The sequence below is a fragment of the Streptomyces enissocaesilis genome (genome assembly GCF_039533765.1).
GTDB lineage: Bacteria > Actinomycetota > Actinomycetes > Streptomycetales > Streptomycetaceae > Streptomyces > Streptomyces enissocaesilis.
In genome coordinates, this window is record NZ_BAAAUD010000114.1 from 1 (window position 1) to 46,820 (window position 46,820).

Genomic DNA, 46,820 nt, shown 5'->3' on the forward strand with positions numbered 1-46,820 from the left:
ACCAGGTACGACAAACGCGACTACATCTTCAACGGCACCCTGGCCACGGCAGCCATCGTGATCTGGCTCCGCGACCTCATCAAAGAACCATCAGACACGGCCTAGCCGCCGGGGAGGCCAGGGATGACCGGATCACGGTGCTGGTGACTGCGGATTGTCAGTGGCGTGGGCGAGGGTCCGTCCGCAGAGCACAGCCACACCACACCGAAGGAGACGGGTGCTGTCGACGCGTCATGCAAGCCGCTGCTCGGGCTACAGCCCCGCCGCCTTCCCCGTACGTGTGAATCGAACGACGCGAGAGGAGCCGCCCACGCAGACGGCGCTTGCCGTCCGCGTCCCGGCGTCGAACCTTCACTCGACTCGTCGCCCGCGGCTGCCCGTAGCGGCCCTTTGATCAGGTGCGTTGTCCGGGTGCTCTGCCCCCTGTTCCGAACCGAGGAGAAACCGTGAATCCCGTCCGCTTGGTCACCCTGCACCCTGTTCTCGAGAACCCTCCTGCTGCGGCCGCCGAGGCCCTCGCGCACCGGCGGCCCGTCGACGTCCGCCGCGTCCTGTTCGCCGCAGCATCACGACCGTCATCGGGGTGGGGGGCATGACCAACCCGACCACTCCGCCCTCCGCCCTGCTGGCGTGGGCCAGCCGGGCACTCGGCGCCCGTCCCGCCGTCAAGGACGTCAGCCATCCGCGCGAAAACTCCCGCGTCTGGCAGCTCGACCTGCCCGGGGCACTCCGCTTCTACCTGAAGGTCTCCCCCAAGGCCGTGATGTACGAACGCGAGACCCTCGCGCTGCGCAGCGCTGCACCGGCCCTCGGTGCCGGCGGTGCACCGCAACTGCGTGCCTCAAGCGCGGAGCACCTGGCGCTGTTGATGACCGCCGTTCCGGGGCGACCACTCAAGCAGCTAACGCTCGCGCCGGCGGAGGAAGCCAGAGCGCATCGGCACGCCGGCGCCCTGCTGGCCCGCCTTCACGCGGCCGGTGACCTGTCCGGGCCCCGACGGACGGAGGCGGAGCAGGCGCTGCAGGCCGCAGCCGATGGCGCCGACCGGCACCTGGGGGAGGCCGGGGGCCGGCTGAGCGCGCCGGAGCAGAAGCTGGTGCGGGACCTGGCCGAGCAGCTGCAGACCCTGCCGCCGCTGCCGCTCGCGTTCATCCACGGCGACGCGTGGGACCGCAACCTGATGTGGTCGACGGTCCACCAGCAGGCCGGGTGGATCGACTTCGAGCGCGTTATCTCTGCTTAGTGGTCATGTCTCATAGATGCTTCAAGTGATGCTCTGGCCCATGTTTGCGCTTTGCAGTCCGCAGCGTCCCGCACGTACCGTCCCCGCCATGCAGATGATCTTCTTTAGCTCGAAGGGCTGGCGGTCGTGGGGGCTCAGCGGCCGGCCCGTGATAGCCGAGCTCATGCCGGTCCTCGTCGATGACGACCTTCTCTTCGAGGATGAGCGTGGCGTGCGCGACACGGTGGCGATCAATACCTGGTTGCGGTGGCTGCCGCTGGATGGGGTCCCAGCGCCCAACTCGTGGGAGTTCTACGGTCGTACGCTGCGGGAGTGGTGCGAGTTCCTTGCGACCTTGAGGATCGGTGTCTTTGATGAGCGGGGCCGCCTGAAGGACGCACTGAGCCTGTACGCGGTCGACAGGTCGTGCGGACCGCTGAAGCGGCGCCTTGCGGCCACTACGTGGAACCAGCAGATGAGCATTTTGTCGCGCTTCTACACGTGGGCGGACAGGGAGAGCCACGCGCCTGCGGTGCCGTTCACTTACAAGGAAGCCGTGTCGATGTACGGGGACCAGGTGCGGACCCAGCGAGTCAACCAGGCCCACCGACGCACTCCGAAGCGCCATGTCACGATCCGCTACTTCGAGGCCGACTTCGGGGAGATGTTCGTTCGGGGCCTGGCAGGGCTCCGCCCGGACGGGTCCCCAGATACCTCATACCGCGGACGGACACTGACGCGCAACGCCACGGTAGGTGACTTCGTGCTCTCCTCGGGGCTGCGGTCGCAGGAGTTCACGTACTTGCTGGACGTAGAGGTTCCCGCGCTTCCGCCGAAGCCGACCGCGCTGCCGATCTCCTTCCCTGTCCCGGAGGGCGTAACGAAGGGCCGCAAGTTCCGTACGACGTGGACGTCCTACAGCAGTCTGGCGCGCGTACACCGGTACATGACGACGGTTCGTCCCTTGGCCACGGTCGGCTCGCGCTGGAAGCCGCCGGCCCGGTGGGGTGAGCCGTTGGTGGTGAGCGAGGCCGACGCCCGGGGTGGCCGGGTGAACGGGACCCGGGTGAAGTGGGCGGCGTTGACGCCGTCCGAGCGGCGACGCCTGGTAGCGCCCGATGGCGGATCGATGCTGCTGGGGGTGCAGGCGAACGGGGCTCCCTTCACTGCCTGGGCCACGGTGTTCGAGCGGACCTCAACCCGGATCCGGGAGCGTTTCGAGCCCCGCTTTCCTCATACCGCCCCGCACCGGCTCCGTCATACCTTCGCGATCAGGACGTTGGAATGGCTGGTCAGCGGGCACTTCATGGAGGCGGCCCGCATGGTCCACGCGACCGACACGGATGCGGCGCTGGCCCTGTACCTGGGCAAGGCGGACCCCATGATGGTGCTGCGCGACCTCCTCGGGCACACCAGTGTCGTCACAACGGAAGCGTACCTACGCCGCCTGGACATGACCCGGATCTACCGCGAGGCATATGAACGCGCGGGACATGAGTTTGACTTGTTCGCCGAGGCCGAGGCGGATGAGGAGTTCGAGGATGAGGCGGTGCTCGTCTGATGGCCGCTCAACTGATGGAGGGGCCCGCGCGGCTGGTCTGCTGGTTCACCAGGGGCACTACCACGACGGTGGAGCTGCCCGTGCAGGAAAACCCACAGCTGGTTCGCGACATGGCCAACGGGTTGATCGGGCTGATACATCCTCACGGCCAGGTCGACGCGGAGAGGACAGTCGAGGAGTTCGTTCGTGCGATTCGCCTGTTCGCGGCGGCGATGGCCAAGCGCGGGCACGTCGGTGGCGCTGCGGACCTCACCCGCCCCGTCCTTGTCGAGCAGTTGTGGGTGACGGGAGCCGCCCAGGAGTCGATGATCCGTCGGATGCTGGCCGCGTTCGACCAGGACGCCCGCGCGCTGCGCCCCGAGGTGCGTGAACTGGTGGGCGGGCGGGCGTACAACCAGAGACGCCGACGGGACTCCAAGCCGCTGCTGCCGTACGACGAGACGGTCTGGAGCAGACTGCAGGAGGTATGCCGGGCAGAGATCCAGGAAGCGTGGTCGCAGTTCCGGCAGGCCCATGCCGCGGCCGAGAAGGGAAAGGACCCCTATCAGGACGGCTGGTCGTACGAGAATCTGTGCTGGTGGATGGTCCGCCATGGGCCGGAGAACGCGGTCAGTCTGGGGCAGCGGGCCGGGTGGACGCCGACGATGGCCTACTACCGCATGGGCCGCGGCGCTGATGCACAGCGAGTCTGTACTGCGCTGTTCCCCTCCCCGTCGGTGGTGATCGCCTACCAGCTGCTGTTCGGCGCGTACACCGGCATCGTCCCCGACGGCATCGCCGATCTGGGCGTCGAAGACCTGGAGTGGGCCGGAGACGCGGCGATGCTGGTGAACTACCTCAAGGGCCGGACCGCCGAGGAGAGCGTGACGCTGTCCCCGCGCGCCGTCCGGCTGGTGGAACGATGGCTTGAGCATTCCGCCGTCTCGCGCCGCTTCGCTGCGGAGACCGACGTCTCGGAGCTGTGGCTGCGTCACGATTTCACCCACGTCGGGGTCTGGAGGACGGGGGCGTCGCTCCACGATTCCATCCAGGGATGGGTGAAACGGGCAGGTCTTAAGGGCAGCGACGGCAAGCCGCTGCGAATCCACCGGCACAGCATCCGGACCTCGTTCGAGTCCCACCGGGACCGCAAGAACTGGTTCGGCAGCGGGCGCGGGCGGATCGACCCGAACCACAGCCCACGGGTCGAGGGCGACCACTACCTCACTGCCGCGACCCCCGCGCAGAAGGACGCGCTGGAGACAATCGTGGAGGAGGCCCAGGGCGATGTTCTGCGCAAAGCTCTCCCACCGACGGTGCTGAGTGACGACGACCTGACCCAGCTGGCGGACAACCTGCCCGACCTCGTCTCCCGGCTCGGCCTGGACGACGCGGCCATTGCCGAACTGGTCGGCGGACAGCGTGACGTGTTCGTCGCCGCCTGCGCGGACCCGCTCGCGGGGCTGCATGGCCCGAAGGGCAAGCCGTGTCCGGCCCGTCCGTGGGTGTGCCTGCTGTGCCCACTCTCCCTGTTCGCGCCGCGACACGCCGCCAACTTGCTGCGGATGAAGGCGTTCTTCGCACGGCAGTGGCAGCAGACGCCGGCCGCCCAGTTCATGGCTGTGTTCGGTCCGTACACGCACCGGATCGAGCAGATCCTCACCTCCTACGATCCGGCCGAGCTCGTGCGCCTGGTCACGGTGATCACCGACACTGACGACGAAATCCCCCTGTACCCGGAGGAGCGCACCGCATGATGCCGCCACTGATCCCCCTGCCGCGGCATCTCGTCTCGCCCTTCGCCGGCGCCGAGCTGTGCCCGCTGTTCGGCTTCGCTCTGCCGCCGGGCGTGACGGGGCCCTTCTTCGACGAGGACCGGTGGCCCTTCGACGAGGTGATCGGGCTGCCGGCCTACCTGCGACCCAACCAGCGCGCCCTCGACTTCACGTCGATCGTCAACAGGGAGTGGAGGCTGACCGCGAAGGAGTACATCGCGGCGCTGATGGCGCCGCGCCACGACGCGGTCCGTGACCTCGCCCATGCCGAACGGACCGTGCAGACGCTGACGACCTGCCATGGCAAATTGTCCGAACTCATACGGTGGTTCAAGTGGCTCACGGAGCAGGGCATCACCGACCTGGAACAGGTCACCAACTACCACTGCACCGCGTACGTGGACTTCCGGGCCGAGAAGCTCGGCGATGACGGTGAAGTGGTCGCCGACTCCCCGTCGACCAGAGCCGTCGCGATGGGCGCGCCGATCGGACTCGCGCATTACCGCTCACTGTTCAGCGGGCAGAAGCTCCGAGACAATCTTCGCCCCTTCAACGGCGCGAGCGCCGCTGGGGGCTCCGGCCGGACGGCGGAATTGGGCGGCGCGAACAAGGTGCAGCCGCTGTCGTCTGAAGTGCAGCAGCCCCTGCTCGCCGCCGTGCTGTACGTGATCGGGACTCTGGCCCCGCACATCCTGAGCGAAGCCGAGGCCAAGCGGCAGCGTCAGGCTGCGGACCGCAGCCTCACCTCCAACAAGCACCCCGGGCGCAGGGCGTTCTTGCGCAATCTGGAGTGCCGGGTTGAATCCGGAGAGCCTCTGGAACTGATGACGCCGGCCGCGGTGAAGGATGCCCGTGCTCGCGGACTGCGCGAGGAGAACGATCCCCTGGCCGCCGTTTCCCTGAGCGCGCTCGCTCGGGAGTGCGGGACCCGGCAGTTTTACGGCGCCTGGCTCCCGGCACTGCGTCCCGACCTGGAGCGAGCCCTTGCCCTCGTCGGGGTCTGCGCTCCGTACGGCCGCAACGCTGCCGAGGTGGAGCGAGCCGACGGGCAGGGGCACGTCGCGTGGACAGAGCCGTTGTTCTCGACCGAGCTGAAGTTCTTGGTCGGGTACCTGGCCACGGCCTGCGGCCTGGCCGTGGCCGCGCTCGCCGGGATGCGGCACTGCGAGTTGGGCGAACTGGTCGTCGGGTGCCGTCAGCCGCCCCTGGAGATCGCTCCCGGCCTGTTCCGCTACCGCCTTGCGGGCAAGCTCATCAAGGGGCAGCCGCTCGGCGGCGTCCGGGACGAGTGGGTGGTGACCCGGGAGGTCTACGAAGCGATCGAGGTGGTCGAGCAACTCCTCGGCCCGGACGCGGCGCCCGGCTCCTCGCTTTTCCATCCGGTCTTCTGCGACACGACGTACCAGAACTTCAGGACCTGGGTGAACGGGCCGGCCGGACAGCGGCTGGGTCTGGCCCCCATCCCGGAGGGGGCGGTGACGCCACGGGCCCTCCGGCGCACGCTCGCCGTGGAGATCGCGTATCGTCCCGGCGGCCTTATCGCGGCAAAACTGCAGCTCAAGCACCTGTCTGTAGCCACTACGGAAGGGTACGCGGCGCGGCCGGGCGGCGCTCAGGCGAAGTTCCTCGCCGAGATCAACGAGCTCGAGGAGGAGTGCAACATCGGCATTCTGACCGACGTCTACCACGACTATCAGCGCGGGATCATGCCGTCCGGTCCCGGCGCCCATGACCTGATCAGCCTCTTCACCAGCGTGGACGGACGGCTCCACGAACTCAGCAACCTTGCGCCCCAGCTCGTCGACAGCGACCAGGAGGTCGTAGCCATGCTCACGGCCCGGGCCCACACCCTCCACCTGGGCACGGCGAACTACTGCTGGTTCATCGATCCGGCCAAGGCACTATGCCTGCGGCTGGCCGGTACTCCGGACGCAGACCGGCCGCTTGCCGGCATGTGCGACTCCGCCCGCTGCCCCCAGGCCACGCACCACCCGTGCCACCGCCCGGTGTGGGAGGAATCGCGGCAGACCGCAAAGGTGTTCATCGGCAGCCTCAGCCGCCGCCAGAAGACCGAGCGGACCCGGCTGGAAGCCAGCATGGCCCGTGCCGAGAGGGTTCTCGCCGAGATCGACCATGTCGCCGCCGGTGCGGCCGGGAAGGACGAGATCTGATGGGCCGGATCAGCGACAGCGACCGTGCGCGCAACGAGGACGCCATCCGAGCCGCTATGGACCGGCTGCTGCGAGGGGAACTCCCGCCGGAAGGCAAGTGTGATCTGAAAACCCTGGCCCTGGAGTCCGGCGTCACCCGGACCGGCTTCTACCCGAAGAAGAACCGTGACGGCACCACCCGGCCGGGTCCCTACCAGCACCTTGCCCAGGAATTCGAACGCCGCCTTACGGCGCTGCGGCAGGCCGGCGAGATCGTCGACCCACGAGCCGCACAGGTCGAGCGGCTCAAGGCCCAGGTCGCCGAGCTCAAGGATCGGGTCGCCAAGCGGGACGAAGCCCTGGCCGAGCTCACCGCGTTCAAGACCCTCGCCGTGTCCCGGATCGCCGCCCAGCACTCAGAGATCGAGCGGCTGCGGGAACAGACTGCCGCCCTCGGCAACGTCCGCCGCCTACCCTCCGCCCGCAGCGGCACGGCGCCGTACGGGTCCTGCAGCTGACCCCGCGGTGCCCCGCCCTCTTTACGGATCGCGTAGCTGGCTCGCCGCGGCAGACAACGCGTGCTCGCACGGCAGGACCAGCGAGATGAAGCCGGCCATCCGTCTTCCATCACGTCAGGGGTGTCGATGACGGCCGCATGTGCGATTCACCGCGGTGCCCCCAGGCCACCCACCCTTGCGGCGGGTGATCTGGGCGGTGGTCAGTTTCCCGCCGCTCCAGGGGGTGCCCCGGAGCGACGGGGAGGCACTTCAGCGTGCGTCAGTTGCCGACCCTGCGCCAAGCGGCGGGGAACCGTCCGTTGTCGCGGAAGGAGGCGATGAAGCGGAGCCGTGCGGTGTCCGGTTCGGTGATCGCTGCCGGGGTGGCGCTGAGGTTCATGAGGCTTCGGCCCGCGCCTTGATACGTGGGCCAGGTGGGCAGTCCCGTGCCGTTGGGGTCGCCGCGGATGGCGAAGTTGGCCCAGTAGCCCATGACGGTGTGGGAGAAGGCCCGGTCAGCGGTGGTTGCGGCCGGTGCTGTGGGGGGCGAAGAACTGGGGAAGGAGGTTGCCGAAGACGAACGGCACGTCCGAGACATGGGCGGCGACGGGAGAGTACGGGGAGGTGTAGGTGAACTTGTACGCGTAGACGTCGCGGGCGCTGGTGCGCTGGTGCAGTCCGAGCATTTCCCAGGTCTGTTCGGTGATGGCCATGTCTCCGATGAGCTGTCCGGCTGAGGCGTCTGTCTGGGCTTGGGTGGTGGAGGGGTAAAGGGCGTTGAACTCCGACATGCGGGCGGCACCGAAGAGCTTTTCTGCTGCTGCCCTGAATTCTGTGGGGGTGTCGTGGGGCAGGGCGAAGGGGTCGAAGACGGGGAAGTTCTCCGCGGCGGTGTAGCCGGCCAGGAGGGGTACGCGCTGTTGCTGTCCGCGGGCGAAGACCGCTGCGGGTGAGTCGGCGAGGACATGGCCGTCGATGCTGGGCCCGAAGGGGGCTCCCGTGGTGCTCGCGGTGTTGAGTTGGGTGGCGGGTATGGCCCGCAGCCCATCGGCGGTGGGGGTGTTGAGCCGTGCGGCCAGGGCGGTGCCCTGGGTGAGGGCTTCGGTGTGGGTGGGGATGGAGCCTTTCTGGTTGTCCCAGAAGGAGCCGCTCTGCGCGATGGCCTTGCTGAACAGACCGGTGGCCTGGGGGGAGGACATCAGCAGGCCGACGGCGTGGGCGCCGGCGGATTCGCCGAAGAGAGTGATGTTGCCGGGGTTGCCGCCGAAGGAGGCGATGTTCTGCTGGACCCAGCGCAGGGCTGCGATCTGGTCCTGCAGCCCATAGCCGCCGGATGCTCCTGCTTCCTTGTCGAGGTCGGGGTGGGCGAGGAATCCGAAGGCGCCGAGCCGGTAGTTGACGTTGACCACGAGCACGCCGCGGGCGGCGAGTGCGGCTCCGTTGTATTTGGGGTCGGAGCCGGAGCCGAACTGGAAGCCGCCGCCGTGCAGCCACACCACGACCGCCTTGGGCTGGCTGCCCCGGGGCGGGGCCCAGATGTTGAGGGTCAGGCAGTCCTCACTCATCGCCGTGGCCGGTGCGCCGGGCTGGCTGGTGCCGTAGCAGGCGGGGCCGGGGGTGGTGGCCTGACGTATGCCGCTCCACCGTGGTACGGGCTGGGGGGATTTCCAGCGCAGCGTCCCGGTGGGAGGGGCTGCGTAGGGGATGCCGCGGTAGGCGCTGACTCCGTTGGCGTCCGGCGCGGTGCCCTGCAGCTGTCCGGAGGCCGTAGTGATGACAACTCTGTCCTGGGCGGCAGCCGTCCCGGGGCCGGCAGCCAGGACAGTGGTGAGCAGAGCTGCGCCGAGCGCGGCACGCAGGGGGCGGAAGACACGTGGATACATGTGCGGCTCCATGGGGGTGGGCAGTGGCCGGACTGCGCGGGTGCGGTGATCCGGGCGGTTGTCTCAGCCGGCCAGTGGCTGTTCAGCCTTCGCCACGTCCTCCTCCGGGGTGTTTGCCCGGCGCGGAGACTTGAACAGGCCGGTCATCAGGGCGCCGAGGAGGGCGGGGATGACAAAGGCGTAGAACCCGGCCTTTGGGGAGGTGATCAGGACGGTGGCGGCCGCGAGGTAGCTGGGGCCGACGATCGCGCCGAGGCGCCCGACGCCCAGGCTGAACCCGAGCCCGGTGCCACGCAGGTGGGCGGGGTAGTAGCGGGCGACGAAGATGTTGATGAGGTTCTGGGTGCCCAGCGCCCCGAGCCCGGCGACGGCCGATGCCAGGAGAAGGACCGGGCGGGGCTGGGGGGTGCTGAGGACGATCATGGCTGCTGCGGCGAGGACGAAGCTGGTGACGGTGGCGGCCTTGATGAACCCTCGGTCGGCGATCATGCTCGCGATGAGGGTGCCGACGATGGCGCCGATGTTGAAGGTGATGGAGAACTCCAGCGACGAGCTGAGGTCGTACCCGGCGTTGACCATCAGCGTCGGCAGCCAGCTGCCTGCTCCGTAGACGAGGACCAGGCCGGTGAACGTCGCCGCCCAGAACAGCAGGGTCGCCCGCCGGTGCTGTGGCGTCATCAGTTGCACCAGCCGGTTGGCCGACACGGCGCTCTCGGCTGAGCGGTCGGCCTCGGCCGGGTGCTCCTGGACGCCTGCGGGCACCAGCTTCCACACGAGGGGGACGAGGACGAGCGGGAGGACGCCGAAGAGGAAGAGGGTGTGGAAGTCCCAGGCTGGGAGCAGGGCCCGACCCAGGATGCCGGTGATGAGTCCGCCGATGGCGACGCCGGTGAGCGCGGTTCCGACCTGCAGGGAGCGGCGGGCGGGGGGTACGGACTCGCTGACGTAGGCGGTGACCAGGGGAATGAGGGCGCCCAGTCCGATGCCGGTGGCGAAGCGGGTGGCGGCGAAGAACTCGAGGTTGCCGGCGACCGCGCTGAGCAGCATCCACAACGACAGCCACGCAAGCCCGGCGACCATGGGCAGACGTCGTCCGTAGAGGTCGCCCGCCCAGCCCGCGGCGATGGATCCGAGCGGCATGCCGAGGGCGGTAAGGCTGCCCAGAAGGCCGAGTGTGGACTTGGTGACGTCCCAGTCGGGGTGGGCGAGGAGGGAGGGTCCGACAGCACCGAGGATGAAGAGGTCGTATCCCTCGATGCAGAGGATGACGAGCCCGAGGATCACCGCGGCGCGTGGACGTGTTTTCGACGGAGACATGCCAAGGGTGCTGTTCATGGGTGGGCTCCTCGGAGACAGGAAAGGGCGCGGAGACAGAGAGCTGCGGTCCGCGGGTGAGCGGCGGGGTCGCGAAGAGCTTCGCGGGCATCCGGGGTCCGCCGTCGGCGGGTGTCCGGTCGGCGGCTTGTCTGCACGGCGCGCTACGGCACCGCGCGGCTGGGTGTGGATGCTGGTCGAGTCGCTTGAGCGGCACTGTCCGACACCTGATGGCCAGGGGGCGGGAGGGTGCCGATGTCGTCGAGGAAGCGTCGCTGAGCGTCGTCGAGGACATGCTCCGGTGCGGCAGTGAACGCGGAGGCTGTTCCGTTGCTTGAGGGGTAGGCCGTGTGCGTTCACCGGCTGCGGTGGATTGGCTGTGATGTTGAGGGGGCATGCGGCCGGCTGTCAATGCCCTCGACGGTGAAAAGAGAAAGCCCCGTCCTGGGACGGGACCGGGCTCAGGGTGGGGCGGTGGGTGAAGTTGCCTGCTCAGCGCTCTGCGGCGGGCTCCTCGGGCTGGAGACTCGTGTTGTGCTCACGGATCAGGTGGAGCGCCGCGTCACGGTCGCGTCGTTCGAGGGCGTCGACGAGATCGCGGTGGAGCTCATGCCGGTGGGCGATGTAGTGCTCCAGCGGCTCCTCGCTGGCCGGCAGCACTGTCAGAGTGTGGGCCTCGATGAGGTCCAGCAGGTTGGAGTACAGGGAGCTGAGCAGGGCGTTCGGGCTGATCGCCGCGATGGCTGCGTGCAGCCGCCAGTTCGCGTGGACGAACGCCACCGGGTCAGCGGTGCCTACGGCCGCTTCCATGGCCGCGATGTGGTCCTTGAGGCCGGAGATGTCGGCGGGCGAGGCGTGCCACAGGGCGTCCTCGATCAGCAGGGGGTCGAGGGCGTCGCGGATCCGCACGGCGTTCGCGACGTCGCTCTGCTGCGCGTCGAGGGCGAGGACGGAGTTCCCGAGCCGGACCATGGGGGACTGCTCGGCGCTGAACAGGCCGCCGCCGGGCCCTGGCTTGACGGTGACCAGCCCCCGGGACTGCAGCAGACGCAGCGCCTCGTTGAAGGTCCCTACCGACACCCCGCACTGGCTCCGTAGCTCTTCCTTGGTCCCCAGCCGGGCCCCCGGCTCGACCTCGCTGACCAGTGCCGCAACGTGCTCGGCAGCTCCCTCTGCCCGGCCGGCCGAAGGGGCCCGGGAGGCGTTACCGGACTTCCGGGTAGCCCGTGAGGACGCGGCCCCGGTCTGGGGCGAAGGGTAGGAGTGCAGGTCAGAGCCGCTCTGAGCGAGGGTTCGCTGGGGTGTTTCCCGTGCTTTGTCCGGTGTGGTGGTCAAGGCTTCTCCAGAGGTTCGTCATATTCATCATGAAGGTTATCGCTGCAACCCTTGACGTCACGGGTTACGCCGACGCAACATCAAGGTAATCATCATGCTGAATACCCGGCGGGTGAAACAAGGGGTTCGTTGTCGCTGGCGGCCTCCCTGCTCATCCGGCCAGCTGTTCCGTGGTCCCGCCGTTCGACGTCACAGCCGTCACTGTTCGGGGCCCGTCTTTTCCTTGTCAGGAGTGCTTCTATGCGTATCGCCAATCTCTCCGGTCGCCTGGCCCTGATCGCCGATGACCGTGCGGTCGATGTCCAACGGGCCAGCGGAGGTGTCTTCGCCGCCGACCCCCAGGCCGTCTACGAGCGGTGGGACGAGTTCCGGACCTGGGCTGCCGGCGCCGATCTGTCGGCCGGTGTCTCCTTCGAAGCCTCCGATCTGGGGTCCCCCGCTCCCGCGCCTCGCCAGACGCTGGCGATCGGCCTGAACTACCGCGATCACGCCGCGGAGTCCGGTTTCGTCGCCCCCGACGGCCTGCCCCCGGTGTTCACCAAGTACGTCACCAGCATCAGCGGCCCGGTCACCGAGGTGAAGCTGCCTGCGGGCGGCCACACCGACTGGGAAGTCGAACTTGTCGCCGTCATCAGCGCCCGTGCCGAGAAGGTCACCGAAGCCGATGCCTGGAGCTACGTCGCAGGACTCGCGGTGGGTCAGGACATCTCCGAACGCGTCGTGCAGCTCGCCGGGCCCGCCCCGCAGTTCAGCCTCGGCAAGTCCTACCCGGGCTTTGCCCCCATCGGACCGTGGCTGGTCACCCCGGACGAGTTCGACAACCCCGACGACCTCGAACTGCGGTGCGCGATCAACGGCGAGGAAGTTCAGAAGGGCCGCACCCGCGACCTGATCTTCTCCGTGCCCGCGCTCATCGCCGGCCTGTCCGCGGTCCTGCCGTTGCTGCCCGGAGATGTGATCTTCACCGGTACCCCTGCCGGCGTGGGCCTGGGCCGGGACCCGCAGCGGTTCCTGGCCCACGGTGACGAACTCGTCTCCGCTATCGAGGGCATCGGCGAGCTGCGTCAGACCTTCGTCGGCTGACCGGCCGGCCCGACGGACAAGGGAGTTGCTCTCATGGCACTGCACCGTCTGACCTCCATCACCATGGGGGTCCCCAATGTGGCGGAGACCGCCGCGTACTACACCGACTTCGGCCTCACCCCGGAAACGGACGGCTGGTTCGCCTCCCGCGATGCCGGCCGCCAGTTTCGCATCGTCTTCGCCCCGCGCCGCCGCCTCGTCGAGGTGCGCATCGGCGCCGACACACCGGACGATCTGGCCGCTGCCGCATCACGCCTGCACCGCCTGGGCATTGCGAGTGACATCTCGGGCCAGGCCCTGACCGCCTACGACAAGACCACCGGCGTGCGTGCCGTCCTGGAAGTCGCCCCTCGCCTGGTCCAGGAACCGGTTGCAGCCCTCCTCTACAACGGTCCCGGCCGCACCGACCGCACCGGCTCCCGCGCACCCGGCATCCTGCGCACCGACCGGGTACGGCCCCGCAAGCTCGGCCACGCCGTGATCGGCACCACCGACTTCAACGCCACCACCGCGTTCTTCCGCGACGGACTCGGATTCAAGGCATCCGACTACATCAAGGACCACGGAGCGTTCCTGCGCTGCTCCACAGACCACCACAACATCCTGGTCCTGGCCGCCCCGGTCGCCTTCCTCCACCACTCCTCCTGGCAGGTCGACGACATCGACGAGGTCGGCCGCGGCGCCACCGCCATGCTCGAAGACCACCCCGAGCGCCACATCTGGGGCCTGGGCCGCCACCACGCGGGCTCCAACTTCTTCTGGTACCTCAAGGACCCGGCCGGCAACTTCAGCGAGTACTACTCCGACATGGACTGCATCGTCGACGACCACCTGTGGACGCCGGAGATCCTGGAGGGCGCCAAGGGCCTGTTCAACTGGGGGCCGCCGCCCCCGCCCTCCTTCCTCGCCCCCGAGGATCTCGCCGCCCTGATGACCGGCACCCACAGTGAGCCGAGGTAGAACCGTGAGCAGAACACCGTCGAAGATGTACGACGTCGCGATCGTCGGCTTCGGGCCCGTCGGCCAGATGCTGTCCCTGCTGCTGGGCCGGGCCGGTCACGACGTCATCGCCCTGGAGCGCTGGCCCGACCCCTACGACCTGCCCCGGGCGGTGCACTTCGACCACGAAATCGGCCGGATCTTCCAGGCCGCCGGCGTGGGAGAGGAGGTGCGCGCGGTCACCGACCCGGTGCCCGACCACTACGAGTGGCGCAACGCCGCTGGTGAGCCGCTGGTGCGCATCGACTGGTCCGGCAACGGTCCTTCCGGCTGGCCCACCGCCAGCTTCTTCTCGCAGCCCGAGCTGGAGGCCGTTCTCGCCAAGGCCGCCGAAGGCCAGCCCACGGTCACCGTGCGCCGAGGCTGTGAGGTCACCGACCTGCAGCCCGGCGACGAGTCGGTCCGGTTGACCACCCGTGACGACCATGGCAGCGGTGAGGTCCGCGCCCGCTACGTGATCGGCGCCGACGGGGCCAACAGTTTCGTTCGCTCCGGGATGGCCACCTCCGTCACCGACCTCGGCTTCTTCTACGACTGGCTGATCGTCGACACCCAGCCGCACGAGCAGACCGAGTGGTCCCCGATGAACTGGCAGCTGTGCGACCCCGAGCGCCCCACCACGATCGTCTCCGGCGGTCCGGGCCGGCGCCGCTGGGAGTTCCTGCGGCTGCCGCACGAGAGCATCGAGGAACTCAACACCCTGGAGACGGCCTGGCAGCTCCTGGAACCGTGGGGGCGCACACCGCAGAACACCACGATCGAACGGCACACCGTCTACACCTTCCAGGCCCGCTGGGTCGACCGCTGGCACGAAGGCCGCCTGATCCTCGCCGGGGACGCAGCCCACCAGATGCCCCCCTTCGCCGGTCAGGGCATGTGCTCCGGAATGCGCGACGCAATCAACCTGGCCTGGAAGCTCGACCTTGTCCTCGACGGCCGGGCCGACCCCGCTCTGCTCGACACCTACACCTCCGAGCGCAGCGAGCACGTCCAGCACGCCATCGGCATGTCCATGGCCCTGGGCCAGGTCATCTGCGTCCTCGACCCCGACGCCGCCGCCGCCCGCGACCAGCTCATGATCGCCGCCGGCGCCGATCCACAGCACGCGCTGCCGCCCACCCCGCCGCCCGTCCTGGGCGACGGCATCCTCAAGCGCGCACCCGACGGCAGCCGCGCCCCGAACGTGGGCCACCTCACCCCGCAGTACGAGGTCACCCACCAGGGCCGCACGGCACTCCTGGACAGCCTCACCGGCGGCGGCTTCACCATCCTGACCGACGGCCACCAGCCGGCCGACGCCCTCGACGACGCCGAACGGGACTTCCTCACCCGCATCGACGCCACCATCGTGGCCCTGTACAGCGAGCACGCCCCCTCCGACGGTTACCTCGACGCGGACGGCGGCTTCCTGCCCCACATGCGTGAACACGGCCATGTCGCCGCTATCGTCCGCCCCGACTTCTATCTCTTCGGGGCCGCATCCACCGGCGCGGAGCTTCGCGAGCTGATCGGCCAGCTGAGCGAACAACTGAGCCACCCCGCATTCCCCGGTGCGGTCAGCCCCGCTCCCGAGCCGCTGATGGCCGTGGAGTAGGCGACCGCCACCGAAGACGGCGGTGCGAGGGGCCACCGCACGGCCCTTCCCGCCGCTCGTGCCCGGGAATCCGCTTCCGGGTACCGCACGGCGTCCGGGCCCCGCCGCCGCTGCCGCGCGGCCCGGACGCCACCCGGCGTATCCGACACCCGACTGGGAAGACCTGAAGGACCTCATGGACAAGACAGCAGCCTCCGCGGCGCAGGCCGTGGCCGACATCGGGGACGGCGCCTCGCTGGCCGTGGGCGGATTCGGCCTGTGCGGCATCCCCGCCACACTGATCTCCGCCCTTTACGTTCAGGGCGCCAAGGGTCTGCGGGTGGTGTCGAACAACTGCGGCACCGACGAGCACGGTTTGGGCGTCCTGCTGGGCGCGGGCCGCATCGCCCGGGTGACCGGATCGTACGTGGGAGAGAACAAGGAGTTCGCCCGCCAGTACCTGAACGGGGAACTGGAGGTGGAGCTGGTGCCCCAGGGAACGCTGGCCGAACGCCTCCGGGCCGGCGGCCATGGCATACCCGCCTTCTACACCCCCGCCGGAGTCGGCACGCCGCTGGCGGACGGCGGCATCCCCTGGCGCCACACCGCCGACGGCGACGTCGCCGTCGCCTCCCCGGCGAAGGAGATCCGCCTCTTCAACGAGCGTCCCTTCGTTCTCGAAAGGGCCATCACCTGCGACTACGCGCTCGTCCGCGCGGCCTGCGGGGACCGGCACGGCAACCTGGTCTTCGATAAATCGGCCCGCAACTTCAACCCCCTTGCCGCCATGGCCGGCCAGATCACCCTCGCCGAGGTGGAGGAGCTGGTGGAGCCCGGGGTCCTGGCACCCGACGACATCCACCTGCCCGGCGTGTTCGTGCAGCGCGTCGTCGAACTCACCCCCCGGCAGGCTGCCGACAAACAGATCGAGAAGAGGACGGTGCGCGCCTGATGGGCTGGAACCGCAGCCAGATGGCGGCCCGCGCCGCAGCCGAACTCAACGACGGCGACTACGTCAACCTCGGCATCGGACTGCCCACCCTGGTCCCCGGCTTCGTCCCCTCCGACATCCACGTGGTCCTGCAATCGGAGAACGGCATCCTGGGCACCGGCCCCTACCCGGCCGAGGACCAGGTGGACCCGGACCTGATCAACGCCGGCAAGGAAACCGTGACGGTCCTCCCCGGAGCCGCGTACTTCGACTCGGCCCTGTCGTTCGGCATGATCCGCGGCGGCCACATCGACACCGCGATCCTCGGCGCGATGCAGGTCTCCGCGAGCGGAGACCTGGCCAACTGGATGATCCCCGGCAAGATGGTCAAGGGCATGGGCGGCGCCATGGACCTCGTCCACGGCGCCCGCCGCGTCATCGTCCTGACCGACCACACCGCCAAGGACGGCACCCCCAAAATCGTCACGGAATGCTCCCTGCCCCTGACCGGCAAGGCATGCGTCCACCGGATCATCACCGACCTCGCCGTCCTCGACATCACCGACACCGGGCTCGTCCTCGTGGAAACCGCCCCCGACGTCACCACCGAACAGGTGCTGGCCGCCACGGACGCCCCCGTCCGCGTCGATGCCCCCGCCGCCGGCTGACGTAAGGGCGGACATCAGGGCGCAAGCCAAGTGATCATCCCGCCGGCCTGGTGTCCCGGACAGCCACCGGGCCGGCGGGAGCTGCACCGTGCCCGTGCAGACCCACCACATGAACTCCGCCCCGGTCGCGATGTCCCATCGAGGCTGCCCTGCCTGCCCGGCCGGGGCGGACCCACCCAAGCCCGCCGTCCTCGGAGACAGGCCCCATCGAGCGCGTCGTCCACCGCGCAGCGCGGATGAGTCTGGTCGCTCCACCACGCGTCCCCGGGGTGCCGGCAAACCGGCCCACGCGTGTACTGGATATTGCTCCGCAGTGTCCCTGAACGTGCCGTACCCAGGAGAAGTCATGACAGCCTCACCCGCCTCTGGCACCGCGAAGACCGCCCTGCGCAACGTGCGGATCTTCGACGGGACGCAGCTCACCGCACCGTCCACCGTAGTCATCGACGGCCCTGTGATCAGCAGGGATCCGGCCGGGGCGGCCCATTCCGTAGACGCGGGTGGGGCGATCCTGCTGCCCGGCCTGATCGACGCCCACGTCCACCTGCACGGGCCCCAGAGCCTGACTGAACTGTGCTCGTACGGCGTGACCACCGCCCTCGACATGGCGACCTGGCCACCGCAACTCCTGGCATCCCTGCGCAACACGGCGGGAACGACCGACATCCGCAGCGCCGGCACCCCGGCGATCGGCGAAGGCGGCCCGCACGCGAGGATCCCCGGCATGGCCCGGGACGCCATCGTGCGCACCCCGAAGGAGGCCGGCGAGTTCGTCGCCGGCCAGGTCAGCGCGGGAGCTGATTACATCAAGATCGTCGCGGAAGCCCCCGGCGAGGGAGGCCCCGACCAGGACACCATGAACGCCCTGGTCGCAGCAGCCCGCACCCACGACAGGAAGACCGTCGCCCACGCCCCCACCAGCGGCGCCTTCGCCATGGCCCTTCGAACCGGCGTCGACTTCCTCACCCACATCCCCCTCGACCGCCCCTTGGCCCCCGAAGAAGTCACGGCCACCCTCTCTGCGGGACGCGTCGTCATCCCCACCCTCACCATGATGAAAGGCACCGCCGCCGCGCGTGGCGCGGCACCTGCCTTCGCCCTGGCCACCCGCAACGTCGCAGCCCTCCACCGGGCCGGAGTCCCCATCCTGGCCGGCACCGACGCCAACACCCAGCCCGGCGTCCCCTTCCAGGTCCCGCACGGAGTGAGCCTGCACGACGAACTGGAACTCCTGGTAGACGCCGGACTGAGCACAGTCCAAGCCCTCCGCGCGGCTACCAGCGAGCCCGCCCGCTTCTTCGGCCTCACCGACCGCGGCGCCATCGAGCCCGGACAGCGCGCCGACCTGATCCTCATTGACGGCGACCCGCTCACCGGCATCCGTGCCACCCGCAACATCAGCCGCATCTGGTGCGGCGGCCAGGAGCACACACCAGCCTGAAACCCGCCCTGCTCCGCCACGGGCCGCGCGCACGCAGCCCGTTCGACCCGTCCCACTGCTCGAAAGGCAGGCCCGCCCATGCCGGAACCAATCCCGCTGGTGGACACACACGCTCACTTCGTCACCCCCGAGTACGTGCACGCCGCCCGGAGCGCCGGGCACATCCACCCCGACGGCATGGACAACTGGCCCACCTGGAGCGCCGAGGAGCATCTCGCACTCATGGACCGCTGGGGCGTGGCTGTCTCCATGCTCTCCATCTCCTCCCCCGGCACCCACTTCGGCGACGACGCCCATGCCCGCGCACTTTCCCGCCACGTCAACGAAACCGGCGCCGCCATCCGCACCGCACACCCCCACCGGTTCGGGCACTTCGCCTCCCTGCCCCTGCCCGACGTCGACGGAGCCTTGGCGGAACTCGCCTACGCCATGGACCACCTGGACAGCGACGGCGTCACCCTGGAATCCAACGCCCACGGCACCTACCTCGGCGACGCCCGCTACGAACCCCTGTACGCGGAGCTCAACCGACGTCGCACCCCCGTCTTCGTCCACCCCACCTCACCCCCGCACGCCGAGGAGATCGCCCTCGGCAGGCCACGGCCGATGCTCGAATTCCTCTTCGACTCCACCCGCACCGTCAGTGACCTGGTCTTCAACGGCGTGTTCCAGCGCTACCCGGACATCTCGTGGATCTTCACCCACGGAGGAGGCACCCTCCCCCTGCTGACCGAGCGCATGGAACTCTTCCGCACCGTCTTCGCCAAAGGCAGCACTACCCTCGACCCCATCCCCGAACAGATCGCACGCCTCTGGTTCGACATGGCCGGCACCCCCTTCCCCCACCAGATCCCCGCCCTCACCGCAGCCTTCGGCCACCAGCGGCTCCTCTACGGAAGCGACTACTGCTGGACCCCCGCCGCCGGCACCACCGCACAGATCGCCTCCATCGACCACGCACCCCAGCCCCACGGCGACACCTGGCGCAACCTGACCACCCGCAACGCCCAGCGCCTCTTCACCCGGCTGGCTCCACTCCCGTAACCGGACCAGGGGCCGCGCCGTCGAGTGTCCGTGCCCGACCACACAGTTCGGGAGCGAACGGGCCATACGGATCGTCCAGGTGAGCGCGATCGCAATCCGGGGGCGGCGGACGGCTGTCCGGCCGCAGGTGCCGGGCCGATCGACGCCGCGTACGCCATCGGCACCCTGGCCTTCATCGATCCGCACCGGTCACTGCCCGCCCTACGCGACGCCCTGCACCCCGGGGCGCCATTTGTCCTGTCCTTCTTGCACACCGACCTGCACGGCCGCGGCCCCCTTACGTCTCACGCCGGCCAACGTCCGACTCGCCGGCCGCCCTCGGCGGCGCCGGTCGACGAGCACAGGTGAACTCCTTCTGTGCAACGACCTGCGCGAGCGGTAGGGAGGTGCCCTACCAGGGGCTGACGCCGTCGGCGTCCAGGAATGCCCCGGTGGGTCCGTCGGGCCCCAGGAGTGCGGCCTCGACGATCGGCGCGGCGCCCTGCTCGACGGTCTGGAAGCCCTGCCGGTTGTTGAGGTCGGTGGCGGTGGGGCCGGGGTCAACGACGTTGATCCGCAGGCCCGGGTAGGCGCGGGCGTACTGGACGGTCAGCATGGACACCGCCGCCTTGGACACCGGATAAGCCAGCAGGTTCGGGACGCGGGACTCGGCGCGCTCTGGGTCGTGGACGCGGGCGAAGGAGCCCAGGCCGCTGCCGACGTTGACGACGACCCCGTTGTCGCTGTGCTGAAGGAGGGGGAGGAAGGCGTTCAGCATGCGGATGACACCGACGACGTTGGTGTCGAGCACGGCGGAGACGTCGGCACCGGTGCATTCACCGAGCGTCTTTGGGCCGCCTCCGTTGATGCCGGCGTTGTTGACCAGGACGTCGAGGAAGCCGTGTTCCCGCGCAATGTGGTCGGCCGCGGCCCGGACGGAGACGTCATCGGCCACGTCGACGACAAGGGGGAGCGCGTTCAGCTCCGTGGCCGCGCGCTGGGCGTTGTCGGGGTTGCGGGCAGCGGCGTACACGGTGTGTCCGGCGGCGACGAGTCGGCGAGCGGTCTCGAAGCCCAGCCCTTTGTTCGCGCCGGTGATGAGGGTGACGGTCATGGCACCAAGTCTGCGGCGCATTGCCACAACGCGCCAGAAAAGCCTCCTCTTGGTGCCGGTGGTCCCAGGCCGTGGGCAGGTGCTCGCCCACGGCCGGCGCGCGAAAATGGGTGGCGAATGCTTCGATGTGCTTCCGCTGTCCTCGCTGCGGGGGGCCATGGTCGTCGGTGTCGTGTCCCCTCCCCGACATCGGCGACACAGTACGAGACGGGCGGTCGCCGTGCGAGGCCGCCGCGGTGACCGCCGAAGCTCTCCTCACGTCGGAAAGTGGGGAAGGGCTTGAGGAATGCGGACAGCGGGCCCTCGGCCTTGTCGTGTATGCCGAGGCGCGGCTTCGCCAGCTCCCTGATGGTGACCTCAGGGGGTTACGAAGCGGTCCATGATCCCTGCGGCGCCCGCGAGGGCGGCGTCCACATCCTGAACGCCCTTGGTCCGCTGTGCCGCCGACCAGGCCGCCTGTACCTCACGGTACTTGGTGACGATTCGCCAGCGCACCAGCTCATCAGGACGGAGGATCCGCACATTCGCACCGGATTGCCTCAGTTCCTCGACCTGGGTGTCGAAGCCGTCGTCCGTCGCCGAACCCAGGGCCGGGTAAGACCGTTCGACGGCCCGTCGAATGGCCTGCTTGTCGTTCTGCTGAAGCCCGTTCCAGACGTCCTTGTTCATTGCGATGGGGTAGAGGTGTCCCATCCACAGATCCTTCGAGGTCAGCACGTTGGGGGCGGCATCCTGAACGTTCAACAGGGACCCGTCATCGATATCGACCATGACGCCGTCCAACGTTTCCGCCGTCAGGGCGTCGAGGATTCCCGGACCCCACGGCAGGGTCACGGGGGTCGCTCCGGCATTGGTCAGAAAGTCCTTGTGCCAGAAGCTGGCGGCCCGCCACGTGCCGCCTCGCAGGCCGTCCGGAATGGGCAGGGGCGGAGCACTGAAGAACGCCACGGGATACCCGGTCCCGAGGAATACCTGAACGACGTTGCAGCTAGCCAGCTCCGCCGCAAAAGCCGGAACTTCCGCGTAGACGCGGCGGAAGAATTCGATCTGCTTGTTTCCGGTCGGCCCCACGGGGAAGCTCTTGAAGATCTGGTGCAGCGGCAGTTGGTCGGGCACGTATTCCGGCACGACGGTGGCCATGTCCGCAGAACCAGAGCCGCCGACGGAACTCAGAGCGTCGAACGAGCCGGCAAGCTCGCCATTCCAATGGGCCTCGATCTTCAGACGGCCATTCGATTCCCTCTCGATCGCCGGAAAGAGGACGTCCGCGAGAAACTGGGTCCGCATCCCACCCAGCGGGTCATGGTCGGAATATTTGAGCGTCCGAGGCGCTAGTTGTGCCGCGCGCGTCTTGTCACTCGGCAGCACGCAGGCGGACGCCGCGCCGGCTGCCGCCACAAGGACGATTCTCCGGCCAATTCCGCTGCCGGCTGGTTTCTCAGTCTGCTCGGTCACGGATTCCCTTTCCCATAGCTACCGATAGCCCCCGACTCGCAATGGCGCGTCGGCTCGTTCTGTTTGCCTGCGACACGCAACGAGTAACCGCCGAGTGTCATAACGACAACCCCTTACGCCATCTTCCTTCACTGGACGGAGCGCTTGAACAGCGCGGGGTCGGCCGGTCGAGCAGGATGAAAAGCTGGCCGCTTTCACCGCACAGCGGCGTTCGACTCTGTGACCCGGCTTCGATAACACCGGGTGCGGGATTCAAAGGGGAGGACCGCGGCAAGGCGAGACCGGTTGCGTCGCGAGTGCGAGCAAGAAGGCGGGCTGGTCTGCCGGTAAATACAAACGCCCTTTGTCGACATGGGAGCCCATACATGCTCGCCGTGGGCGCAGATCCGGGTATGACGCAATCCGGAGCAAGTCTTTTCTGTTCTTATCCCCACCGAGCAAACTGTCCCGCAGAGCATCCACCAAGGAAGCTCGAAGCATTTGCAGTCACAACCTCTTCAGGACGAGAGCGACACCAAAGAGGCTTGCCGCCAGTGGGACACCAATTTCTGCGCTAATCAGGATCGCATAGTGGGTGGTCGAGTACACACTGTATGGAATTGCATGCCCAGAACCGGCGTCGATCGCACGCAGAGCGCTTTCGCCGAAGACGGCACTGAAGACCCCGATGAGGGCGAGAGCGTACGACGCGATGCGCGCGCGCTTTGCGACAGCCTCGTTGGATTTCGACTCCTCGTTCAAGCTTCCAAAGCCTTCCATGATGGGACTCGACAGTCACCCGCCCGTCGGCCCCGCGAATGTTGCCGTCGGTGAGTCATTCGACGATTTCGGCGTTTTTGAAGATCAGGATGCTGTTGCGGTCGACGAAGACGTTGCAGGTTGCGGTCGCGGCAATCTCCTGGCCGGTCTTGACGCTCTCCAACCGACGGAAGGATTCCGCGCGGCGATCGTCGTAGGGAAGGACGATGCTGGCGAGATGGGTGCCGTTCCTGACGTCCGACGCTTCGATCGTGGGCGTCCCGTACTCGCTCGCGCCTGTCTTCAGCACGACAGCCCGGACGGTCACGGATTGGCCGTAGCACTCCTTCTCCGCGCGGGTCCGGTCGTTAGTGAACTGGTCATGCAGGTCCCGGATTTGAACTGGCGTAGGAGTAGCCGAAGCGCCGCCGGACGCAGGCGTGAATGCCGGATCTTCAGCGCCCGCCCCTGCGCAGCCCGTCAGGACGACGAGGAGTGCCAGGGCACCTGTGAGAATTTTGCCGTGTCTCATCGCGTCATCCTTCGGTCGTTCCTGTTTCTCAGGTCCAAAGAGGGTGGAAAGAAGGGCTCCGGCTGGGCTCCCCGTCCAGTTGCCCGGCGGCCCGGGCGCCCACGTTCGGACATCTCAGGCTCCGATGTGTCGGCGTGCGGGCCCGACGTCGGGCCCGGCGTCGGGCCCGATGTTCGCTCGGTGGCAGCGTCGTGGCCGTGCCCGTCACGCTGCTCCAATTCCAGGTGATCAACCAGGTACCGCGCTTCCTGGTACTGCCGGTACCAGTTCGGATGAGCGGGTACACGGTGAGGTCATGGCGGCGACGGACCGGCCCCCGGGGTCCTTCCAAGCGCTCCGCGACCATGGCGTCGTTCTGTATCCGCGATCGGTGGCCTCCACGACGGTTGACGGCCAGTCAGATGCCCAGTGTCCGGGCGACCACTGTGGTCAGCGGAGTGGTAGTCCGTTCGAGGACCAGGCTGAGGTCGCCGGTAATGTGGGCCAGCGCGCCCTGGGAGATGTACAGGTCGGCGTCGACGATGAGGTCGGCGGTGTGGGAGGGCAGACCTGCCTGGGTGAGGCTCTGCCAGTACTGTTCGGCCGGCAGATCGGTGTAGGTGACTGGTCTGCCGGTGTGCGCGGCGCATGCCGCGGCGAGTTCCGGCAGGGTCCAGGCCGTGTCTCCAGTGAGGTCGTAGATCTTTCCGGCCTGGTTGTCGAGGGTGAGGATGACGGCCGCGTCCTCGGCGAGGTCTGATCGGGTCGCGGAGGCGATCCGCCCCTGGCCCGCACTGCCGGAGAGGGTGCCGCGTGCGACGGCGCCGGGCAGGGTGGCGGTGTGGTTCTCGGTGTACCAGCCGTTGCGCAGCAGGACGGTGGGCAGGCCCGAGGCGGTGAGGGCCTGCTCGGTGTCGCGGTGTACCCGCGCCGATGTCATCGGGTTGGTGGCGGCTCTGGTGACCGAGGTGTAGGCGACCAGGCCGACATCGGCCTTGGCCGCGGCGTCGATGATCGCCCGGTGCTGGGCGACGCGGACGGGGTCGGGGCCGGTCGAGGAGACGAGCAGCAGCTTGTCGGCGCCCGCGAAGGCGGTCGGCAGGGTTTCCGGCCGGTCGTGGTCGGCGTGGCGGACCCCGACGCCCAGGGCGGCGAGGGCAGTTGCCTCGGTGGGAGTGCGGACGGCTGCGACGATCTCGGCGGCGGGGACCCCGCGCCGGAGGAGGTGCTCGATGACCTCGCGGCCGTACCGTCCAGTGGCACCGATGACGACGATCATGAGAAGCAAGGCTCTCTTCCTGTGCGTCCGCTCTATGCGGTGCGAGGGGTGAGAGCCTGAGTGCCGTCGTGGGTGGGCTGGTACTTCCAGGCGAGGAGGAGGAACCAGACGGGGACCAGAATGCCGCCGGGGTAGAGGAATTCCTGGGGCAGGACGTTGCCGAGGAAGCTGTAGAGGGCGAGCCAGGAGCCCAGGATCACGCCGACGACGCGGATGCTCTTCGGCGGGGCGAGCAGGGAGGTGGTGATGAACCACATGCCGGCCATGACGTGTCCGCCCAGTCGTACGGCCCACGCGATGTCGTGCGGTGTCTCGTTGATCGTCATGATCGCCGACAGGACGTCAAGGGTGAGCCATCCGAAGCCGGCCGCCTTCGCCCACACGGGGGCCGGCATACGCGCGACGATGAACATGATGGCTAGGTGGAACAGGACCCCGGTGTACTCGACGGCGACGGCCCCGGGGGCGACGGCGAAGGAGACCAGCGAAGGCGTGAAGAGCACGGGGGGAAGGATGGCGAGGGTGCGGAAGCTGAGGATCTCGCGGTCAGGCGTGAGCACGTCGTAACTTTCCGTTTGGCTGACTGAGTGGGCGTTATGGAGAGCCGGAGAGCGCAAAGACTCTGCCGGTAACGTCACGGGCGGCTTACGCCCGCGTGGCCGGGAGACAGGCATGGGCGCCGGGGCGGCGGCTGACTACTGCGGCCTTCTTCACCAGGGGCTGACGCCGTCGTTGTCGAGGAAGGTGCCGGTGGGGCCATCGGGGCCGAACAGTGCGGCCTTGACGATGGGTGCGGCGCCCTGCTCGACGGTCTGGAAGCCCTGGCGGCGGTTGAGGTCGGTGGCGGTGGGGCCGGGGTCGACGACGTTGATGCGCAGGTTGGGGTAGGCGCGGGCGTACTGGATGGTCAGCATGGACACCGCCGCCTTGGAGACCGGGTAGGGCAGCAGGTTGGGTACGCGGGATTCGGCCCGTTCGGCGTCGTGAACGCGGCCGAAGGAGCCCAGGCCGCTGCCTACGTTGACGACGACACCCTTACTGCTGCGCTCAAGGAGCGGGAGGAAGGCGTGCAGCATACGGACGATGCCGACGACATTGGTGTCCATAACGGCGGCCATGTCGGTTCCGGTGCACTCCCCGAGCGGTTGGGGCCCGCCGGCGTTGATGCCGGCGTTGTTCACCAGGACATCGAGCCGGCCATGCTCGTCGGCGATGTGCGCGGCGGCGGCCCGTACCGAGTCCTCGTCGGTGACGTCCAGAACCAGCGGCAGGGCGCCCAAGTCCTTCGCGGCGCGCTGAGCGTTGCCACTGTTCCGGGCGGCGGTGAAGACCGTGTGACCGGCAGCGACGAGCTGGCGGGCGGTCTCATACCCCAGGCCCTTGTTCGCTCCGGTGATCAGCGTGATGGTCATGAAAGTGAGTGTGCGCCGCACCGCTGAGAGCAGCCAGAGAAGCTTCTTCCTGGTAACGGCAGTACCAGCCGGGGCCGTTGCTCATATGTGCCACGCAATGGGGCCCCACAGTCAACCTAGTGACCACGGCTGTACAGCAGCGCGGGTGCCTCTTTCTGGCCGTCTGCTCGCCGCATCTGGATGGTGCGTCGTCCGCTGGTCATGCCTGGCGTGAAGCCAGTTCCACGACAGTGATGTCCGAGGAGGCGCCGACTCGGACGGGCGGCCCCCAGGCTCCGGCGCCGCGCGTGACATACAGCTGGGTGTCGCCGTACCGCTCCAGGCCGGCGACGGTCGGGTTGTCCAGTTGGGCGACGAGGTTGCCGGGCCAGAGCTGGCCGCCATGGGTGTGGCCGGACAGTTGGAGGTCCACGCCATGTTCGACCGCTTGCTCGATCATCACCGGCTGGTGGGCCATCAGCACGGCCGCGCGGGCCGTGTCGCGGTCGCCGAGCGCCCGGGCGTAGTCGGGGGCGTCGGAGTGGTCCTCGCCGGAGATGTCATTCACGCCTGCGAGGTCGAATCCGGGCATCTCCACACGGGCGTTGCGCAGAGGGTGCACGCCCAACTCGCGTACCCGCTGTACCCACTCCTCGACACCGGAGTAGTACTCGTGGTTGCCGGTCACGAAGTACGAGCCGTGCCGGGCCCGCAGCCGGGCGAGCGGATCCGCCGCGCTGCCGAGGTCGGCGACCGACCCGTCGACGAGATCGCCGACGATGGCCACCAGATCCGGCTGGGTGGCGTTGATGGTGTCGACGATCCGCTGGGTATGGGCCCGTCCCAGGATGGGTCCGAGGTGGATGTCACTGACGACGGCGATCCGGTAGCTGTGCGCAGAGCGCGGAAGCTTGGCGAGCGGCACGGTGATCCGCTTGACGCCCGGCCCGGAAAAAACGTCGGCCATGCCGTATCCGACTGTCGCGACGGCCGCCGCGGTGGCTGCCCCGCCGACGATCCGGGAGACGAAGAGCCGACGAGTCACCCCAGAGGTCCGCGGAACCTCGTCGTCTTCCCGGCTCTCCTGGCCAGATCCGCCCCCGGAAGCGCCAGGCATGCTGGTGGCATCAATGGGAACGGGCGCCGGGGCATCCGGATCTGTGAGGGTGAGCGTGCGCCCGACGCTCTCGGCAGGAGGTGGAGGCGCGGCCGTCTCCGGATGAGCGGTGGCCGCTCCCGGGGACATGCGGCCCTGACCGGTCGCCTCGCGTCGGTCATGAGCACGCAGCAGCAGCGGCCGGATCACCTCGCCCACAGCTAGGGCGAGCACCAGATACAGCAGTAGGGCCAGCCATAGAAAGCCCGGCCATGCCAGCAGCCGCTGGAGCCAGAACGGTGCGCCCGCCTGGCCCGCGCTCAGCGCGCCAAGCGAGAGCACCGGCAGGACGACCGCGGCGACCGTACCCGCACGCCGTACCGCACTTCCGCGAGCCGTCACATCGCGCACCAGCCGACGCCATACGTACCAGTGCATCCCGGCGTACAGGACGACAACCACCATCACTACCAGCAGCACGACCAGCACGATCCGTTTTCCCCTGTCAGTTCTGTACACAGCGCTGCGAGGCGTAAGGCACAGCCCGGTGACACCCGCCATCGCCCTCGAAAGACGGACAGACGGCATGCCATGACCTACGAGTCTGCGGGACACCGCCGACAGAACGCCAGGGACGCTTTTTCCTGGTAATGCCAGTACCAGGCTGTTCACCCGTCGGGCTGCGACGATGGGCCCATGAATACCTCTGGTGAGCTGGGCACCATCCTGCGGGTATGGCGCGAACGGCTGACACCAAAGATGACGGGTCTGCCGGCGAACACGGCTCGGCGCACCAGCGGGCTGCGGCGCGAGGAGCTGGCTGTGCTCGCCGGGGTGTCGGTGGACTACATCGTGCGTCTGGAGCAGGGCCGGGCCTCCGCGCCGTCCGCACAGGTGTGTGCCGCACTCGCCCGCGCGCTGCAGCTGAGCGACACCGAGCAGGAACACCTGTTCCGCCTGGCCGGCCACGCCACGGTTACGGGCCGTATCAGCCGCCTGGTGCCGGAAAGCATCCGGCGACTGGTGGACCGCACCAGCGACCGGCCTGTCGCCGTCTTCGACGCTATGTGGACCCTCCTGCTGTGGAATCCGCTGTGGGCGGCCCTCATGGGGGACCCCTCCCAGCTTCGGGAGACGGAGCGCAACGTCCTGTGGCTGCACTTCGTCGGGCTCTCCCCCTGCCACATCCGCAAGTCCTCGGGCACCGAGGGATTCGACACCTCCATGGTCGCCGACCTGCGCCGCAGCGCCGGCCGCTACCCCGACGACCCCCAACTGCGCCAGCTCGTCACACGACTGGGCGAGGAGAGCGGCCGGTTCAGCGAACTCTGGCAGCGCCACGAGATCGCCGAACACGGTCCGACCGTCAAAAGCATCGCCCACCCCGATGTAGGGCGCCTCGACCTGGACTGCGACGTCCTCACCACCCAGCGCGGCGACCTGCGCATCGTCATGTACACCGCTGAACCCGGCAGCGAATCCGAGGGCAAACTCGCCCTGCTTGCCACCATCGGCATCCAGCACATGATCACCGGGGCCACCCGGTAGCCGCCAGGGATCGGTGCGTCACCTACTACGCATGAACACCAAGCAGTGATCGTGACCTCAAGGCCGAACAACCCGAGGCGGCCGTTGTTTAGAGGGCGTCTGAAAAGCCGGTCAGCGAGCTGGTCTTGCGAGGCGTCGCACAAGGAGCATGGCCATGGTGAGGTAGATGACGTTCTCCGAACACACACGCAGGTACTCGTAGTCCTTTGACAGACGGCGGCACCGTCCCAGCCAAGCGATCGTCCGTTCTACCACCCAACGTCGCGGGACCACCGCGAAGAGAGGCACGTCCGGAGGCGGTGTCCCTGCCTTCGCCCAGGTCGAGCGGAATCCTCCGTCGCGGCGCTGCACGACCTGCACGGTGATGCCGGTGACTTCCCTGGCCCAGGCATGGAAGTCGGAGCCGCGGTACCCCTGGTCCGCCCACACGTACCGAAGGCGCGGGAAGGCATCGGCAGCCTGGGAGAACAGCACCGCGGCGCCGTCGCGATCGCCGACGCTCGCCGGGCTCACGCAGGCCACCAGGACGGTGCCGCGGGTATCGACGAGCAAATGCCGCTTGATGCCGCTGACCTTCTTGCCGCCGTCGTACCCGTGCAGGCCACCGCGTTCGCTGGCCCGCACGCTCTGACTGTCCACGATGGCCGCGCTGGGAGTGGGATCACGGCCGACCTTCACCCGCTCGCGCTCGCGCAGCGCCGTCAGCATCCGCTCCCACACGCCTTCTTGCTGCCAGAGCCGCCAGTAGTGGTAGACGGTCTGCCACGGCGGCAGATCATGCGGCAGCAATCGCCAAGCGCAGCCGGCTCGCAGCCAGTACACCAGCGCGTTGAGAATCTCCCGCCGTGCGTGTTTCGCTGGTCGTCCACCGGGCTTGACCGCCGGGACCAGCGGACGAAGGATCTCCCACTCCGAATCGGACAGATCAGTCGAATAACGGGTACGCAACCCACACACCCCAGCCCCCGAAAGTGCGCACCACCCCGCTACGAGGCAACCTGCCCGCTGACCGGCTTTTCAGACGCCCTCTAAGAAGTCATCTCATTTGGTGAGTCTGCGGTAGCAGATGAGGGTGCAGGCGATGCTGGTGAAGGCGAGGAAGTGGTCGGCTTTGCGTTCGTAGCGGCGATGGAGGCGGCGGCAGCCGGCGAGCCAGGCCATGGTGCGTTCGATGGTCCAGTGATGGCGGCCGAGCCGCCCGGAGGACTCGACTCCCTTGCGGGCGATGCGGTGGGTGATGCCTCGCTCGCGTAACCATCGCCGCAGGTGAGCGTAGTCGTAGCCCTTGTCCGCGTGAAGCTTGCCGGGCTTGCGCCGTCGTCGGCCACGGCGCGAGCGGATCGGCGGGATGCCCTTCACGAGAGGGATCAGGGCCTGGCTGTCGTGCAGGTGCGCCGCCGAGATGCCGACGGAGATGGGCAGACCCGACCGTTCCGTGACCAGGTGGATCTTCGAGCCGTACTTACCCCGGTCGACAGGATTCGGACCCGTCAGGTCCCCCTTTTCATAGCACGCATGTTCACCGAGTCGATCGCGCACCGCGACCAGTCCAGCTCTCCGCGGGCACCGAGCTCGTCGAGGACCAGGCGGTGGAGTTTGGCCCACACCCTGGCCTTCGACCACTCCGAGAACCGCCGGTGGGCCGTCGCCCCGGACGGGCCGAACGACGCGGAAGGAAGCTGCTGCCAGGTACAACCCGACGTGGCCACGAACACGATCGCGGCCAGCACCTCCCGGTCGCCGTACCGACGCCGGCCACCACCCTGCGGCCGCGATGGCGCCTCCGGTACCACCCGCTGGAACAACTCCCACAACTCATCCGGCACCAGCCGCTCAACGATCCCCACCACGACCAACAGACTACCGAGCCAGCCAAATGAGATGACTTCTAAGACCGTGTCCTACATGGTCAGTTTGAGGAGCCGTTTGTAGCAGCAGAGTGCGGCTGCGAGGCCGAGAAAGGCCAGGTAGTTGCGGAGATGGCGTTCGTATCGATGGTTGAGCCGGTGATAGCCGGTCAGCCAGGACATGGTCCGTTCGATCACCCACCGGCGGCGTCCGAGGCGTTCGGAGGACTCGATGCCTTTGCGCGCGATGCGGACGCCGATGCGTTTGCCCCATAGCCATTTCCGCAGTTCAGGGATGTCGTAGGCCTTGTCGGCGTGCAGGCGTTGAGGCTTGGAATCGGCCGCGTGGAGTTCGTGTCCCATGTGGAAATGAGACAGCATCGGCTTCAGAGCCTGGCTGTCGTGGGTGTTGGCCGCGGAGAGTCCGACGCGTAGGGGCAGGCCGGCCGCGTCGGACAGGACATGCATCTTGGAACCCGGCTTGCCTCGGTCCACGGGGCTCGGACCTGCAAGTTCGCCCCTTTTTTAGCGCGGACATGAGCGGAGTTGAGGACCGCCCGGGACAGGTCGACCAGACCGTGGCCGTCCAGGAGCTCGAGCACCTTCTGGTGCAGCCGGCCCCAGACCCCGGCGCGGGACCAGATCAGGAACCGGCGGTGCACGGTCGACTTCGACGCCCCGAAGCACGGTGGCAGGGCCCGCCATGCGCATCCGCTGACGAGCACGTAGATGATCGCGGCGAACACCGCCTCATCATCGATGTTCGCAACCCCGCCGCCTTGCGGTCGCACGCGAGCGGGCGGGATCAGCGGCTCCGCGATCTCCCACAATCCGTCCGGAACGATCCATCCCCACCGTCCACTCCCCATGACCAGCACAACGGATAACCAGCCATATAGGACACGGTCTTAGAAGGGTGGTCGAACGTGCCGGGAGCCCTGTTCTGCCGGGGCTGACCTGCGGATACGCGCCTGGCGGGCAAATCGGCCCTGGAGGGGGCAATGGAGGGGCCCGTGGAGGGGGCCTGCGGGGGGACCTGGTCGACGCCGCCGGCGGGCGCCTGGTCGTCGGCGTCGTGCGGTTCGCGGGCGAGGTCGGGCGTGAAGTCAGCGGGCACGGTTTCCTCGATTCCTCCGGCCTGCCGGCCGGGTCGGCGGTCGTCCGGCCCGCACGCCGATGTGCGCACGAGCCGGAGCCACCGTGAGGAAGCACCCCTTGACCGCGGTCTAACGGCCACCGGAGACACGCGCCCGACTCCTCCTTGACCGCCCCTTGCAGCCCGAGTTTGTCCGTGACCGGAGTCACGCTCGGCTCCCTGTCCCCCGGCGGGCTGACAGCAAGGGCGAAACTCCGCCCGTACCGGGAGATGTGCTCTAGCGTGAGCGCTCCCGTCACCCGCTTGGCAGAGGAGTTGAAGGTGCCCGAGGCCTGGATCGGCCCGCGCCGCTACGCGACGAAGAAGGCCCGCCAAGAGGCCGTGCAAGGGATCCTGGGTCGCTACGGCCTCGGGCAGGTCGTCGACCAGGAGGACGATGACCTGCTGCTGCGGGACCTGCTGGACATGCACCCCGACGCGGCGGACAAGGTCGGCCCCGGGGTGGACTGCTTCCGAATCATCCCCACCCCGCGCGGTCATCACAAAGGCCCGGAGGCGGTCCTGGTCGACGGCAGCAAGGTCGCCTTCTCGTACCAGAAGTGCCTGGACGCACCCACGCACCGGCAGCGCGTGCTGGCCGCAATGCGTACCGAGATCCAACCGCAGGTCAACACCTACTACGAGTCCCGCAAGGCATCCCACACGCTCGTGTCCGACGAGAGCGGCCAGCCCCTGGCCCCCGATGACACGCACGTCTCCTACTTCCGCGGTCCGCGCTTCCACGACATCGCGATGGAGTTCGTCCAGGCCGCCGGCGGCTTCGATGCCGTCGACCTGACCGCAGAGACGGCGCGGGGCTTGGCCCTGTTCACCGACCGTGCCCTGGCGGAGCGCTGGCACGCCCACCACCAGGAGCACGCCGTGCTCGGGCTGCTGTCGGCCAAGGAGAACCTGCACCGCCCGCACGTGTAGCACGCCACACGCACCGGATGTCCGGGGCGGTGGCACGGGAGTGCGGACCAGCGCGCGCACGGTGCGTTGAGTTGCGTGCGATGTAACGCCCCCCACCCGGTGGAGCGCATCGAGTGGACTCCACCCGCACCCGGTGGCCCCCACTCTCCACTCGGTGCACCGGTGCGTCTGATGAACCGCACCGGTGCGCTCGATGGAACGCACCGCGCGCCGGATGCCGGGATGTCCTGCGCTCCCCCACCGGATGGAGCGCACCGAGTGGAGTCCACCCGATGCGCTCCACTGAGTGACTCTGTCGGGAATCTTGAAAAGTACAACTGGGTGATCTTGTCGGTGCGTCAGGCTCTGGGGCGAACGGTTGGTACAAGAGCCGGAGGAACCCGAGATGAGTGTCCGCCCCCGCCCCGGAGCCGAGATCCCCGAGCCGACCGCGCGGGTGGCTCGCGCGGCCAACCCCAAGGGCACCGCCGCGATGTGGGTCCGCGACCGCCTCGACGGCCTGTGGAGCGACGAGGACTTCATCGCCTGGTACCCCCGCGATGGACGCCCCGGGCTCTCGCCCGCGCAGCTGGCCACCGTCTGTGTACTGCAGTTTCTGCACAACCTGTCCGACCGACAGGCCGCCGAGGCTGTGCGCTGTCGTATCGATTTCAAGTACGCCCTGGTGCGCCACGAGGCGCCACTACCCCGAGCGGGGGTGAAAGGACCCCGCCGCTGGCCTGTCGCAGCAGGCTAGTGCAGCTGAGGGCAGCCTGACCACGGAGACGCGTGGGAGGGCGGCAAGCAGCCCTGACAAAGTCGGGACGCACTGGCACTGCCAGGCGGTGCGGGTCCGGCAAGCGAGACGAGAAGCCGTACGAGAGGAACGAGTGTTCGAAGCCCCGTAATACTTGAACCGGCTCCAATCTGGCGGATATGGGCCGGGACGCAGTGCACGCCACCGAACGTCTGGTGGCGACTCCGAAGCCGGTTAATGGTGCTGGTGAGGAGGCCATGCTGAAGGTCTGCGGCGTAGGCATGGCGAAGCTGCCGGGGCACAGCTGGGCGGCTCACTCGACGATCGGGTGGTGGTGAACGTGGGAAGCGGTCAGGTGTCGCCCTTCCCGTCCGGCAGCCAGCTGGGCGGAGGGCAGGTTCGTCGTCGGCTGACGACACCGGGCCGTGGCGGAGTCCTCGTAGTAGTCCGAGCGCGCGAGAGGCGCGTACATGGCGAAGGGGGACAGCAAGTCAGTGGTGGAAGGACTGGAAGGCCAGGAGGTTTTCGTCGGTGAATACCGACGAGCTGGAGTACGTCCTCACAAGGGCGGAACGCCGGGTACTGGAGATCCAGACCAAGCTGCACCATTGGGCCCGCGAGGATTCTCATCGCAGGTTCGATGACCTGTTCAACCTCGTCTCCGATCCTGCGTTTTTGCTGGTCGCGTGGGTTCGGGTGCGGGGCAACAAGGGGGCCCGCACGGCCGGAGTGGACGGCGAGACCGTCTACTACGTGGAGACTGTGCGGGGCGTCGAGGGCTTCCTCGACAGGCTGCGGGCTTCGATCAAGGACCGTAGTTTCTGCCCTCTCCCGGTCCGGGAACGGATGATCCCCAAGGCGGGCGGGAAGCTACGCCGTCTTGGGATCGCGACCGCGACCGACAGGGTGGTGCAGGCGTCCCTGAAGCTGGTGCTGGAGCCGATCTTCGAGGCGGAGTTCCTCCCGTGCTCCTACGGGTTCCGTCCGAACCACCGGGCCCATGACGCGGTGGCCGAGGTCCGCCACCTCACTTCCCACTCCTACGAGTGGATCGTGGAGGGCGATATCAAAGCCTGCTTCGACGAGATCTCACACACGGCCCTGATGGACCGGGTGCGTAATCGTGTCGGGGACAAACGCGTCTTGGCCCTGGTGAAGGCGTTCCTGAAGTCCGGAATCCTCGGTGAGGACCGCGTACTTCGGGAGAGCAACACCGGAACCCCGCAGGGGTCGATCCTCTCCCCGTTGCTCAGCAACGTGGCCCTCTCAGTCCTGGACGAGCACGTGGCCAGGGGCCCGGGAGGTCCAGCGAGCACCTTCAATGACCGGCAAAAGCGCCGACGTCGCGGACTGCCGAATTACCGGCTTATCCGCTACGCCGACGACTGGTGCCTGGTCGTGTCGGGCACCCGTGCCGACGCGGAGGCGCTCAAGGAAGAGATCGCCGGGGTCCTATCGACGATGGGCTTGCGTCTGTCGCCGGAGAAGACCCTGATCACCCATATCGACGAGGGCCTCGACTTTCTCGGCTGGCGCATCCAGCGTCACCGCAAGCGAGGCACCAACAAGCACTACGTCTACACCTACCCCGCCCGAAAGGCCCTCGCGGCCGTGACGGCGAAGGTCAAGACACAGTGCCGCAAGACAGGCACCGACCTGCCGTTCGACACCCTGCTCATCTGTCTCAACCGGATGCTGCGGGGCTGGTGCGCCTACTTCCGGCCGGGAGTGTCGAGCACAGCCTTCCAGTACCTGAGCTCGTATACCTGGGGCCGGGTCATCTGGTGGCTGCGGCGAAAGCACCCCCATATGAACTGGAAGGACCTCCGTCGTCGGTTCTGCGGCGGGGGTTGGTGGCCGGCCAGCGAGGAACGGGAACTGTTCAACCCGGCGAAGGTAGGCACCACTCGCTACCGATACCGGGGGTCAGTCATCCCCTCCCCATGGCCGATCACAGGATGAGACAAACCCTCAAGGAAACCGAGGGACTTGTGGAGCGCCCGTTGCGTTGAGAGGCGCACGGCGGGTGCGGGAAGCGGTCCGGAGAAACGGGCCGGTCGAAAGACCGGTACCGCGCTCCGGGCCGACTTCACGCCACGGAGCTGGACGATCCCGGCTTCCACCACAGCGTCCTGGGTGACTTCCGTGACCGGCTCGCCGAGGACGGCCGCGCCGACCGTCTGCTTGACCTCGCAGTGCAACGGCTGAAGGAAGCCGACTTGGTCAAGGCCCGCGGTCGGCAGCGCACCGACTCCACCCACGTCCTGTCGGCCGCCCGGGTGTTGACGCGGCTGGAACTGGTGAGCGAGGCGGTCCGCACCGTGCTGGAGGAGCTGGCCCGCACCGCGCCAGAGATCCTGGACGAGGTGGTGACGGCAGAGTGGGGCGAACGCTATGGGCGGCAGGTGCGCATGCACAGCCAGCCCAGAGGCCCTGTCGCTCGGCTCACCCAGGTCGGCGTCGATGGCCGGGCACTCCTCGAACGTGTCCGCGCCCGCTTCCCAGGTGCCATCCCGAGAACGGCGGAGGTCTTGCGTCAGATCTTGGTGCAGCATTTCCTCACCGACGCGCGCGGCAGGTTCAGGCCACGCACCGAGCGCGACGGGCGTCCGCCCTCCCGGATCCGCATCGAGTCGCCGTACGACATCGAGGCCCGCTGGGTGCGCCGCGGCCATACGCGCTGGACTGGCTACCCACGTGCACCTCACCGAGACCTGCGACGAGCAGCGCGTGAATGTGATCACGGACGTGGCCACGATGGTCTCCGCCGCCGACAGCCAGGCCCTGCCCGGCATCCATGCCCGGCTCAAGCGGCGCCGACTGCTGCCCGCCCAGCACCTGGTCGACGGCGGCTACACCTCCGTCGCCCTGCTGGATGCCTCCGCCCGCACCTACAAGATCGACCTTGTCGGGCCGCTCGGTGAAAGCAACTCCCGGCAGCGCAATGCCGAAGACGGGTTCGCCCGGGAGAACTTCATCATCGACTTCGAGCGCCGCGAGGTCACCTGCCCCAACGGCAAGGTCAGCGGCAACTGGAACGAGCTTCCGTCCATGGCCCCCTTCACGGTGGTGCGGTTCGACAAGCGCCAGTGCGGCCCGTGTCCCGAGCGGACCTCGTGCACCAGCGGCACAGCCCGGACAGTGAACTTCCTCTCCCGCCACCTGCACGAACTCCAGGCCCGCCATCGCGCCGACCAGCAGGACCCCGCCTGGCGCAGGCTCTACGCCCTCCGCTCCGGCACCGAGGGCACCGTCGAGGAGTTCGCCGGCGGCCACCGGGCGCGGCACTGCCGCTACCGCGGCCGGACCAAGACTCAATACCGGGAAGTTTAGGTTCGCCATCGTCGTGTTCGGTCGGTGGCTGTCGTGATGGTGAGGGTGATCTCCGCGTTGGGGATCGGGCTGTTCTTCCTGCTCGGGCTGTAGGCGAAGGTCGAGATCGGGCGTTTGACGCGGCGGGGCTGGATCCGGGTTGGGCGGTGCTGCGGGGCCAGCTCCCGGGGGTTCAGGATGGCGTGATGGATCACGGGGGTCGGCCGGCGCCCCTGGCGCCTCATCGTTCCAGTTGCGGTGATCACTGTGTTGCGGGCAGTCCGGATGGTGACGGCCAGAGAGATCCGGGAGGGAGCGATCCTGGCTTGCAGGGCAGCGTCGACAACGATCTGCCGCGCGGCCTGATAGACAACGAGCAGACCGAACAGCTCCTGCTGTGCGTCATCGGTGTGGTGCGAGCGCAGCACGCGGTCCGACCCGCGCAGCGTGACCTTCAGTCCGAAGTACGCGGTCTCTGCCTGCCACCTGCGGTGATAGAGCTCGGCGAGTTCGGCCGCCGGGTAGCGCTGGTGGTCCAGCAGTGTGGTGAACAGCCGCAGGCTCGTGGCCGTCGTTGTGCTGTCAGCGGTGCGGACCGTCACCGTGGCCTCGATCACGCGGATGGCCACGCCGGAGATCTGCGGCGCGATCGTGCGCCGGTGACGGGTCCACCGGCGCAGACGATCGCGCTCGTTGATCCCTGTGGACATCGACAGGTAGGTGCCTTCGGGAAGAGCGTGCAGTACCGGTGGCTGCAGGTCGGCACTCATCCGCCACAACAGTTGCGCTCCGGTGGCCGCGGCCGACCGGGCCAGCGCGAAACCCTTGCTGCCGCGGTCGGCCAGCAGCAGCATTCCTGGTTTCAGTGTCCGGCAGAGCACCGTGCACTGGGACTCCTCGGACTGGGTCCACGGCCCCAGCACCGCGTCGACCAACGCCCGGGTCCCGCATTCGACCAGTGCGGACAGCCTGATCATGGGGAATCCGCAGACCCCGTTGCGGCCGGCGGCCCGGCCGCAATACGACCGGTTGGCCTCACTGTCCGCGACAAGGACGCCGGTGCTGTCCCAGGCCACCGTCCGCAGCCCCTTCCACCACGATCCGGCCGCGTCCTTGGCCGCTACCGCCCCCTTCACCTGGTCGAACAGCACGGACAGCGGGGCCGAGCCGAGCCGGCGTCGAGCCTGACGCAGGGCCGCTGCGGACGGGTCCACGTCCGGCATGCCCGGCGCGGCGACCAGCGCGGCCCACACACCCCGATACCCGCACTCGCCGAACAGAGCCATGGCCAGCACGAAATACACGACCACCCGCGACGGCAGCTTCCGCACACGCGACTGCACCCGCCCGGTCTGTGCCAGCACGGCGTCCACCAGCGACGGCGTGACGATTTGCGTCAACTCCCCCAAGTGCCCGGCCGCAAAAGCCTTTCCACCAGCATCGTCGGGTGCGGGCATGCCAGAATGAATCAACGGGGCTCCTCGTAGTAACGGTGTCTTGGTCGACTTCCGTCCTACTCGGAGCCCCGCCCTTCTACATCAACTTCCCCGAACCGCTTGACAGCAGCCCCTGACTGCAAACTTCCCGGTATTGGACCAAGACTCACGTCCAGCACGTCCTGACCGCGATCGCGATCAACGTCGAACGCCTCAGCCAGCAGGAACCCGCCGACTCCTCGTACCGACCCCGACCACCCACCGCGTTCCAGCAGTACCTCAAGGCCCACGATCTGCCCCGACCACTGTGGTGGCGCCAAGGCAAGTGATCATGGCGTCCAAGATTCCCGACAGAGTCGCTCAATGCCGATGTTCATGTATGGGCCGTCATCGGATCGGAGTGCTGGTGGAAGATTCGCCACTGACCATGTTCTTGCCGAAATGCAAGGGTGAGCCGCCGGTGCTGGGATTGCGGCTCGTTCGGGGCGTCCTGGTTGATGATGGTCTCTTCCCTTACGAGCACGGCCAGGTCACCGGACACGGTGGCTAGGACGTCGCGGCAGGTGAAGGAGCCCTTCCAGGTGGCGAAGTGGTCGGCTGCCCACTCGATGCGCTGGGAGACGTCGGCCCAGCCGGTGATGATGCCGCCGTAGGCTCCCATGAGGCAGACGTCGTCTCTGCGGGACCACAGGGATCGGTAGGCCGTGCCGTCTCCGCGGACAAAGTCGTGGACGGCCGATTCCAAGGATTGCAGGGTGGCGTCCCATGCGTCAGACATCGGTGCCTCCCGGTGCGGTGGCGACATGGTGGGTCTGTTGCAGTTGGGTGGCGGAAAACAGGGTGAGTGCGGTGACGGTCGGGTGGCGCCACAGGACGGAGGCGGAGAGGGCCAGTCCGGTTATGGCGTTGAGGTTGTTGCGGATTGCCAGGCTCATGACCGAGTCGACGCCATAGTCGGGCAGTGGCCGTTCGTCGTCGAGGTCATCGTCTGGGATGCCGGTCACCTTCCTGATTACCTGGCGGACCGTTCCGCGCAGGCTGCTGCGCAACTGGGTGGGGTCCATGTGGGCGTATGGGGTAGAGCCGACGGTACTGGTGGTGGGTGCCGTGTTCGGGTAAGTGAGTCCTTGGAGTAGGGGGGAGACGGTGGCACCGGAGGGCAGTGGCCGCAGCGGCATCACTACCTGATAAGGGCTCATACGACGGGCAGCATAGCCCCAGGCCATGAAGGCTTGGTGGGGCGAGATCGTACCTACGGAACGGGAGCGGAGTTCGGCTTCGACTGCTGGGTTGTCACCCATCCCCAGCGACCTCCAGGACGTCCAGGCCAGGCTGAGGGTGTCGTCGCTGAAGCGGGCACGCAGGTGCGCCAGAGCATCCAGGCAGGCGTTGGCGGCACCGTAGGCGCTCTGGCCCGGAATGCCGAGCAGATGCCCACACGAGGAGAACAGCGCGAAGAAGTCGACACTGCCGGGCGGGAACAGCTCGTGCAGCACCATCGCGCCGCCGACCTTCGCTTTCAGGGTGCTCTGAAAAGCGTCGAGGGTTGTTGCGCGCAGCAGTTGTCCGTCCGCGAACCCCGCAGCGTGCACGATACCTCGGATCGGGGGCAGGCCGGTGTGCGCGGTGTCGAGCAGCGCGGAGCATTGTGCGGCGTCGGTGATGTCGAGGGCTGGGGTGTGCACGGTCGCGCCGAGTTCTTCGAGGCGCCGCACCGTCTGGATCTTCTCCTGCATGGCCTCGGTGACGGGAATGTCCCACTGGTGACGGGGCGGCAGCCCGGTACGGGAGGCGAGGATGAGGCGCCGCGCTCCGCGGTCGGCGAGCCACAGGGCCACTTCACGGCCGAGTGCGCCCAGGCCGCCGGTGATGAGGTAGGTGCCGTCGGGGCGGCAGCCAAGTTCGGGTCGGGTGGCTGAGGTGGATGCTGGTGCCAGGCGAGGGCGCAGGATCTGTGCCCCGTCCAGGCTGATCAGAGGTTCGGGCAGGATACGGCAGCCGAGCAGGTGCAGGAGGGTGGTTGCTTGCTGTTCAGGCTGGCGAAGGTCGAGGTCGATCAGGCCCGCCCATAGGTCGGGTTCTTCTTCGGCGGCTACGCGTGCCATGCCCCACAAGGCCGCCTGCCCCACTGAGTTGGTTGCTTCCGCTGTACGGACACCGCAGGTCATGGCCCAGATGCGGGGCCGGTGGTCGGCCGGCCAGGACGCCACGGCTTGCACCGTGCGTGCCATGAGTTCCGAGGCCCGGCAGGCCAGCGTGAGGGGATCCGTCGTGGTGTCTGTCGGTGGCGCTACGACCACGGCTGGGTGCTGGTGCCGGCACACGGGCTTACGGAGGGCGGTGGGTGAGGTGACGTAGTGCCGCTGCACCCCAAAGGCATCGAATGCGTCAAGAGCACGCCGGACGCTTTGGTTGCTGCCCACCATCGTGACGCAGGTCGGTGGTCGCTCCGCCGGGCTCGGCGTGTCCGTGGCTTGCCACTGCAGGGCGTGCACCATGTGTGGGATCTCGGCGCTGTCCTCGGGCTCCACCGGGTCGCAGCGCAGCCCATCGATCCACCCCACCACCTGACCTTCGGGTGTGCTGACAAGGATGTCGACGGTGGGGCGTCTGTCGCCCCTGCGCAAGGTGAGGATCACTCGCTGGGATGGCTGGCTCGTCAACCGGATGTGCCGGGCGCGTGAGGGCATGCGCAGCCGGGCGTCGTCGGCGTGCAGCATGATGGCGAGGGTGAGTGCCGCGTCCAGCACCTCAGCACGGTGGGGCACAGCCTGCGCCGGACACAGGGTGACCTGGGCTTGGACCTCCTGCTCGGACTGGTGCAGCTGCTCCACCTTCCAGGCGAACGCCATCCCGTCCACTCCGCGGTCACGCAGCAGCTGCTGCACCGTGTCGACGGGGACAGGGTGTCCTGGGGTCTCTTGGGCGAGATGCACGGTGCGCGCCTGGTACGCGATACCGGCCGTGGTGTGTGTGAGCCAGCCCTCGAGAGCAGCGGGGGACGGCGCAGGCAGCCGCGAGCTCAGGCTCAGGGTTGTCGATGTCGCGTTGACTTGCACTTCACGTGCTGGATTCAGCGCGAGCGGAACGCGGAAGTCCACCGAGTGGAGGCCGATGACTCCGCTGCCGGTGGCTTCCTCTGCGGCACAGAGCAAGGTGTGCGCGAGCACTGCGGCCGGCACAATCTCAGTCCCGTGGATCTGGTGCTGCTGCGGGTATGGCTTCGTGGCTTCATCGAGGTAGGTGCGCCATACAGTCGTGCCAGCCACTATATCCTTGCCGCCCAACAGGCAATGGTTCGCCACGTCGTGCAGCCGCGCTGACGCGGCTGTGGGCGGCGGGATAAGGCGCCAGAAGGGCCGGTGGCGCCAGGCGCGGGGCGGCAAGCTGATGAGCTTGCCCAGATGCGCGAGACGCTCGGTCTGCAGCGGGACCTGCGCGCAGTACAGCGCGGCCACTGCGGAGATGACCTGCGCCTGTTCAGGCTGGTTGCGACGCAGCGTCGGCTGGACAAGAACATTCTGGGTGCCTAGCGACTCCAGAGTCTGTGCGATCGAGTGGCTGACCACGGGGTGCGGTGCGACCTCGAGGAAAACCGTGTATCCGTCGTCCGCCGCGGCTTGCACCGCCGAGGCTAGTCGCACGGGGTTGCGCAGGTTGTCGGCCCAGTAGTCGCCGTCCAAGTGGTGGCGGCCCTGTGGCTCTCGTGCCGTGCTGTACAGAGGTGTGTGCGGGAGGGTCGGAGAGAGGTCGTCCAGCCCCGCGCCTAGCTCGCGGGCCGATGCTTCCATGGCCGCACTGTGGAAGGGGGTGTCGCTCGCGACGGCCCGCACAGCATGCCCCTCGGCCCGCCATCGGCCCGCAGCAGCGGTCACCTCCTTCAGGCTGCCGGAGACCACCGTCGAGTCGGGTGAAGCCTCAATGGCCGCGTCAATACCGCACTTACTCTGCAACGATTGCTGAACCTTAGCGAAAGGAAGATCGACCATGGCCATGGCGCCTGTGCCGCCATGGGGACTGATCAGTTTCGACCGACGGCAGATCAGCCGCGCGCCCTCTTCCAGAGTGAGCGCTCCCGCAGTTACCGCTGCGGCGATCTCACCGACAGAATGCCCGACGACGGCTGCGGGACGGGCGCCGTAATCACGCAAAGTGGCCGCGAGCCCGACCTGTACCGCAAAGATCAGAGCCTGAATGTGCCCCACATCGGTCGGGTCGTGACGGTTATTCAGTGATTCAAGGACGCTGTATCCAGCCTCAGCCTTGTAGATAGGATTCAATTGCTGAATCGTCTTAGCGAACGCAGGCTCCTGGCGCAGCAGTTCTGCACCCATACCCGTCCATTGGGAGCCGTGCCCGGAAAACACCCAGACTGCGCCCCGGTCAGCGTGCGGCAGACACCGCCCCTCGGCCGATTCGGCGCCCACCTGCTGCTGCGCAATGCCGCGCAGGCCGATGATCAGTTCGCTGCGGGTTTCCGCGCCCACCGCCGCACGGCAGGGTAGATGAGCCCTGCCGCGCATCAGCGTGTGTGCGACATCATCCAGATTCACGTCATCGGCTTGCTCGAGCCAGTCGGCCAAGGACTGGCAGGTGGCACGCACGCCCTCTGGGTCCCGACCGGAGACGGCAAAGAACTGCTTAGTAAGTTCGTTGCGGCTGGGGGAAACAGCCAGGTGTGTGGGGTCGGCTTCGGGAGCTTCCTCGAGTACCAGGTGTGCGATCGTTCCACCGTATCCGAAGCCGGATACAGCAGCCCGCCGCGGAGCCATAGAAGGCCGTGGCCAGGACATCAATTCAGTGGGTAAGCGCAGGCCGTTGCGGCCCCAGGGGATGGCGGGATTCGGTGCCATCGGGCCGCGGACGGGAACCCTGACACGATGCTGCAGAGAAAGCACCGCAGCAATGACACTCACCACCCCCGCACCCGCCTCTAAATGCCCCACATGCGACTTGACCGCACCGATGAGGCACGGCTCCTCGGAGGGGCGTCCGGCACCGAGCACATCAGCAAGCGCTCGAGCCTCGACCGGATCACCGGCACGGGTTCCCGTACCGTGTGCCTCGACATAGCCAATGGATAGAGGATCGATGCCGCTGTCAGCATAGACCCGCTGCAGTAACGCCGCTTGAGCCTCGCCGCTCGGCTCCATAATTCCGTTGGTCCGCCCGTCCTGCGCAACTGCGCCAGCACAGATCACCGCCAGCACACGGTCCCCGTCCCGCTGCGCATCACTCAGCCGCTTGAGGACCAGCACTGCGGCGCCCTCTCCCCGGCCATACCCGTTCGCATTCTCATCAAAGGGGCGCGAACGGCCATCAGGGGACAGCGCACCGGCCATCTGCAACGTCAGAGTGGGACCCGGTGCGGTGGCAACATTGACGCCACCGACTAACATCGCCTCCGCCTCCCCGGCCTTCAGCGCCTGACAGGCCATATGGACAGCGACCAACGACGCCGAGCAGGCCGTGTCAATGGCCAATGACGGGCCCCGCAGATCCAGCGCGTACGAGACCCGGTTCGCCGCCGCACATGCTGCAGCACCGATACCGTTCCACGGCTCCATCCCCGGTAGATCCTCCAGCAGAAGCCGCCCGTAGTCGCTCGGCCCGATACCGACGTACACCCCTACCCCGCGCCCGGCCAGCTGCTCCGGTGGGATACCGGCGTCCTCCAGCGCCTCCCAGGCGGTCTCCAACAACAACCGATGCTGCGGATCCATGCTCTCGGCCTCGCGGGGGGAGACACCAAAGAACGATGCGTCAAACCCCGCAACATCGTCCAAGAACGCTCCTCGCCGCCAGGTACGGGCGACCCCGGCAGAGTGGGCCGGACTCGCTGCGGCATATGGCGCGAACCTGCCCTCAGGCACAAGCCCCACCACGTCCCTGCCTGTGCTCATGACCTGCCACAGGTCATCCGCCGACCGAACACCACCCGCCAACCGCAGGCCCATCCCTACGATGGCAACAGACTCGCCCCTGCCTGCCAACCCATCCTTGACCTCAGCCATCGGTCCTCCCCTTTCATTGGGCTTATTTCCTTTGGAAGGGCGAGCCGCTCAGGACGAACCCTTGCAGGCATGGTCAGAGCGCGGCCGGCCCGGTGTGGTGTGCGGACTCGGCTTTGGACTTTCGTGCCGTATTTCTCACGTTGTCGCAAGGCAGCAGACGCGTATATAGCCCCTCCGGGGGGGGCGCACACCCCCCCCGGAGGGCGCACACCCCGCCCGCCTGTTCACACCCGAGCGTCTGTTCACTTGAGGTTTCCCCGAGATGCGAAACATGTTGACTGCGGGTCAGATGGTTCTCATGAGAGGAACATCGACCATGGCTGCTCCCAGGAAGTACTCCAAGGCCACGGAGTTACTGACTTCGGCCTGTCAAGGTGGGGCTGGTGTGTCGAGGGTCAGGCCGGTGCCGGCTATGAAGCCGTCGAGAGTGTGGGGTCGGTACTGGAGGCGTTTAACCTCGAACTTTCATGACGGTCCTCCAGTGGTCGGGTGGCCCGAGGGAGTCTCACCCCCGGGATCCCACAGAGTGAAGTAGGCCGCCGACGAGGTGCCCATGGTGTGGGTCCTTTTCCGACGGCCCCTTCCCGAACCGGACAGGCCAGTTTCCCGGCATCCGGCTCTCCAGTGATCATTTCCGTGGTGGTGCGGTGCCTCGTCCGGCATGGGTGTCCTCGTGGCAGCGGCGGCAGATCACCAGGGTCTTGCGCCGTCGCATTGCCATCAGGTGCATCCATGCGGGCCGGCCGGCACAAGGACCCAGACCGCGAACCCCGACCTCGTCGCCGGGCGACCTACACCCGCCCGCACGGAGTCCGGCACCTGTTCGCCGCCTATGACCTCACCAAGAACCAGCTCTACGGGCACATCAAGAAGACCAAGAACAGGTCGAAGTTCCTCGAGTTCTGCCGCTACCTGCGCTCCCTGCACCCACTGGACATGCGCATCACAATCGTCTGCGACAACTACTCACCGCACCTGACGACAAAGCGCTGCCAGCGGGTCGCGACGTGGGCGGCGGCGAACAACGTGGAGATCGCCTACACACCGACCAACAGCTCCTGGCTCAACCGGATCGAGGCCCAGTTCACCGCCCTGCGCTACTTCGCACTCGGCGGCACCGACCACGCCAGCCACAAAGACCAGGGCAGCATGATCCGCCGCTACATCATCTGCGGAACAAGCACACCGCTGTCGGCGTACACCACAATGTGCGCAGGCGGGTACAGCCGAACGGGCTCTGTCGCTGATCTTGTGACGCAAGGCCCGCTTGATCGTTTCGGATGAGTGTGCGGTTCAGGGGGTTTGCAGAAGGTCTTGCCGCATCTGGCGGACGTGGTGATCGAGTCGGTGCACCAAAGCATGGACATGGTCGTGTTGCGTACGCGTTCTCGTACGCGCTCGGCGCGATGTCCGCAGTGTGGGCGGCGGTCAGTCCGAATACACGGCCGGTACGGACGGCGTCTTGGAGACGCCCCGTTGGGCGGGGTGCCGGTCGTGATCGTGTTGCTGATCCGGCGATTCAAGTGCCTGACGGCTGACTGTCCGGCAGTCACCTTTGCCGAGCAGATCCCCGGCCTGACCCGCCCGCATGCCCGGTACACGCCGGTGCTGCGGGACCTGCTGGCCCGCGTCGCCCAAGCACTGGCTGGCCGTCCCGGAGCACGGCTCGCCCGCAGACTCGGCATGACCGCGGCCAAGGACACCCTGCTGAGGCTGTTGCGGACCGCCGCGCTGGACGAGTCAGGTCCAGTGCGGGTCCTTGGCGTTGATGAGTTCGCATTGCTCAAGGGGCATACCTACGCCACCCTGTTGGTCGATCTCGAAGCCCGTCGGCCGATCGATGTGCTGCCCGGGCGTGAGGCCGAGCCGGTGGTTCGGTGGCTGGCCGGTCACCCGGAAGTGGAGATCGTCTGCAGAGACCGGGCCTCTGCCTACGCCGAGGCCGCCAAGCAGGCCGCCCCTCAGGCAGTCCAGGTCGCTGATGCCTGGCACCTGTGGAACAACTTGGCGAAGGCCGTGGAGAAGACCGTCACCAGCCACTACGGCTGCATTCCTTCCGCTCACGCCGCAGTGCATCAGTCAGTGAAACCGCAGCCGCCGTCGGAGCCGGACGGAATGCTCGATGTCCGCGGTCGGCCGCGCCGCATCGTCGCCACCATCCGCGAACGCCACGGCGCGGTTCACGGACTCCTCGCCCAGGGCCGTTCCCTTCGCGGCATCAGCCGCGACCTGGACCTGGACTACTACGCCGTCCGCCGCTATGCACGAACAGCAAACGTAGAGGAGCTGCTGGTCAAGGTCACCCAGCGCCGGACCCTGCTGGACGACTACAAGCCATACATCTACCAGCGTTTCGTCCAGGGATGCCGCAACGCGAGCCAACTCTTCCGGGAAGTGCGCGATCAGGGCTTCCCCGGTGACAGGAGCGTGGTCAACTCCTATGTCCGCCTGCTGAAGCAGGGCACCATCACCGCATCTCCACCCCCAGCGCTGCCAAAACCCAGGCGGGCCCTGCGCTGGATCACGACCCGCCCCGAGCATCTGCGGCCCGAAGGCGTCCTGGGCCTGAAGGAGATCCGGGCAGCCTGCCCCGAACTCGACGCGACCGTCGAGCATGTCCGAGCCTTCGGATCGCTGATGCGCGAACACCGTGGCGAAGACCTCAACGAACGGATCGAGCAGGTCAGACGACACGATCTGCCAGCTCTGCGGCAGTTCGCCGACGGACTCAAGCTCAGCTTGACGTTTATCCAGCTCTGCTGCTTGTGAGGGTTGCCGTGAGGTCCGGTTGGCCCTGTTTTCCGACGGTGCGTTCGCGTGCACGGTGCTTGTTCTTCATGC

The 46,820-nt window shown here is 67.8% G+C and carries 37 protein-coding genes and 3 pseudogenes; 19 read left to right on the forward strand and 21 right to left on the reverse strand.

What is annotated here, in order from left to right:
- Positions 1 to 592 precede the first annotated feature (592 nt).
- The 5 genes from ABD374_RS33765 to ABD374_RS33785 all read left to right on the forward strand — a co-directional run bounded on the left by ABD374_RS33765 (position 593) and on the right by ABD374_RS33785 (position 7,205).
- Complete coding sequence (locus tag ABD374_RS33765; RefSeq protein WP_344500835.1) at positions 593 to 1,243, forward strand: aminoglycoside phosphotransferase family protein; 651 nt, start codon at positions 593 to 595, stop codon at positions 1,241 to 1,243.
- 88 nt (positions 1,244 to 1,331) lie between these two features.
- Positions 1,332 to 2,783 carry a site-specific integrase gene (locus ABD374_RS33770; RefSeq protein WP_344500837.1) on the forward strand — a complete coding sequence of 484 codons (1,452 nt, stop codon included), beginning with the start codon at positions 1,332 to 1,334 and terminating at the stop codon, positions 2,781 to 2,783.
- Positions 2,783 to 4,519, forward strand: coding sequence for a site-specific integrase (locus ABD374_RS33775; RefSeq protein WP_344500839.1), 1,737 nt, complete (start codon positions 2,783 to 2,785; stop codon positions 4,517 to 4,519). The genes ABD374_RS33770 and ABD374_RS33775 overlap by 1 nt, the downstream gene beginning before the upstream one ends.
- Entirely contained in the window at positions 4,516 to 6,708 is a 2,193-nt protein-coding gene (locus ABD374_RS33780; RefSeq protein WP_344500841.1) for a site-specific integrase, read from the forward strand. The genes ABD374_RS33775 and ABD374_RS33780 overlap by 4 nt, the downstream gene beginning before the upstream one ends.
- Entirely contained in the window at positions 6,708 to 7,205 is a 498-nt protein-coding gene (locus ABD374_RS33785) for a hypothetical protein (RefSeq protein ID WP_344500843.1), read from the forward strand. Before ABD374_RS33780 ends, ABD374_RS33785 begins: the two co-directional genes overlap by 1 nt.
- A gap of 259 nt (positions 7,206 to 7,464) precedes the next feature.
- Here ABD374_RS33785 and ABD374_RS33790 read toward each other — a convergent pair whose 3' ends face one another.
- The 4 genes from ABD374_RS33790 to ABD374_RS33805 form a co-directional block, all read right to left on the reverse strand.
- Positions 7,465 to 7,677, reverse strand: a complete 213-nt coding sequence (locus ABD374_RS33790) for a hypothetical protein (RefSeq protein ID WP_344500845.1) — start codon at positions 7,675 to 7,677, stop codon at positions 7,465 to 7,467.
- A 22-nt stretch (positions 7,678 to 7,699) separates the two neighbouring features.
- Entirely contained in the window at positions 7,700 to 9,067 is a 1,368-nt protein-coding gene (locus ABD374_RS33795; protein ID WP_344500847.1) for a carboxylesterase/lipase family protein, read from the reverse strand.
- A gap of 63 nt (positions 9,068 to 9,130) precedes the next feature.
- A complete protein-coding gene (locus ABD374_RS33800) occupies positions 9,131 to 10,402 on the reverse strand; it encodes an MFS transporter (protein WP_344500849.1) in 1,272 nt (423 codons plus the stop codon).
- Between the two features lie 471 nt (positions 10,403 to 10,873).
- Complete coding sequence (locus ABD374_RS33805) at positions 10,874 to 11,716, reverse strand: FadR/GntR family transcriptional regulator (protein WP_344500851.1); 843 nt, start codon at positions 11,714 to 11,716, stop codon at positions 10,874 to 10,876.
- A gap of 240 nt (positions 11,717 to 11,956) precedes the next feature.
- Here ABD374_RS33805 and ABD374_RS33810 point away from each other — a divergent pair, with 240 nt between their 5' ends.
- The 7 genes from ABD374_RS33810 to ABD374_RS33840 all read left to right on the forward strand — a co-directional run bounded on the left by ABD374_RS33810 (position 11,957) and on the right by ABD374_RS33840 (position 19,455).
- On the forward strand, positions 11,957 to 12,799 hold the full coding sequence (locus ABD374_RS33810; RefSeq protein ID WP_344500853.1) for a fumarylacetoacetate hydrolase family protein: 843 nt from the start codon (positions 11,957 to 11,959) through the stop codon (positions 12,797 to 12,799).
- Between the two features lie 33 nt (positions 12,800 to 12,832).
- Positions 12,833 to 13,759: a VOC family protein gene (locus tag ABD374_RS33815; protein ID WP_344500855.1), complete on the forward strand. Its 927-nt coding sequence runs from the start codon at positions 12,833 to 12,835 to the stop codon at positions 13,757 to 13,759.
- Positions 13,760 to 13,763: 4 nt separating this feature from the next.
- On the forward strand, positions 13,764 to 15,392 hold the full coding sequence (gene mhpA / locus ABD374_RS33820; RefSeq protein ID WP_344500857.1) for a bifunctional 3-(3-hydroxy-phenyl)propionate/3-hydroxycinnamic acid hydroxylase MhpA: 1,629 nt from the start codon (positions 13,764 to 13,766) through the stop codon (positions 15,390 to 15,392).
- Between the two features lie 175 nt (positions 15,393 to 15,567).
- Complete coding sequence (locus ABD374_RS33825; protein ID WP_344500859.1) at positions 15,568 to 16,323, forward strand: CoA transferase subunit A; 756 nt, start codon at positions 15,568 to 15,570, stop codon at positions 16,321 to 16,323.
- Positions 16,323 to 16,970, forward strand: coding sequence for a CoA transferase subunit B (locus tag ABD374_RS33830; RefSeq protein ID WP_344500861.1), 648 nt, complete (start codon positions 16,323 to 16,325; stop codon positions 16,968 to 16,970). The genes ABD374_RS33825 and ABD374_RS33830 overlap by 1 nt, the downstream gene beginning before the upstream one ends.
- A gap of 346 nt (positions 16,971 to 17,316) precedes the next feature.
- Positions 17,317 to 18,411, forward strand: a complete 1,095-nt coding sequence (locus ABD374_RS33835) for an amidohydrolase family protein (RefSeq protein WP_344500863.1) — start codon at positions 17,317 to 17,319, stop codon at positions 18,409 to 18,411.
- A 78-nt stretch (positions 18,412 to 18,489) separates the two neighbouring features.
- Entirely contained in the window at positions 18,490 to 19,455 is a 966-nt protein-coding gene (locus ABD374_RS33840) for an amidohydrolase family protein (RefSeq protein ID WP_425577425.1), read from the forward strand.
- A gap of 391 nt (positions 19,456 to 19,846) precedes the next feature.
- On the opposite strand, the gene ABD374_RS33845 is transcribed toward ABD374_RS33840, so the two are convergent.
- The 8 genes from ABD374_RS33845 to ABD374_RS33880 all read right to left on the reverse strand — a co-directional run bounded on the left by ABD374_RS33845 (position 19,847) and on the right by ABD374_RS33880 (position 27,504).
- Positions 19,847 to 20,548: an SDR family NAD(P)-dependent oxidoreductase gene (locus ABD374_RS33845; protein WP_344500867.1), complete on the reverse strand. Its 702-nt coding sequence runs from the start codon at positions 20,546 to 20,548 to the stop codon at positions 19,847 to 19,849.
- Between the two features lie 357 nt (positions 20,549 to 20,905).
- On the reverse strand, positions 20,906 to 22,003 hold the full coding sequence (locus ABD374_RS33850) for a type 2 periplasmic-binding domain-containing protein (RefSeq protein ID WP_344500869.1): 1,098 nt from the start codon (positions 22,001 to 22,003) through the stop codon (positions 20,906 to 20,908).
- 486 nt (positions 22,004 to 22,489) lie between these two features.
- Positions 22,490 to 22,762, reverse strand: coding sequence for a hypothetical protein (locus ABD374_RS33855; RefSeq protein ID WP_344500871.1), 273 nt, complete (start codon positions 22,760 to 22,762; stop codon positions 22,490 to 22,492).
- A 55-nt stretch (positions 22,763 to 22,817) separates the two neighbouring features.
- Positions 22,818 to 23,273, reverse strand: a complete 456-nt coding sequence (locus tag ABD374_RS33860) for an OB-fold protein (RefSeq protein WP_344500873.1) — start codon at positions 23,271 to 23,273, stop codon at positions 22,818 to 22,820.
- 397 nt (positions 23,274 to 23,670) lie between these two features.
- Positions 23,671 to 24,531 carry an NAD(P)H-binding protein gene (locus ABD374_RS33865; protein WP_344500897.1) on the reverse strand — a complete coding sequence of 287 codons (861 nt, stop codon included), beginning with the start codon at positions 24,529 to 24,531 and terminating at the stop codon, positions 23,671 to 23,673.
- Between the two features lie 32 nt (positions 24,532 to 24,563).
- Positions 24,564 to 25,091, reverse strand: coding sequence for a hypothetical protein (locus ABD374_RS33870; protein ID WP_344500875.1), 528 nt, complete (start codon positions 25,089 to 25,091; stop codon positions 24,564 to 24,566).
- A gap of 150 nt (positions 25,092 to 25,241) precedes the next feature.
- A complete protein-coding gene (locus ABD374_RS33875) occupies positions 25,242 to 25,943 on the reverse strand; it encodes an SDR family NAD(P)-dependent oxidoreductase (RefSeq protein ID WP_344500877.1) in 702 nt (233 codons plus the stop codon).
- Positions 25,944 to 26,142: 199 nt separating this feature from the next.
- Positions 26,143 to 27,504 (reverse strand): metallophosphoesterase, encoded by a 1,362-nt coding sequence (locus ABD374_RS33880; RefSeq protein ID WP_344500899.1) that lies wholly within the window; start codon positions 27,502 to 27,504, stop codon positions 26,143 to 26,145.
- A 210-nt stretch (positions 27,505 to 27,714) separates the two neighbouring features.
- Here ABD374_RS33880 and ABD374_RS33885 point away from each other — a divergent pair, with 210 nt between their 5' ends.
- Positions 27,715 to 28,566 carry a helix-turn-helix transcriptional regulator gene (locus ABD374_RS33885; RefSeq protein WP_344500879.1) on the forward strand — a complete coding sequence of 284 codons (852 nt, stop codon included), beginning with the start codon at positions 27,715 to 27,717 and terminating at the stop codon, positions 28,564 to 28,566.
- A gap of 111 nt (positions 28,567 to 28,677) precedes the next feature.
- Here the strand turns inward: ABD374_RS33885 and ABD374_RS33890 are convergent, their stop codons facing one another.
- The 3 genes from ABD374_RS33890 to ABD374_RS33900 form a co-directional block, all read right to left on the reverse strand.
- A complete protein-coding gene (locus ABD374_RS33890) occupies positions 28,678 to 29,514 on the reverse strand; it encodes an IS5 family transposase (protein ID WP_344500881.1) in 837 nt (278 codons plus the stop codon).
- A gap of 93 nt (positions 29,515 to 29,607) precedes the next feature.
- A protein-coding gene (locus ABD374_RS33895) for an IS5 family transposase (protein ID WP_344500901.1) occupies positions 29,608 to 30,407 on the reverse strand; the annotation gives its coding sequence in 2 pieces (ribosomal slippage) (positions 29,608 to 30,069 and positions 30,072 to 30,407; 798 coding nt in all).
- Between the two features lie 60 nt (positions 30,408 to 30,467).
- Positions 30,468 to 31,282, reverse strand: a protein-coding gene (locus tag ABD374_RS33900; RefSeq protein ID WP_344500903.1) for an IS5 family transposase whose coding sequence is annotated in 2 segments (ribosomal slippage) — positions 30,468 to 30,934 and positions 30,934 to 31,282 — 816 coding nt in all. Because the reading frame shifts where the segments join, the coding sequence is not laid out codon by codon here.
- A gap of 530 nt (positions 31,283 to 31,812) precedes the next feature.
- On the opposite strand from ABD374_RS33900, the gene ABD374_RS33905 reads away from it, so the two are divergent.
- Positions 31,813 to 32,481: a DUF3223 domain-containing protein gene (locus tag ABD374_RS33905; RefSeq protein ID WP_344500883.1), complete on the forward strand. Its 669-nt coding sequence runs from the start codon at positions 31,813 to 31,815 to the stop codon at positions 32,479 to 32,481.
- A 385-nt stretch (positions 32,482 to 32,866) separates the two neighbouring features.
- Positions 32,867 to 33,145 (forward strand): annotated as a pseudogene (locus tag ABD374_RS33910) (transposase); the annotation flags it as partial.
- 385 nt (positions 33,146 to 33,530) lie between these two features.
- Here the strand turns inward: ABD374_RS33910 and ABD374_RS33915 are convergent.
- Positions 33,531 to 33,689: a hypothetical protein gene (locus ABD374_RS33915; RefSeq protein ID WP_344500885.1), complete on the reverse strand. Its 159-nt coding sequence runs from the start codon at positions 33,687 to 33,689 to the stop codon at positions 33,531 to 33,533.
- A gap of 59 nt (positions 33,690 to 33,748) precedes the next feature.
- On the opposite strand from ABD374_RS33915, the gene ltrA reads away from it, so the two are divergent.
- Both ltrA and ABD374_RS33925 read left to right on the forward strand, forming a co-directional pair.
- A complete protein-coding gene (ltrA, locus tag ABD374_RS33920) occupies positions 33,749 to 35,179 on the forward strand; it encodes a group II intron reverse transcriptase/maturase (protein WP_344500887.1) in 1,431 nt (476 codons plus the stop codon).
- A 735-nt stretch (positions 35,180 to 35,914) separates the two neighbouring features.
- Positions 35,915 to 36,550 (forward strand): transposase, encoded by a 636-nt coding sequence (locus ABD374_RS33925; protein WP_344500889.1) that lies wholly within the window; start codon positions 35,915 to 35,917, stop codon positions 36,548 to 36,550.
- On the opposite strand, the gene ABD374_RS33930 is transcribed toward ABD374_RS33925, so the two are convergent.
- From ABD374_RS33930 to ABD374_RS34865, 5 genes and pseudogenes are all read right to left on the reverse strand, one after another.
- On the reverse strand, positions 36,547 to 37,986 hold the full coding sequence (locus ABD374_RS33930; protein ID WP_344500891.1) for an IS4 family transposase: 1,440 nt from the start codon (positions 37,984 to 37,986) through the stop codon (positions 36,547 to 36,549). The genes ABD374_RS33925 and ABD374_RS33930 overlap by 4 nt on opposite strands.
- 352 nt (positions 37,987 to 38,338) lie before the next feature.
- Positions 38,339 to 38,743: a YybH family protein gene (locus ABD374_RS33935; protein ID WP_344500893.1), complete on the reverse strand. Its 405-nt coding sequence runs from the start codon at positions 38,741 to 38,743 to the stop codon at positions 38,339 to 38,341.
- Complete coding sequence (locus ABD374_RS33940; protein ID WP_344500895.1) at positions 38,736 to 43,979, reverse strand: type I polyketide synthase; 5,244 nt, start codon at positions 43,977 to 43,979, stop codon at positions 38,736 to 38,738. The genes ABD374_RS33935 and ABD374_RS33940 overlap by 8 nt, the downstream gene beginning before the upstream one ends.
- Positions 43,980 to 44,348: 369 nt before the next feature.
- Positions 44,349 to 44,435, reverse strand: a pseudogene (locus ABD374_RS34860) (transposase); the annotation flags it as partial.
- A gap of 172 nt (positions 44,436 to 44,607) precedes the next feature.
- Positions 44,608 to 44,709, reverse strand: a complete 102-nt coding sequence (locus tag ABD374_RS34865; protein WP_425577426.1) for a hypothetical protein — start codon at positions 44,707 to 44,709, stop codon at positions 44,608 to 44,610.
- A gap of 5 nt (positions 44,710 to 44,714) precedes the next feature.
- On the opposite strand from ABD374_RS34865, the pseudogene ABD374_RS33945 reads away from it, so the two are divergent.
- Positions 44,715 to 45,226 (forward strand): annotated as a pseudogene (locus tag ABD374_RS33945) (transposase); the annotation flags it as partial.
- A gap of 118 nt (positions 45,227 to 45,344) precedes the next feature.
- On the forward strand, positions 45,345 to 46,748 hold the full coding sequence (locus ABD374_RS33950; protein WP_344500905.1) for an ISL3 family transposase: 1,404 nt from the start codon (positions 45,345 to 45,347) through the stop codon (positions 46,746 to 46,748).
- The last annotated feature ends 72 nt before the right edge of the window (positions 46,749 to 46,820 follow it).

Excerpts from the sequence above, each read along its gene's own strand:
- ABD374_RS33770 (WP_344500837.1), top strand. The coding sequence starts at position 1,332 with ATGCAGATGATCTTCTTTAGCTCGAAGGGCTGGCGGTCGTGGGGGCTC.
- ABD374_RS33790 (WP_344500845.1), bottom strand. The coding sequence starts at position 7,677 with ATGGGCTACTGGGCCAACTTCGCCATCCGCGGCGACCCCAACGGCACG.
- ABD374_RS33860 (WP_344500873.1), bottom strand. The coding sequence starts at position 23,273 with ATGAGACACGGCAAAATTCTCACAGGTGCCCTGGCACTCCTCGTCGTC.
- ABD374_RS34865 (WP_425577426.1), bottom strand. The coding sequence starts at position 44,709 with ATGCACCTGATGGCAATGCGACGGCGCAAGACCCTGGTGATCTGCCGC.
- ABD374_RS33765 (WP_344500835.1), top strand. The coding sequence starts at position 593 with ATGACCAACCCGACCACTCCGCCCTCCGCCCTGCTGGCGTGGGCCAGC.
- ABD374_RS33775 (WP_344500839.1), top strand. The coding sequence starts at position 2,783 with ATGGCCGCTCAACTGATGGAGGGGCCCGCGCGGCTGGTCTGCTGGTTC.
- ABD374_RS33830 (WP_344500861.1), top strand. The coding sequence starts at position 16,323 with ATGGGCTGGAACCGCAGCCAGATGGCGGCCCGCGCCGCAGCCGAACTC.
- ABD374_RS33795 (WP_344500847.1), bottom strand. The coding sequence starts at position 9,067 with ATGTATCCACGTGTCTTCCGCCCCCTGCGTGCCGCGCTCGGCGCAGCT.
- ABD374_RS33840 (WP_425577425.1), top strand. The coding sequence starts at position 18,490 with ATGCCGGAACCAATCCCGCTGGTGGACACACACGCTCACTTCGTCACC.
- ABD374_RS33810 (WP_344500853.1), top strand. The coding sequence starts at position 11,957 with ATGCGTATCGCCAATCTCTCCGGTCGCCTGGCCCTGATCGCCGATGAC.
- ABD374_RS33935 (WP_344500893.1), bottom strand. The coding sequence starts at position 38,743 with ATGTCTGACGCATGGGACGCCACCCTGCAATCCTTGGAATCGGCCGTC.
- ABD374_RS33825 (WP_344500859.1), top strand. The coding sequence starts at position 15,568 with ATGGACAAGACAGCAGCCTCCGCGGCGCAGGCCGTGGCCGACATCGGG.
- ABD374_RS33835 (WP_344500863.1), top strand. The coding sequence starts at position 17,317 with ATGACAGCCTCACCCGCCTCTGGCACCGCGAAGACCGCCCTGCGCAAC.
- ABD374_RS33915 (WP_344500885.1), bottom strand. The coding sequence starts at position 33,689 with ATGTACGCGCCTCTCGCGCGCTCGGACTACTACGAGGACTCCGCCACG.
- ABD374_RS33865 (WP_344500897.1), bottom strand. The coding sequence starts at position 24,531 with ATGATCGTCGTCATCGGTGCCACTGGACGGTACGGCCGCGAGGTCATC.
- ABD374_RS33855 (WP_344500871.1), bottom strand. The coding sequence starts at position 22,762 with ATGGAAGGCTTTGGAAGCTTGAACGAGGAGTCGAAATCCAACGAGGCT.
- ABD374_RS33800 (WP_344500849.1), bottom strand. The coding sequence starts at position 10,402 with ATGAACAGCACCCTTGGCATGTCTCCGTCGAAAACACGTCCACGCGCC.
- ABD374_RS33815 (WP_344500855.1), top strand. The coding sequence starts at position 12,833 with ATGGCACTGCACCGTCTGACCTCCATCACCATGGGGGTCCCCAATGTG.
- ABD374_RS33940 (WP_344500895.1), bottom strand. The coding sequence starts at position 43,979 with ATGGCTGAGGTCAAGGATGGGTTGGCAGGCAGGGGCGAGTCTGTTGCC.
- ABD374_RS33785 (WP_344500843.1), top strand. The coding sequence starts at position 6,708 with ATGGGCCGGATCAGCGACAGCGACCGTGCGCGCAACGAGGACGCCATC.
- ABD374_RS33950 (WP_344500905.1), top strand. The coding sequence starts at position 45,345 with ATGGTCGTGTTGCGTACGCGTTCTCGTACGCGCTCGGCGCGATGTCCG.
- ABD374_RS33845 (WP_344500867.1), bottom strand. The coding sequence starts at position 20,548 with ATGACCGTCACCCTCATCACCGGCGCGAACAAAGGGCTGGGCTTCGAG.
- ABD374_RS33780 (WP_344500841.1), top strand. The coding sequence starts at position 4,516 with ATGATGCCGCCACTGATCCCCCTGCCGCGGCATCTCGTCTCGCCCTTC.
- ABD374_RS33930 (WP_344500891.1), bottom strand. The coding sequence starts at position 37,986 with ATGCCCGCACCCGACGATGCTGGTGGAAAGGCTTTTGCGGCCGGGCAC.
- ABD374_RS33885 (WP_344500879.1), top strand. The coding sequence starts at position 27,715 with ATGAATACCTCTGGTGAGCTGGGCACCATCCTGCGGGTATGGCGCGAA.
- ABD374_RS33875 (WP_344500877.1), bottom strand. The coding sequence starts at position 25,943 with ATGACCATCACGCTGATCACCGGAGCGAACAAGGGCCTGGGGTATGAG.